The following is a 57,671-nucleotide window of genomic DNA, read 5'->3' as shown; positions in this document are numbered from 1 at the left end:
GAACGAGGGTGCCTCGCGAGGCGGCATCGCGGCCGGGGGTGTCCGATCAACCGGGACGGCTGGCGGCGGCGTCCACGCCTCGGGCTGGCGTTCGTCGGCGTGACGGTCCGGTGCCTGTGCGGTGGACACGGGCTCGGGTGCCGCCCCACGCATATAGGACTGGAAATCGTAGATATTGGCCGCTCTTTCGAGCAGCGAGGGTTCCCGACGGGATTTGGGTGGTTTCACGTTTCCGTTCACGCGGCCAATCCCCGTTGCAGTAGCTCGATTGCCAACACCATCCCATAGGTCGCGCCGAGTGCCGCCGTCCCGCCGAGGAACAGTTTCAGCCGCCGCGCGCGTGCCGTGGACTGGCCGCGCGTGACGACCTCACCGATCGCACCGATCACCGGCAGGCCTATCGTGCGCTGGAGTGACTGGGGCGTGGTGAAGGTCTGGCGCAGCTTGGACAGGGCAAAGGCGGACCCGACACCCAGGCCCAGCCCGGCCAGGAACACGCCGGTCAGCAACAGGATGCGGTTGGGCGCGCTGGGCGCGCGGGGATAGGTCGGCGGATCGATCACGCTGAAACGCATCGCGTCGGTCTGGTTCTGCGCCTGTCCGCGCAGGGCGACCTGTTCGCGCTGGCGCAGCAACTGGTCGTAGCTGTCCTTCAACACCTGATAGTCGCGATCGTTCGCACCCTGCTCGGCGGTCTGCTCCGGATCGCTGGCCAGGCTGGCGTTCAGCCGGTCGAGATCGTTCTGCAACTGCGCCTTGCGGATCTTCAGACTGGCAAGCTGCGACTGTTTCTCGGCCGCCATCGACTGGAGCGACATATAGAGCGGATTGGGCGCGCCGCCCGCCCCGCCCCCGGCGGGCTCGGCCTTGGCCGCCGCCTGCGCCGCCGCCAACTGGCTCTTCAGCGCGACGACGTCGGGGTGATTTTCGGTATAGCCGCGTGCCCGCGCATCGGCGAGCTGGCCCTGGATCGTCGCCAGCCGGACATGCGCTGGGCCCGCGACCCCGCCGCCCTCGCCCACCGTGCGCGGCGTGCCCGCCAGCTGTCCCTGCACCGCCGCGACGCTGGACTGCGCCGCCGCCAGGTCGCTGTCGATCTGCGCCATCTGCGACCGCGCCAGGCCGATGCGGTCGGCGACCGTACCGCTGCCCGGCAGGCCGCCCATGAACTGGTTCTGGTACTGGGCGCGCTTGGTCTCGGCGATCTGGAGCTGCTTCTGGCGCTCGTTCAGCTGCTTGTCGAGAAAGGCCAGGCTCTGGCTGGTATTGTTGCGATCACCCAGCAGGTTGGACTCGACGAAGATGTCGATCAGCTTCTGCGCCACCTGCTGCGCCAGCTTCGGGCTGCCCAGCGTGACGGTCAGCTGGAAGACGGTGTCCTGCTGGTTCTCGATCTTGATCGCCTGCGACAACTGGGCGACGCGCGCCGCGACATCGGCGTCGCTCGACACCGTGGTGGCCAGGTCGGTGCCGCGCACCACCTTCTGCAGGTTGATCGCCGAGACGAGCGTCTGGCGCACGCGGTCGACCGATTCGGCCGCCCCGGTCTGGCTGGGGGCCATGCCGTCGGGCAGGATCTGCGTGTTCTGGACCGCAATGCGCGCGCGCGATTCATATTTGCTGGGAATCTGGGCGACGAACAGCCAGCCCCCGATACACACCGCCCAGGCCACCGCCAGCGCCAGCCAGCGACGTATCCAAATGGCATGGATGGCGATCCGGATCTCGTCCTGGATACTCGACACCTGCGATCCGCCTCAGAACATCGATTCGGGGATAATGATGACGTCGCCCGGTTCCAGCCGGACATTGGCCGACGAGTCGCCCTTGCGCAGCAGGTCGTTGATCTGAAGCGCATATTCGCGCTGCTTGCCCGTCTCGCGGTCGGTGCGGACCAGCTTGGCCTTATTGCCCGCGGCATATTGGTTCAGCCCGCCGACCGCGATCATCGCGTCGAGCAGCGTCATGTTGGCGCGGAACGGGATGTTGGCGGGCCGCTCGGTCGCGCCGACGATGCGCACCTGCTGGCTATAGGTGCCCGAGAAATTCTCGACGATCACCGACACGATCGGGTTGGTGACATACTCGGACAGCGCCTTCTTCATGTCGTCGGCCAGCATCGCGGGCGTCTTGCCGACGGCGGGCATGTCGTTGACCAGCGGCGTGGTGATGCGACCGTCGGGGCGCACCTGCACCTTTTGCGACAGGTCCGGGTTGCGCCACACAAAGATGTTGAGCGTGTCGAGCGGACCGATGACATATTCCTCGCCCGGCTGCTCCTTGCGCGCGACGAAGCCTGCCGAGGGCAATTCGGGCCGGGCCGGTCCCGTCGAGCAGGCGGTCAGCGTCGAGGCCGTGAGGCCTGCGAGCAACAGAAGGCGGGCGAACGATGCCATGCGAACGGATCTCCTGAACCTTTCGCGACCCAGGATACGGAGACGAAAGGCGAATTGCGCGCCGTCACCATGCCCGCCAAGAGGTGAACATAGCGTTATGCACGGCGGACCCCGCCGACATATTCGACCGCAGGGGGATGCCCCAGAAACGCCGCAGGGCTGGCAGAGGCTCCGTAAGCGCCCGCCAGGAAGATGGCGACGATATCGCCGACCTGTGCGACCGGCAGCGCGACACGGTCGCCAAGCCGGTCGAGCGGCGTGCACAGCGGTCCGACCACCGACACCGTCTCCGCCGCCTCCACGCCCATCGCATGGGCCAGCGCCAGGGGATAGTTGCGCCGGACGACCGTACCGAAATTGCCGCTGGCCGCCAGTTGATGGTTCAGCCCACCGTCGAGGATCAGGAAGGTTTCGCCGCCGCTCTCCTTGCGATCGACGATACGCGCCAGATAGACGCCCGCCTCCGCCACCAGCCAGCGGCCCAGTTCGATGGCGAAGCGGGTCTCGGCCAGGATCGCGGGCCGCGTCACCAAGGCCTGGTCGAGCGCGGCCCCCACCATCTCGATATCAAGCGACCGGTCGCCCGCGAAATAGGGGACGCCGAAGCCGCCGCCCAGATTGACGAGCGGCGGCGCGGCCCCGGCCTCATCGGCCAGCCGCGCCGCCAGCGCCAGCGTCGCTGCTTGCGTATCGGCGATCGCCTGGGGGTCGAGTGCCTGGCTGCCCGCATAGATATGAAAGCCGCGCCAGTCCGCCCCGGCCGCCACCAGCTCGCGGACCAGCGCGGGCACACGCGCGGCGTCGATGCCGAAGGGCGAGGGGCGCCCGCCCATCTTCATGCCCGATCCGCGCAGCTCGACATCGGGGTTCACCCGCACCGCCAGCCGCGGCACGACGCCCAGCCGCTCGGCAAGCCCGAGCGCGCGGCGTGCCTCGCCCTCCGATTCCAGGTTCAGCGTCACGCCCGCCTCCAGCGCGGCGACGAGTTCGCCGTCACGCTTGCCCGGCCCGGCAAAGCTGACCGGCCTGCCCAGCCCGGCGACCTTGGCCAGCTCGCCAGCCGAGGCTACGTCGAAGCCGTCGACCAGGCCCGCCATCGCCGCCAGCAGCGGCGCGAACGGATTGGCCTTGATCGCATAGTGCAGGTCGATCGCCGGGAACGCGGCGCGAAACCGCGCGACTCGCGCCGCGACGATCGCCGGATCATAGACGAAGACCGCGCCCTCGCTGCCCTCCAGCCACGCCGCCGCGCTCTGCCCGGCGATCGTCAGCATCCCGCGCTGGCCTGCGAATTCGGGCGGGATCGGGCCCATCGGCTTGGTCATGTCACATCCTTGTCGGCCAGCGCCCGGCGCAGCGCGGCGCGGTCCAGCTTGCCATTGGCGTTGCGCGGCAGCTCGTCGTGCCAGATCATCTGCGCGGGCTGCATGAAATTGGGCAGGTCGCGCTTCAGGCGTGCGCGCAGATCCGCCTCGCCCGCCGGGTCGCCCGCCAGGACCAGGACGATCGCCTGTCCCTGTCCCGCATCGGCGATACCGAAGGCCACCGCCTCCCGCGCCTCGCCCCCCGCCAGCGCGGCCTCCTCGACCTCCTGCGGGCTGATCCGGTTGCCCGAGACCTTGATCATCTCGTCATCACGCCCGACAAACCGCAGCAGCCCGTCGGCACCCTCGACCACCGTGTCCCCCGACCACACCGCGCGCGGCCAGCCGGGCGCGGGGCGGAAACGCTGCGCCGTCCGCTCGGCATCGCGCCAATAGCCCTGCGCGACGAGCGGCCCGGCATGAACCAGCTCGCCCGGCTCGCCCGCCGCCGCACGGCTCCCGTCGGGGCGCAGCACCATGATCTCGGCAAAGGGAATGGCGCGGCCGATCGCATCCGGATGGGCGTCGATCAGCGCGGGGTCGAGATAGGTCGAGCGGAACGCCTCGGTCAGGCCGTACATGGCGTACAGGTCGGCGGCGGGAAACAGGGTCCTCAGCCCGCGCACCATCCGCAGGCTCAATGCGCCCCCCGAATTGGTCAGCCGCCGGATCGAGGACACCGCCTCGGCGGGCCATTCGGTTGCGAGCAACTGGGTCCAGAGCGGCGGCACCCCCGCCAGCGTCGTCGCGCCGTGGCGGACCACCGCCTTCACCACGTCGCGCGGGGTCAGGTAATCGAGCGGCGCAACCGCCCCCCCGGCCGCCCAGGTCGAGAACAGCTGGTTCTGGCCATAGTCGAAGCTGAACGGCAGGACGCCGAGCACCCGGTCCTCCTGGGTCAGCCGCAGATAGTCGGCCACCGCCACCGCGCCGTACCAGAGATTGGCATGGCTCAGCATCACCCCCTTGGGCCGCCCCGTCGAACCCGAGGTATAGAGCAGCGCCGCCAGCGTATCGACATCGGCGGTCGAGCGGGGGAGCGCATCGCCCTGCCCCGCCTCGGTCACGAGCCGCACGCCGGCGGCCACGTCGCCTTCCTCCAGCGTCGAGGCGCGCGGAGGATGGGTCAGCAGCATGGCGGCGCCGCTGTCGGCCAGGATATGCGCGACCTGTGCGCGCTTGAGCAGCGGGTTGATCGGCACATGCACCAGCCCCGCCCGGGCCACGGCCAGCGGCATCAACGCGGCGATGCGCGTCTTGGGCAACCACATCGCCACCCGCGCACCGGGCACGAACGCCTGCGCCGCCAGCCACCCCGCCAGCCGCGCAACCGCTTCCTCCACCTCGACAAAGCTGAGGAATCCGTCGCGTTCGAGCAACGCCGGGGCATCGCCCGCCCCGCGCAGGACATGGTCGATCGGAGACGCGGACGGATCAAGGATCATCGCGCCATCTACAGGCGGGGCCAGGGGAAAGTCGAGCGGGGGGACGCTGGCTGACACGGCGCCCGCCCCAACGAACTCCCCTCCCGCAGGCGGGAGGGGCTGGGGGAGGGTTTGGGTCTCCGACGTTGTCCTCAAACCCGACGCCAATCCCGCCATGCGAAACATCTCATGCGGTGACGGAGAAACCCGCCGAGTCCCCTCCCCCAACCCCCTCCCGCCTGCGGGAGGGGGCTTTTGCGCCGCCCGGTCTCCGCCACCCGCTCACCCCACAGCCAAAGCCCCGTTGCCCAATGTCCCCCGGCGCACTAACGCTGTCGCAAACATTACAAACGACACCATAACAACGGACAGGGCGACAGGGTTTGGAACTCCAGACGAATGGACAGGTCGAGGCTGCGGTGCGCGGCGTGCTGGCCGATGTACTGGGCCTGTCGGCCGAACGCGTGGACGCCTTCGCGGCCGACACGCCGTTGTTCGGTGCCCTGCCCGAGCTTGATTCGATGGCGGTCGCGGGGGTCCTGACCGAGCTGGAGGATCGCCTGGGCATCCTGATCGAGGATGACGAGGTGGATGGCGAGATGCTGGAGACCTTCGGCCAGCTGGTCGCCTTTGCCGATGCCAAGGCGCGCGCTTGATCGACTATTATGACTGGCCTGGCGGGCGTGAGGCGATGTTGCGCTTCGGGCCTGCGCAGGGGCCGGTCGTGCTGGTCGCGCTTCCCTTCTGGGAAGAATCCAACCGGATGCGCGGCGTCGCGGTCGCCATGCTGCGGGATCTAGCCGATCGCGGGATCGGCGGCGCGCTGCCCGACTGGCCGGGCACGGGCGAAAGCCTGATCACGACCGAACAGGCCAGCATCATGCAATGGCGCGACGCGCATCAGGCGGCGGCCGAGGCGCTGGGCGATCGGCGCTGTTACGCCGTGTCGATCCGGGGCGGCACGCTGATCGACGGCTGTGCGCTGCTGGCGGGGCGCTGGCATCTCGCGCCGATGACCGGTGAGGCGGTCCTGCGCGACGTCATCCGGCTGCGCGCGGCGGCGGGCTTGCGCGGCGACGAGCATGGCCTGTTCGGCGCGGAGTCGCCGGTGCGGATCGCGGGCAACCGGGTGTCGCCGCATTTCCTGGCGGGACTGGCGGGGCTTCAGCCCTTCGAGCAGGAGGGCACGCCGCGCCGCGTCGTCCGGCTGGGCCATGACCGCGCGGCCGCCGACCGGCTGATCGACGCCGTTCCTCCCTGGCGCCGCGCCGAGCCGCAGGACGATCCCGCGCTCGCCACGTTGCTGGCCGACGACATCGCGGGATGGATCGCGTCATGCGAAGGCTGATCTCCTTTGCCTGCGAGGGCGCGACGCTGGTCGGTACGCTGGACGAGGGCACGAGGGACACCGGCCTGCTGATCGTGTCCGGCGGCAACGAGCCGCGCATGGGGGCGCATCGCGGACAGGCGCTGATGGCGGCGCATATCGCAGGCCGCGGCTTTCCGGTGTTCCGCTTCGACCGGCGCGGGGTCGGGGATAGCGAGGGTACGAATGGCGGGTGGGAGTCCAGCGCGCCCGACATCGCCGCCGCTGCCGCCGCCTTCGCCCAGACGACGGGCGTCGCGCATATCCTGGGTTTCGGCAACTGCGACGCGGCCTCCGCACTGGCGATGTTCGGCCCGGCGGCGGGGCTGGACGGCGTGCTGCTGTCCAATCCCTGGCTTGCCGACGAGCCCGATGCACTGCCCCCCGCCGCCGCGATCCGCCGTCATTATATGCGCAAGCTGGCCAGTCCGGCCGAGTGGCTGAGGCTGGCGCGCGGAGCGGTCGATCTGGGGCGATTGCGTCAGGGACTGAGCAAGATCGCCGCGCCGCCCGCACCGCTCGATCGGACCGCCGCGCCGCTGCTCAACGCGGTCGGTCGCTGGGGTGACGCGGCGACGATCATCGTGGCGCGCGGCGATGCGACCGGCGTCGCCTTTCGCGCCGCCGCGCGCGGGCACGGCTTTGCGATGCAGACGCTGGCGACGGACTCGCACAGCTATGCCGATGCGATGGACGCGCTGGAACAGGCCATTCTCGCCCGTCTGGCAGCCACGGTTTCCGACCAGTCGGGCGCATTGCACGACGGCAAAGCGGAACCGCAAAATAGCGCTTGATACGTTTTAAGATCGGGATTTTCGCCGGAACGCCTTCCTGCCCCGCCCATTGGTCGGGGCAAGGAGACACGGCTTATGAACGAACGCCCCAACCCGCCCCAGCCCGAACAGCAGCAGGACATGCCCGGCCTGACCGAGGCGATGGACCCGCGCCCCGATCATGGTGAACACAGCTATGTCGGCCATGGCAAGCTGACCGGGAAGATCGCGATCATCACCGGCGCGGACAGCGGCATCGGTCGTGCCGTCGCCATCGCCTTTGCCCGCGAAGGTGCCGATGTGGTGATCTCCTACCTGTCCGAGGACGAGGACGCCGCCGAGACCCAGCGGCTGGTCGAACAGGCCGGTCGCAAGGCGCTGCTGATCCCCGGCGATGTCAGCGATGCGGCGCATTGCCGCACCATCGTCGAGCGGACCGCCCAGACCTTCGGCCGGGTCGACATTCTGGTCAACAATGCCGCGCATCAGGCAAGCTTCCAGGCGATCGAGGACATCAGCGACGAGGAATGGGAAGTCACCTTCGCCACCAACATCCATGCGATGTTCTATCTGGTGAAGGCTGCGCTGCCGCACATGTCCGAGGGCGCATCGATCATCAACACGACCTCAATCAATGCCGACAAGCCGAACGAACAGTTGCTGGCCTATGCCACGACCAAGGGCGCGATCCACAACTTCACCGCCGGCCTGGCGCAGATGCTCGCCGATCGGAAGATCCGGGTCAATGCGGTGGCGCCGGGGCCGGTCTGGACGCCGTTGATCCCCTCGACCATGCCGCCGGAAGCCGTGAAGACCTTCGGCCAGCAGACGCCGCTGGGCCGGGCGGCACAGCCCGCCGAACTTGCCCCGCCCTATGTCCTGCTGGCCAGCGGGGAGGCCAGCTACATCACCGGCGCGACCATTCCGGTCACCGGCGGCACCCCCTTCCTCTGATCCTCCCGAAGGCGCGCGACATGCCATGGCATCCGTCGTCATTGGCCTCGAAGATGCCGTCGCGCGTCAGGCGCTGAGCGAGGACCGCGCCCTGGCCGCCTGGGTCGAAAAGGATCATGCCGAGCTGGCCCGCCGCCATCTCGAACGGCGCGCGAAACGGCTAGCCACCGATCGCGCCTGGGCGAAAAAGCCGGGGCCGAAAGTGGCCGGTCCCGGTGGTGGATATGGAGCGGGGAAGTCCCGTGGATGAACAGCCACTTGCGTCGCCATGCCCACTCGGCCAGTCTGCCGTCATGATCCTGCCGCTTCTGCTTGCCGCCGCCGCGACGCCCGCCGCCGCACCCTCCCCTGCCCGACTGAAGGCCGATGTCGAAGCACTGGTCGGCTTCGGCACGCGCCACACCGCCTCGACCACCACCGATCCCAAGCGTGGCATCGGCGCGGCGCGCGACTGGGCCGCGCGCCAATTCGAGACGATCGGGCAAGGGTGCAACGGCTGCATCACCGTCGAGCGGATCAACCGCCGCTTCACCGGGCCGCGCGCACCGAACGGCGTGATGGTCGAGGACGTGCTGGGTATCCAGCGCGGGCGCGACCCGAGCCGCGTCGTGATCGTCGGCGCGCATATCGACAGCCGCGTGACCGACGTGATGGACGCGACCTCGGATGCGCCGGGGGCCAATGACGATGCCTCGGGCGTGGCGCTGGTGCTGGAAGCGGCACGGAGCCTGTCGAAGCAGCAGTTCGATGCGACCATCGTCTATGCCGTCTTCTCGGGCGAGGAACAGGGGCTGTGGGGCGCGACTCTGCTCGCCGATACCGCCAAGGCACGTAACTGGCGGGTGTCGGCCATGCTGAACAATGACATCGTCGGCAATACGATCGGCCAGGGCGGCGTGCGCGAGGCCCGCTGGGTCCGGGTCTTCTCCGAGGGCATTCGTGCCTCCGAAGATCTGCCGCAGCAGATCCAGCGGCGCGGCAATGGCGGCGAGGATGACGGCCCCAGCCGCGCGCTGGCCAAGGCGATCGACGGCGTCGCCGACAAGCTGGGCGGGTTGGACGTGTTCCTGGACCGGCGGCCGGACCGGTTCGGGCGCGGCGGCGACCATGAGCCGTTCCTGAAGCTGGGCTATCCCGCCGTCCGCTTCTCCGTCGCCAACGAGGATTGGGACGCGCAGCATCAGGATCTGCGCAAGGAAGGGGCCGTCGCTTACGGCGACACCATCGACAAGATGGACTTTCCCTATCTGGCGAAGGTGACGGCGATCAACATCGCGACGCTCGCCCGCTTGGCCGCCGCGCCGCCCGCCCCCGACAAGGTGACGATCAGCGGTGCGCTGTCGCGCGATACCAAGGTCGAATGGGCCCCGGTGCCGGGCGCGGTCCGCTACCGCCTGCAATGGCGGCGCAACGACGTGGCCAACTGGACCCAGTCACGCGAGGTGAGCGAGCCCAACGCAGTGTTGACCCAGGTGCCGGTGGACGACCATTTCGTCGGCGTGTCGGCGATCGCGGCGAACGGCGCGGAAAGCCTGGTTACGTTCGGCGGGCGCTAGGGTCTGATCCACCTAACCCGCTCTATCGCCTACCCCCCCCCCCCGGCGCAGGCCGGGGTCCAGTTGGGATGGCTTCGATTGTGAAGCGCTGGACCATATGAAACGTGAGCCCAACTGGACCCCGGCCTGCGCCGGGGGGGAGCTTCAGCTTATGTGGATCAAACTCTGAAACCCCCTCGATCGCCCTGTGTACCGGGAATAGGGGATGCCGCCCCGAGGGAGTAATCGGAGCGGCATCCCAATTCCCAACCCGGCGTCTCTCGGGTGGAAATCTCCCCCCTGGGGGAAGGCTTCAGCGACGGACCATTCAGCTCCGTACCCGCGAACGGCGTCGCATCGGACGCACGATCTGGGTCGTGGTGGTCGTCGTTGTCGTGGTAACCGGCGGTCCTTGTATCACAACTGTCGTTACGGTGGGAGCCGGATAATAATAGCCGCTATCATAATAGCCTGACCGTCCATCGGCCAGGGTCCCGACCGTGGTGGTGGTCGTGACCGTCGTGCCGTCGCTCGTCACGACGCGTCGCCCCATCGCAGGCGGCGGCGGTGGCGGCGGCGGATAATCGCCCTGATAGCCATAATCGGGCTGGCCATAATCATCATAATATGGCGCCATGGTGCGCCGCCGATCCTCGGCACGGTCGATGGCATAGCCTGCGGCGGCCCCGACACCGGCCCCGATCAGCGTACCTCCCAGCCGATTGCCGCGCCCGGCGACCAGATTGCCCGCGACACCGCCCGCAACCGCGCCGATCGCCGCGCCACCCAGGCCGTCGTCACGCCGGGCATAACGTGGCGGCGGCGGCATGGTGTCGGCCCCGCCCCCGGCCCAGTTCACGCCGGACACGCTGTCATAAACCGAGCCACGCGCATCGATCAGCACCGCATCGTCGTAATAGCGCGACCAGCGATAGCCGACCGGCGGCTGCGGCAGGGTGTAGACCGCCCAATCCTGCACGCCGAAGCGCGGATCGTTCCAGTAGGAGGGCATGACCATGCCGCGAACCGGACGGCGATAGGCCCGCCAGCCGCCCGGAGCATTGGCCCCACCCCACCAGCGACCGCCGACCTGGCTGCCCCAGCGGGCATCGCGCACCGGGCCGCTGCGATAGGTCGTCACGACCGGCTGCGACGACATGATCCGGGAAGATGGTGGCGACGCGGTCGGGGAAGCCGCCGCGTCGAAATCGGGGCGGGGATAGCGGGCCCCCGCCTGGGCGAACGCCGGTGCACTCGCCATCAGGGTCAAGGTCAAGGCGGTCAGGTGCGAAGAGGTTCGCATGGGTTCGATGGACTCCTGTGCCGGTGCACCGACGCCCCTCCCCCGACGTCGTCACCCATGACAAAGGCTTATACCACCATGCCGTTCCCTCCGTAATCGGAGTTATTTGTCCCGAATCAAACCATATCCGGGACTTAGAGGGAAAGACGAACCGGTCAGATCGCCGGCGCGCCGGAAGCGCCGAGGCGCGGCGCGAGCAGGGCCATCAGCGCCTCACACCCCGCCTGATCCTCTTCGTCGAAACGGCCGGGCTCGGGACTGTCGAGGTCGAGGACACCGATCACCGCATCGCCGCGCAGGATCGGCACCACCAGTTCGGACCGGCTGGCCGCGTCGCAGGCGATATGGCCCGGAAAGGCGTGCACGTCGGCAACCCGCTGCGTCCGTGCCTCGGCGACCGCCGTGCCGCACACGCCCTTGCCGACCGGAATGCGGATGCAAGCCGCCTTGCCCTGGAACGGGCCCAGCACCAGCTCGCCCGCGACCATCCGGTAGAAACCGGACCAGTTGAGGTCGGGCAGATATTGCCAGATCAGCGCGGCGGCATTGGCCATGTTGGCGACCGCATCCTCCTCACCCGCCGTCAGCGCGTCGAGCGCGGCATGGAGGTCCCGGTAGAGCTCGGCCTTCGAGCCGGCGGCGATGTCGAACTGATACATAGCGCGGATGTAGGCGGCTGCACGTCGCGCGTCATCCCCGAACGGTCACTTTCGACACCGCCACGCCGCGACGGCTGGCCTGACGAGGATTGAAAACAAACCTGTCAGGCCATCCCGTGTCTTCATAAGGCCCCCTCCTTCAGGAGCAGGACCCAACATCCATCAAAGCGCCAGGTCGGGATGCCGGTTGGGGCTGACCCGGGTCGCTTCGGGGCGCGGAGCCTCCGTGACGGTGGGCGCGCTGACCGGCGGCGGGGCCATGGCGAGTTGCAGCGTCTCGGCGGTCGCGGCCCATTCATGCGCCAACAGGTCGCGATCCTCGTTCAGCGCGGTGCCATAGCTGGGCACGATCTCGCGGATCTTGGCCTGCCAGGCCGGGGTGGCCAAGCGGTCGGGGAAGACCTTCTTGATCAGGTTCAGCATGATCGACGGCGCGGTCGAGGCGCCCGGCGACGCGCCCAGCAGCGCGGCGATCGAGCCGTCCTTGGACGCGACGATCTCGGTGCCCAGCTTCAGCACGCCGCCCTTCTTGGGATCGCGCTTGATGATCTGCACCCGCTGACCGGCCTGCCACAACCGCCAGTCGCCGTCCTTAGCGTTGGGGAAATATTGCCGCAGCGCGTTCATGCGGTCTTCCTGGCTCATCATCAGCTGCCCGGCCAGATATTCGACCAGCGAGAATTCGTCCCAGCCGACCGACAGCATCGGCCGGAAATTGTCGAGCGTCACCGACTTGGGCAGGTCGAAATACGAGCCTTCCTTCAAGAACTTGGTCGAGAAGGTGGCGAACGGGCCGAACAGCAGCACCTGCTTGCCGTTCAGATAGCGGGTGTCGAGATGCGGCACCGACATGGGCGGCGAACCGACGTCCGCCTTGCCATAGACCTTGGCCATATGGCGCTTGGCGATGGCGGGGTTCTCGGCCACCAGGAACGATCCGCCGACCGGGAAACCGGCATAATCGTCGCCCTCGGGAATGCCCGACTTCTGCAGGATGGGCAGAGCGCCGCCGCCCGCGCCCGCGAACACGAAGCGCGCGGTGATGATCCGCTTCTCATCGGTCTTGCGGTCGCGCGCGGTCACCCGCCAGCTGCCATCGGCGTTGCGCTCCAGCGAGCGGACCTCATGGCCGGTGGTCAGCGTCACGCCGGGCTGGCCCTGAAGCGCGCGGATATACTGGCGCGTCACCTCGCCCCATTCGCAATCGGTGCCCAGCACCGAGCGGGTGGCGGCAAGCTTCTGCCCGGCCTTGCGCCCCTCGGTCATCAGCGGCACCCACTGCGCGATCTGGCGCGGGTCGGTGGTGAATTCCATGCCGGAGAAGAGCGGGCTGGCGAGCAGCGCGGCGTGGCGCTTCTGGAGGAAGGCGACATTCTCGTCGCCCCACACCAGGTTCATGTGCGGGGTGGAGTTGATGAAGCTGCGCGGGTTCTTCAGGACGCCGGTGCGGATCTGGTGGCTCAGGAACTGGCGGGTGACCTGGAACTGCTCGTTGATCTCGATCGCCTTCTTGATCTCGACCCTGCCGTCCGCCTCGTTCACCGGCGTGTAGTTCAGCTCGCACAGGGCCGAGTGGCCGGTGCCCGCATTGTTCCAGCCGTTGGAGCTTTCCTCGGCCACCTTGTCCAGCCGTTCGACCATCTCGATCGTCCAGCTGGGTTCCAGCTCGCGCAGCAGCACGCCGAGCGTCGCGCTCATGATGCCGCCGCCGATCAGCAGGACGTCGACCTTGTGTTCGGAGCCCGCGGCTTCCGCCGCGAAGGGCGCGACCGCCGCGCCGCCCGCCACCAGGGTCGAGCCCATCATCGCGCGGCGGGTGATCCCCTCACGCGCCGTGCCTTTCGCAGCGCCCATCCGGCCGCGCTGGTTTCGATCCTCACTCTGCATGTTCGACGCCTTTGCGATACTGGGTCATGCGCGCTGTCCGCGATCCCTTGTCGCGACGAACGGCATGGCCGTGATGTTCGAAATCGGGCGCAGTCCTTCCGCCGAACGCGACCGCGCGAGCGGAAGAGCGGCCGCTACCCGGCCTTGCGATCCTCACCTACGATTTTAATCTCGTATACCTGTTATGCGCATAGCCGACTCTCACCGACTGTCCATGTCGGCGCGATCCGCCGGTCGGCGGCTTTGTCGGGGCAATGGTCCGTCCAGACATTACCCTTCCCAATCGATTTGTCGATAATGCATCTCAATATATTTAGGCAAATCGAAATTGTGCGATTTCTCGCCCACCGCCTAGACCCTTGTCCGTTATCTCGCACGAAAAGTCATAATCGCGCCGCTTGCGCGGTGCAATCTATTGTCCTACAAATTCGCATAGAAAAAAATTCATGAGAGGCTGTGCCTGCCGTGCCATCAGACGTGACGCCCGCCTATATCGCGATCGATTGGGGTACGACAAACCGGCGAATCTATGTCCTGGCGGCCGATGGCACGATGCTGGACACCGTGCGCGACGATCGCGGCGTGCTGGCGATGGACCAGAGTGGCTATGCACGCGAGATCACGGCGATCCGCATCCGGTTCGGCGACCTGCCGATCATCGCCGCCGGGATGGTGGGGTCGACGCGGGGCTGGCGCGAAGCGGCCTATGTCCCTGCCCCCGCCGATATCCCGACCCTGGCCCGCGCCGCGACGCGGATCGCGGAGTCCGATGTCACGATCGTCCCCGGCGTCTCGCTGCTGACCGATACCCGCGCCGATGTGATGCGCGGCGAGGAGGTGCAGGTGCTGGGCGCGGTGGCCGCTGGCATCGCGCCGGCGGACGCGCTGTTCGCGCAGCCCGGCACCCACAACAAATGGGTGCATGTCGAGGGCGGCCGGATCACCAACTTCGCCACCACCATGACCGGTGAGCTGTTCGCGCTGGTCAAGGGGCATGGCATCCTTGCCGGGATGCTCGACGGCCCGGTGGCGGACGGCGCGGCCTTTCGCGACGGCCTGGCGCGCGGCAGCGGCGCGTGCGACCTGACGGCGGCCCTGTTCGGGGTGCGCGCCTCGGTCCTGCTCGGCCGGATCGCGGCGGAGGACGCGGCCGCCTATGCCAGCGGCCTGCTGATCGGCAGCGACGTCGGTGCGGTGCCGGACCTCGAGGGCAGGACTGTTCACCTGCTGTCCAGCGGCCTGTTGGCCGACCTCTACACCATCGGGATCGAGGCGCGGGGCGGCACCGTCGTCGCCCTCGACAGCCATACCGGTTTCCTCGCCGGTCTTCACGCCATTCGGGAGCATCTGTCATGACCGACCCAGCCCAAGCCTTTGCCACGGCCTTTGCCGCCTGCCCTATGGTCGCGATCCTGCGCGGCCTGACTCCCGACGAGGCGATCCCGGTCGCCGACGCGCTGGTCGAGGCGGGATTCACCCTGATCGAAGTCCCGCTCAACTCGCCGCAGCCCTATGACAGCATCGCCGCCATCGCGGCGCATGTCGGGGACAAGGCGATCGTCGGCGCCGGCACCGTGCTGACCACCGAGCAGGTCGACCGGGTGAAGGCGGCGGGCGGCACGCTGATCGTCTCGCCCAACACCGATACGCAGGTGATCGCGCACAGCGTGGCGCAAGGGATGATCTCGCTGCCCGGCTATTTCACGCCGTCCGAGGCGTTCGCCGCGCTGAAGGCGGGCGCGCATGGCCTGAAGCTGTTCCCGGCCGAAGGCGCCTCGCCCACCTTCCTCAAGGCACAGCGCGCCGTCCTGCCGCGCGACGTCCCGGTGCTGGCGGTCGGCGGCATCACGCCCGACAACATGGCCGAATGGCGCGCACACGGCGCGGACGGCTTCGGCCTGGGCTCCAACCTCTATAGCGCGGGCAAGCCGGCGGCGGATGTCGCCGTGTCGGCGCGCGCTTATATCGAAAAGGCACGCTGATACCGATGACCGACACGATCCGTCTCGCACTGGTCGGCATGGGCAAGATCGCCCATGACCAGCATGTCCCCGCCATCGCAGGCAATCCGGCCTTCGAACTGGTCGCCACCGTCAGCCGCTCGCCCAACGGGGTCGAGGGCGTGCCGCATTTCCACGACATCGCCGAACTCGCGCAGAGCGACTTGGAAGTAGATGCGGTCGCACTGTGCACCCCGCCGCAGGTCCGCCACGCTATCGCCGCCGCCGCGCTGGCCAATAACTGGCACGTCTTTCTGGAGAAGCCGCCGGGCGCGACGCTGGCCGAAGTGGCGGTGCTGGAGGAGCTGGCGACCAAGGCGAACGTCACCCTCTTCGCCAGCTGGCACTCGCGTTACGCACTGGGCGTCGAGCCCGCGCGCGAATGGCTGTCGAGCCGCAAGGTGACGTCCGCCGCGATCACCTGGCGCGAGGATGTGCGCCAATGGCATCCGGGTCAGGCCTGGATCTGGGAAGCGGGCGGGTTCGGCGTGTTCGATCCGGGTATCAACGCCCTGTCGATCGCGACGCATATCATGCCCGAGCCGTTCTTCATCGAGCGCGCGACGCTGGACTTCCCCGCCAATCGCGACGCGCCGATCGCCGCCGACGTGGCCTTCCGCACCACCGACGGCACGCCCGTCACGCTCGACCTCGACTGGCGGCAGGAAGGCCATCAGAGCTGGGACATCGTCGTCGAGACGACCGACGGCACGCTGAAGCTGGCCGAGGGCGGCGCGGTGCTGACCCTGCCCGACGGCTCGACGCCGCATGAGCAGGAAGGGCTGCACGGGGAATATCCGGGGCTCTATGCACGCTTTGCCGAGCTGGTGCAGGGCGGACGCTCGGACGTGGACATCGCGCCGCTGCGGCATGTCGCCGACGCCTTCATGCGCGGCAAGCGGCGGGAGGTCGAAGACTTCGTGGAGTAATCCCCGGGCGGGGTCGGAAGTGCTTCCCCTTGGCCTTCGACTTCGCTCAGGCTGAACGGAGGGTGGGATTTATCCCTTCATCCCGTTCGCACTGAGCGAAGTCGAAGTGCACGCTCCGCACACGCCAAAAAAAAGAAGGCCGGTTGTCCCACGGGACGACCGGCCTTTTCAGTTCAGGGATTGGCGGGGGGTGGAAAGCCCCCCGCCGGGGGGAAGGGATCAGAAGTTGACCGTCGCACCGATCGCGATCTGGCGACCCAGCGCGTCGTAACGCTGCGGCGCGGTGTTCGAGCGCGACAGGGCGACCTGGTACGAGTTCGGGATGATCGGCGGCGTCTTGTCGAAGACGTTGTTCGCGATGATCCGGAAGGCGAACTGGCGGGCGATGTTCCAGGTCAGCGCGAGGTCGAAGAAGCTCTGCGGCGAAATGCGCGCAAAGGTGTTCTGGAACCGCTCCGGCGTGCCGCCGATATCCGCATTGCCCGAATTGTTCGCGGTGGTCAGCGAGCCAGTATAGCGCCAGTTGAACGAGGCGTTGAACGTCCGGTCCGGCGTCGTCCAGGTGGTGCGCAGCGTGTGCGCCCATTTCGGAACCAGCTGCCCGCACGAGATGCCGTTCGAGAAGTAACCCGCGCAGTTATACTGGCTGCGCAGCGGCGAATCCTGCCCACCGGCCAGGCTCGACAGCGAGCCGTTGAAGCCCCAGTCCAGACGACCCGCACCCTTCAGGTCCAGCGAATACTGGCCCTGGAAGTCCCAGCCATTGGCCAGTGTGCGATAATAGTTGGTCGTGCCCTGGCGCACGAAGCCCGACGAAGGATTGCCCGCGGGCGCATTGCCGATCGACCCCGTCACCGGATCGCGGACGATGCCGTTGCAGAAGAACGGGTCGCCATTCGACGCCAGACAGCCCTGCAGATAATAATCCGCGCCGTTATAGCCCAGCGAGTTGACGATCCGTACCTGATAGCGATCGGCCGAGAAGACCAGGCCCGGAATGAAGCTGGGCTTCACAACGAGGCCATAGGTCAGGGTGTAGGCGGTTTCGGGATCGGCGGTGAAGCCGCCCGAACGCGTCGTGCACCCCTCGGTCGGGCAGAGCAGCGAAGCGTTGCCATACAGATTGTCAGCCAGCCCGGTCTTGCTGCACAGCTCGCGCGAGCCGAGCGGCGTCGTGGTCACGGTGCCGTCGGGCAGCGTGCGTGAGACGGGCGCGCAGAAATCGGTCAGCGTGGAGTTACGGCCGAAATTGACCTGCGTCGCCTGGCGGATCTCGATCACCGTCGGCGCGCGCTGCGCCTTGTTGTACGAGGCGCGGAAGGTGATGTCGGCGACGGGCGCATACAGCCCCTCGATCTTCCACGTCGAGAAGCTCTTCGGGTTCGAGCTGTACTTCGACACGCGGAAGCCGCCATTGGTCTGCAGCAGATGCGCGAACGGCTTGTTCTGGATCAGCGGCGCCTGAAGCTCGATGTTCGATTCCCAGACGTCCTGCGACAGCCGGGCGTCCTGGTCGCCGAACTGGTCGACAAAGCCCGCATCGGCGGTCGAGATCAGCCGGTCCTTGCGATATTCGGTGCCCAGCGACACGGCCAAGCCGTCATCCGCCCAAGGGGTCTTGATGCCATAGGTCGTCAGGTCGCCGTTCACGACCGCGATCGCGTCGAACAGCTGGGTGACGGTGCGGCGCTGGCCGGTCGCCCCGCTGGAGAACAGATAGTTGGTCAGCGCGTTGCTGCCCGAACCGGCGCGGAACGCATCGAAGGGCACGCAGGACGGATCGGTGCCGTTGACCACCGAGCGGCAGGTGGCCACGCCGTTCACCGAGACCACGTCGAGCGCGCGGTTCACCCGGTCATTCTGCGACGTCGAGCCGAGATACCAGTCCTGCTGGTTGCGGGCATAGACGCCGCCCACGTCATAGGACCAGGCCTCGCCGATCTTGCCCCGGACGCCGCCGGTCGCACGGAAGCCCATGTTGACGAAACGGTCGGCCTGGGCAGGCTGTCCGTCGAAGCGATAGCGCACGTCGAGCGGCACGAAGCCGGTGCTGCCCGGCGTACAGCCCAGCGCGCCCGCCTGCCCGCCCGACAGGAAGGGGTTGTCGCAATTCACCTGATAGGGCGTGGTGCCCGCCACCGTGTAGGAATAGACACGGCGCGGGGTCGGGTTCTCGGAGGTGTCGCGGAACCAGATGCCGTCGCCGTAGATCTCGAGTTCGGGCGCGATCTTCAGGTTGACGAAGCCGCCCGCCGTGTAACGCTCATTGGCGCGCTGGAAGGACACGTCGTCATAGGGGTTGGCGGCGTTTCCGGCACCGGGGCCGAAGGGCACGAAGGTGCGCGAGCCGTCCGGATTGTTGACGTACTGCGCATTGGCGTTGGGGCCCGAGGCGGGCGAGACGAAGCCGCTGCGCGAATAGGTCGACAAGGGCGAGCAGGAGAGCGTCGAATCCTTGGTCAACTGCGCGATCGGGCACGCCGCATAGGAGCGCGCGCCGTTCTGGACCAGGTCGGCCTGGCGGTAATTGACGAAGCCCGAGATGTTCAGGCGATCGCCGAACAGCTTCTTGCCCGCCGTCAGCGTCAGGTCGGAACGGCCGCCGTCATTGGTCAGGCCCAGCGGGCTGCTGAACCCCGCCGCCGTCGCGATCGGCGTGACGATGTTGGTCGTGTTGTTGTGGTTGTAGAAATTGTAGTTGCCGTCGAGGCGAAGCCCCTCGAAATCCTTGCGCAGGACGAAGTTGACGACGCCCGAGATCGCGTCCGAACCATAGACCGACGAAGCGCCGCCCGACAGGACGTCGACACGCTCCAGCAGGCTGGCCGGGATGATGCCTGTGTCCTGGCCGTTTTGGGTACCCAGACGCTTGCCGTCGACCAGTACCAGCGTCCGCTCGAAGCCCAGGCTGCGCAGCTTGATCCGCTGACGACCGTCCGAGTCCGCATAGTTGGACTGGGCGTCGGGGGCGACCTGCGGCAGGCGGTTCAGCACTTCCTCGACGTTCAGCGGGGCCTGGGCCTGGATATCCTGACGCGTGACCGAGGTGATCGGCGCGGCTGAGGCCAGATTGGGCCGGGTGATGCGGGTGCCGGTGACGATGACCTCGCCGCCGCTCGACGCCTGGGGCGTGCCGGTGATCGCGGCGGAGCGGGTCTGCGCGGCCTGTGCACTGATCGAGGCGTCGGCGTTACGCTGTTCGGCGGCGTCGTCCGGGGTGGCGGTGGATGCGGCCTGCTGGGCGGCGGCGGGCGCGGCGAACATCAGCGCGGTGGCGGGCACCGTCGCGGTGGCCAGGGCCAACCAGGATGCGGACTGCTGAATTCTCATGAGGTCTCCCCTTCATCCCGGCCATGGGACGCCGGGTTCGGGGAAGGACAATATTTTTGCCGCATGTCGGTCAATACCTAATGCATACCTATGCAACACCCATCACGCCATTGTGACCAAGCTGTAACCCAAAAGCCACAAATGAAAACGATTTCAGCTGCTTGACGTGTGATCTGGCAATATTTCGACATGGTTTGTGGTCGGATCGCCAGACCAGCACCAGGTGTTCCATCACGAATCGCCACGAGTGGTTCCATATCGGTTCGTCATCCCTCTTGCGGCTTTGCGCGCACGCCCGCATCATCCACGTCATGGTCGGACAAAATCGTCCGGGGGATGGGAGCATAAGAATGCAGGACGAACGGCGCGTATTTCTGGGCGGCATCGCATCGCTGGCGGGCATCGGAGCCGGTCTGGCAACCCCGGCACGCAGTTTCGCGCAGGCCGCCTCACCCCGCGCCACCATCCTGTCGACATGGGACTTCGGCGCGCCTGCCAATGACGCCGCCTTTGCCAAGGGGCGCGCGGGTGGCTCGTTGATCGACATGGTCGAGGCGGGGGTGATGGTGCCCGAGGCCGATCCGAACAACCACTCGGTCGGCTATGGCGGCTATCCCGACCGCGACGGGCATGTGACGCTGGACGCGGTGATCATGGACGATGCGGGCGGCGTCGGCGCTGTCGCCGCGCTGGAGGATACGGTCCACGCCATCTCGGTCGCGCGCGCGGTCATGGAGCATACCCCACACACCTTCCTGGTCGGCGAAGGCGCGACCCGCTTTGCCCGCGACCGGGGCTTCCCGCGCGTGAAGCTGCTGACCCCGGAGGCGGAAAAGGCCTGGCGGGAATGGCTGAAGACGCAAAACTACAAGCCGGTCGCCAATAGCGAGACGGGCACCTATGGCGAAGGGCGGCCGGGCACGCCGGGCGGCGCGCTCGACCACGACACCATCGGGATGCTGGCGCGCGATGCCAGCGGTCGAATGGCGGGGGCCTGCACGACCTCGGGCATGGCGTTCAAGATGCGCGGGCGGGTCGGGGATTCGCCGCAGGTCGGCTCGGGCCTCTATGTCGAACGCGGCGTGGGGGGTGCGACGTCCACCGGCCTGGGCGAGGAAGTCACCCGCACCGTCGGCACCGCGCGCGTCGTCGCCTCGATGCGGCATGGCCTCAGCCCCCAGGCGGCATGCGAGGAAGCGGCCAAGCACATCGCATCCCTGCGCGGCGATGCGATCAAGGGGGTGCAGGTCGGCTTCCTGGCGATGGACACCGCCGGGCGGATCGGTGCCTTTTGCCTGTTGCCGGGCTTTACCTATGCGGTGACGGATTCAGCGGGGCGGACACGAGTGGAAAAGGCACCGTCGCTGTTCCAGGCGTAACTATTCCTCCCCTTGCCGGGGAGGAATTCAAGAAGCCTCGCCCCCATCGGCGATCAGCGCGTTCAGGTCGCGCAGCGCCTTGACCAGCCCCAGCCCACGCGGCCCCGCGATATAGCGCGGGGCCCATTCCGGCTGGAACTTCTCCTTATACGCCCGCAAGCCCCGAAAGCCGTAGAACCGCTCGCCATGCCGGAACACCAGCGCGGCGACCTTGGCCCAGGTCGGCGCCATCCGCCGCCCGCCGACCCCCGAGAGCGGCGCGAGGCCCAGCGCGAAACGGCCATAGCCCTCCGCCTGTCCCCACAGCATCAGCTCGACGAACAGATAGTCCATCACGCCGCCCGGTGCGTCCTCGACATGGCGCATCAGGTCGACCGACAGCTCGCGCTTGTCGCCCGCCTTCCAGAGGTTGGCGAAGGCGACGATCCGCCCCTCGACCCGGACGACGGCGCAGTCGGTCATCGCCAGATAGTCGGGGTCGAACCGCCCCAGGCTGAACCCCTTTTCGCCATGCCCCTTTTCCAGCAGCCAGTTGTCGGACACGGCCTTCAGTTCTGGCAGGATCGCGGGCACCTGCGCGGCGGGCAGGATCGCGAAGCTGGCATTTTCGCGCGTGCGGAAACGGTTGAGCGTCTGGCGAAGGCCGCGCATCCGCCCGCCCTCCAGCGCGAAGGCGGAGAGGTCGATCAGCGCCTCTTCGCCATATTTGATGATTTGAAGCCCCATTTCGATCGCGATCTCGAGGCCGTCGGGCGTGATCTGATAGAGGAGCAGCCGCCCTTGCGCGGCATCGGCCATGGTGCGCAACTGCCACAGCAGGTCGGCCCAGGCGGCGCGCGGGCCCACCGGGTCGCCCATCGCGATCCAGCTCGTGCCGCGCACCTGATACATCACGAAGGCATCACCCTCCGGCGAGAACAGGAACCGCTTGTCGCCCAGCAGCGCGAGCGCGGCATCGGTACGCTCGGCCTGTTCAACGATGCCGAGGACCTGCGTCATCGCCGGGTGGTCCGCCTCGCCCTGGGGTGCGGCCAGGAACAACCGCCACAGCCCCGCCGCCGCCAGCATCACCGCAACGCCCAATCCGGCACGCAGGAAACGCGAAGCGTCGTCGGACAGCGCGAACCGCCACCACAGCGATTCCCGGTAATCGACATGCTTGTACGCGAAGAAGCCGATCCAGGCCGTGCCGACGATCACCACCGCCACGCTGAACAGCCAGGTCGGCGACAGCGGCCGGGCGACGAGCGACGTGCGCCGGTAAAAGGCCCGGCGGCTCATCTGCAACAGCAAGGCGATGGTCAGGCAGACCGCCGCCTCTTCATAATCGATGCCCTTGGCCAGCGAGAAGATCGCCCCCGCAACCAGCAACGCGCGCGCCGCCAGGCTTGCGCCGTCGAGCCGCCGATACAGTCCCGGCGCCAGCAGCAGCAGGCCCGTGCCGACCAGACTGGCGGCGAAATGCGACGCCTCGATGAAGGGAAGCGGCACGATATGGACGAGCTGGTGCACGCGCTGGGGAATGGCGGGCAGCGATCCCGACAGCAGCAGGATCGTCCCCCCGCCGAAACAGGCCGCGCTCAGCAGCGTCGGCGCGACGCCCAGCAGCACGCGGCGGATATCACGCAACGCCTTGATCGGCCGCCGACGTGCCTCGTCCCAAGCCAGCAGCGCGATGCCCAGCGCCAGCGGGGCGAGGTAATAGAGGACCCGGTACGCAATCAGCGCGGCGAACAGGTCGGTCCGGTCGACCGGCACCGTCGCCAGCACCACCGCCTCGAACACGCCGATGCCGCCGGGCACATGGCTGACCAGCGCGACGATGATCGCCAGCGCATAGGCGAGCAGAAAGGCGGGCAGCAGGTCGATCGAGGCCCCCGGCAGCAAGACGAACAGCGCGGCACTGGCGCAGGTCAGGTCGAGCGAGGCGATGCCGACCTGCGCGACGGCCTGCGCGGGCGTGGGCAGCGGCACGCTCCAGGCGCGCCAGCCGACCCGCTGGCCGGGACGCAAGTGGCACAGCAAGATCAGCGCCAGCGCACCCGCGACGACCGCGCCGCCGACCCAGCGGACCACCCCTTGCGCCAGTATCCAGCCCTCGACCGTGATCGGGCCTTCATGGAACAACAGGCCGAAGCCGGTGACGGTGAATACGCCGAACCAGAAGGTCGCACTGGCGATCGCGATGACCCGTGCAATGTCCGGCCCGTCCAGCCCGGCGGCGGCATAGACCCTGTACCGCGCCGACCCGCCGGTCAGCAGTCCCAGCCCCAGATTGTGGCTGAGCGTATAGCTGGTGAAGGACGCGGTCGCCGCCGTGCGCCAACGCAGCGGCCGTCCGATGACCCGAAGCGCGATGACGTCGTAGAAGGTCAGCGCGACATAGCTGGCGATGGTGAAGCCGACCGCCAGCATGATCTGGCGCGGGTCGATCGCATAAAAGGCCGCGCGGACGTCCGAAAACCGGACCGACCGCGTCAGGTGGTGGAGCGCCGACAGGCCCAGGGCGACGAGCAGCAGGATCGCGGCGACCGCCAGATACCCGCGTCGCGCCCGGCCATAGGCGACCAGCCGGTCGAACATGGACGCCGTGCTGTCGTGCGTCGTCATGATCGGCTCCCCCGTCCCATCCCCTCGTTTCACGCGCCGATCACTCAGATTTTCAATCCCATTCTCTGTCGCGTGCGGCGGAATAGAACGCCGTCTGCCCCGCCCGCCTTACGGGCGCATGACAAGTTCGTCACGCCCCGGACGCGCCCCTCATGACAGAAGCGTCATGCTTCGCCCACGCTTCGCTTATGTCGCAAGCCTTATAAAGAACGGGTGAAAGGAACGTCCCTTCGTGCCGTCCGGGCCCCGATGAACGCCGCTTCCCGCGCGGGGCGTGGGGACGTGTCGTGAAGGGCTTGCGTATCGTCGGCTGGGGTGCGGGTGCCGCCGCGCTGGTCGGGGGCGGCGCGATCGCCTTGCTGGTCTGCCACATGCCGCTTCATGCCGGACCGCACACCCCCTCGACCCTGTATGGCGCGACCTTCGCGCCGCTTGGCGAGGACCGGCCCGGCCTGGTCGTCACCAGCCTGCGCAGCGATGTCGACGACGCCCCTGCGCCCCCGATCCACCCGCCGCTGCATGTCGGCGACCTGGTCATGAAGGTCGACGGCCGCCCCGCCACGTCGTTCGCGATGCTGCGTGACGAGGCGACGCGCCATGTCGATTCGCCGGTGCGGCTTCAGGTCGCGCGCGACGATGGCCTCCTCACGATCACGCTGCTAAGGAGCGCGTCGGGAGGACAGCGTGGCCAACAGGATTTTGCTGATCGAAGATGATCGCTCGACGGCGGATTATATCGCCAACGGGCTGCGGGAAGAAGGTTTCCTGATCGACCATGCCGCCAATGGCCGCGACGGCCTGTTCCATGCGACCGACGGCACCTATGACTGCATCGTGCTGGACCGGATGCTGCCCGGCATGGACGGCATGTCGGTGCTGGCCGCGATCCGGGCGGCGGGGATCGCATCGCCGGTCCTGATCCTGTCCGCCCTGTCCTCGCCCGAGGACCGGGTGGCCGGGCTGACTTCGGGCTCGGACGATTATCTGACCAAGCCGTTCGTGTTCGCCGAGTTGCTGGCGCGGCTGCGTCTGCTGATCCGGCGCGGCGGCACCACCACGAACGCGCCACAGACCAAGCTGGTGTGCGACGATTTGGAGATGGACCTGCTGGCCCACCGGGTCCGCCGCGCCGGGAAACCCATCGACCTGCAGCCGCGCGAGTATCGCTTGCTGGAATATCTGCTCCAGCATGTCGACCAGGTGGTGACCCGCACGATGCTGCTGGAGGGGGTGTGGGATTTTCATTTCGACCCCAACACCAACGTCACCGACGTGCATATCAGCCGCTTGCGCAAGAAGATCGACGAGGGCTTTGCCCGCCCGCTGCTGCACACCGTACGCGGATCGGGCTATAAGCTGGGGATCGAGAAATAGCGCCGGGCGTCCTCCGTTCGACCACGCTGCGCTTCGCGCTGCTGGTCTTTGCGCTGCAACTCGTCGGTGCGGGTGCGATGGTGGCCACCGTGCGCCATCTGACCCGCGGCGAGATTGCCGACCAGGCCGAGGATGCCGCGCGCGACCTGCGCGACGAACTGGCCGGGCTATGGCGCGGAGGCGGACAGGCGGCGGTGCGCGCCGGGGTCGAACGGCGACTGAACACCGACCGGGTACCCCTGTCGGTCATCCTGCTGACCGATGCGCGCGGGCGCTTCGTCACCGGCAACATCGCCGAATGGCCGCCCAATGTCCCCGCCCCCGGCGCGGCCACGATCGAGATCTTCCGCATCGGCCATTCGCAGCCCGAGCGGATGCGGGTGCTGGCGATGCTCCTGCCCGACGGTTCGCGGATACTGGCCGGGCATGTCATCGAAAGCGAGTTGCGCGTCGCCCTGGCGATGGAGGAAGCGATGGCAGTCGGGATGGCGGCGGCGATTGTCTTGGCCGCCCTCGCCGCCTGGGCCGCCGCGCGGATGATCGAACGGCGGCTGGAGGACACGGTCGCCACCGCCAATGCGGTTGCCGGCGGCGACCTGTCGCGCAGGGTCGTTCCCAAGGGGGGCGACGACGCCTTCGACGCGCTGGCCGAGGCGGTCAACGGGATGCTCGACCGGATCGCGCTCCTGATGACCGAGCTTAAGGTCGCGACCGACGGGCTGGCGCACGACCTTCGCTCCCCCCTCACCCGGCTTCGCGCGACGCTCGATCGGGCACTGGCGGAGAGCCATGACGAGAATGCGCGGGTCGCGGTCGGCCGGGCGCTGGACGAAGGTGACCGGCTGCTCGCCATGCTCGACACCGCGCTGCGGATCAGCCGGGCCGAGGCGGGGCTGGGCCGCGACGCCTTCGTCGCCGCCGATCTGGCCGCGATGGCACGCGACGTCGCCGACATGTTCGAGCCGCTGGCCGAGGATCGCGGCATGACCATCCGTGCCGAAGCCCCCGACACCCTGGTCGCGCATGTCCACCGCGAACTGCTGGGACAGGCGCTGGCCAACCTGATCGACAATGCGTTGAAGTATGGCGCGGGCGAGGTGGTGGTCCGGGTGGAGCCCGGCCCCGTGCTGATCGTCGCCGATGACGGCCCCGGCATCCCCGAGGAGCGCCGCGAGGAAGCGCTCAAGCGCTTCGGCCGCCTGGACGCGGCCCGAACCGAGAGCGGCGCGGGCCTGGGCCTGTCGCTCGCCACCGCTGTCGCGCATCTGCATGGCGGCGCGGTCACGTTGGAGGACAATGCGCCGGGCCTGCGCGTGCGGCTGGTGCTCGCCCCGGACGTCCGCACGGTTTGAGCTGCGTCGAGGGGACGGTCGCCCCCTCCCGGCGCAGTAGGAATTCACGCCAGCAGAGCGATGGAACGGCACTCAAGACACCGGGCGCCCGGCAGAATGGGAAGAAACCCATTCCTCCCCAAGCTCGCTTGGGGAGGGGGACCATCGCGCCAGCGATGGTGGAGGGGCCAGCAACGCCAGCGACAGGCACCCGCCCCTCCACCACCGGACTTACGCCCGGCGGTCCCCCTCCCCATCTGACGATGGGGAGGATCTAACGCTTACGCCCCGACGTTCCCGGTGCGCTCCAGCTTGCCCCAGCCGACGATCCATCCGCCAATCGCCGAACTGATCGCGCGCAGGACGACCCAGTACATGATCTGGCGATAGACCAGCCGCTGCGCGACCAGCAGATGCGCGGGGTAGCGCACCCGGTTGCCGTCCAGCCGGTACGCCAGCCAACCGCACAGCACGTCGATCGCGGTGAACGCCACCCAATAGGCCGCCATCTGGAACACGTCGGTGCTCGTCTGGGCCCAGCCATGCTGCGCGACGCGCACCGCCGTCCCGATGATCGACAGGACCAGCGCCAGATCGATCAGCGGCGAGATCGCGGCGAAGATGATCTGGAACAGCCAGGCCTGGGGCAGGCCGACGCGGGCCAGACCGGCGGGCTTGCCGGTGCGCAGGACCGCGCGGTGCTTCCAGAGGCACTGCAATGTCCCGAACGCCCAGCGATAACGCTGCTTGGCCAGCGCCTTGAAGCTCTCGGGCGCTTCGGTCCAGGCGACGGCGCGCGGATCGTAGGTCACGCGCCACCCGGCCCGCTGGATCGCGATGGTCAGGTCTTGGTCCTCGGCCAGCGTATCCTCGGGGTAACCACCGACCGCGTCCAGTGCGGCGCGGCGCCACGCGCCGACCGCGCCGGGCACGACCGTCATCGCATCGAACCCGGCCAGCGCGCGGCGTTCGAGATTCTGCGCGGTGATATATTCGACTGCCTGCCAGCGGGTGACGAGGTTCACCCGGTTGCCCACCCGCGCATCGCCCGCCACCGCGCCCAGCGCAGGATCGGCGAACCAGCGGGCGAGCTTGGCGATCGTCTCCGGCTCGAACTGCGTATCGGCGTCGAGCGCGATCAGAACCTCGCCGGTCGCGTCGCGCAGCGCCCGGTTGAGCGCCGCCGCCTTGCCGCCATTGACCAGGGTCAGCAACTGCACTCGTGGTTCGCTCGCAAAGGCGTCGCGCACCACCGCGCTCGTCGCATCCTTCGATCCGTCGTCGACGACGATGACCTGAAGGCCGGGATAGTTGCTCTCCAGCACGCGGGCGACCGACTGGACGATCACCCGCTCCTCGTTGAAGGCCGGGATGATGACCGAGACGCTGGGCGTATATTCAGGCGGCACGGGCCGCGACTTGCGCCCCTGGAACCAGGCGAGCCCGGCCATGACGATCGCCCGCGCCATGCCCAGCGCAATGGCGAGATAGAACAGCCACGCGAGCGCCGCCGACAGAAAGGCCAGGACAACGAAAATCGCCACGTCGGTCCGCACCGCCAGCAGGTCCTTGCCCTCGACAACCGGCATCGCCTGATCGCGTGTGATCCCGACAAGCTGCGAGGCGGGGACGAAGCGATATCCTTGCGCGCGCAGGATATTGATGATGCGCGGCAACGCCTCGACCGTCTGTTCGCGATCACCGCCGCCGTCGTGCAGCAGGACGACATTGGCGGAATTGTCGGGCGTCGCGCCGTTCACCTGGTCGACGGTCTGCCGAATGATCTGGTCGACGCCGGGGCGCTGCCAGTCATTCGGGTCGACGTGCAGGCCGACGACCGTATAGCCCAGATTCTGCGCAATCAGCGCCGGGCCGATCTCGTCCGCCGTGGTCGGCTCGGCATCGCCGAAATAGGGTGCGCGGAACAGCGTGGTCGACCGGCCGGTATAGGCCTGGATCAGGCGCTGGGTCGCGTTCAGCTCCAGCTTGATCGTCCGGTCGCTGGTCGTCGCCATGTTGGGATGGGTATAGCTGTGATTGCCCAGCTCGCTGCCGTCCGCGACGATGCGACGGAGCAGCTGCGGGTGCTGAAGCGCATTCTCACCGATGACGAAGAAGGTCGCGGGCACCTTCTCACGCTCCAGCACGTCCAGGATTTTGGGCGTCCATTTCGGATCGGGACCGTCGTCGAAGGTCAGCGCGATCGTCTTGGGCAGCGCCCCTGCCCGCTGAACGACGTAAGGCGTCGGAAAGACCTGATATTCCTCGTTGCGGATCACCCCGTCCTTGTCATAGCGCAGCCCGCGCCGCCCTTCGGTCGGCTGGGCGGTGATGCGCAGGATCTCGCCCGGCCCCTCGACATCGGTGTTCAGCGGCGAGGTGATCGCCCCCAGCCGGGGAATGACGTTCGGCCTGGTGCTGCGAAACGCGGCGAAGCCCGCCCACAGGCCGGGATCCTCGCTGCCCAACTGCCAGAAGGCGACGTCGTCGATGCCCAGCCGCTTGAGCGCCTGAAGCTGGTTCCAGCTGCTGGCCGCGTCGAGCATCCAGACGACGTGATGCTCGCCATTCTCGTCATAGGCGAAACCGGCATTGCCGCTGGCGGGATCGAAGCTGATCTTTGCCTGGCTGTCATGCGCCACCAGCCAAGCCTCTTCGATCGACCTGGCTTCGGCGGGCTCGACCTTGCCGTTGCCGTCCGCCTTGGTCGCCCAGTCATAGGCATAGCTTCCCAGCGCGACGATCAGCTTGTCACGGCCGACCTCGCGCAGCGCCTTTTCGGTCGCCTGCAGGAACCAGGGCTGCGACGCGATCGGACCGGGCGTGCCGGTCTGCCAATGCTCGTCATAGGCCATCAGCATTACCCGGTCGACGACCCTGGCGATGCCCGCCAGCTGCCATGCCTCGTCCTCGGCGGGGACGGTGACGGCAAGCACGGCACCCTTGGGCAGATGCGCCTTGATCCGTTGCAACAGGCGCGGATAGCCCGCCATCGCGCTGGCCGGCAGGTTCTCGAAGTCGATGACCAGGCCCGACTGGCGATTGACGGTCACCGACTGGCCCAACTGGGTCGCCAGCTTCTCCGACGCCGCCGGGCTGGCTATGATCCGCGCGATCGACTGGCCGTCCCATTCGTCGGCCGACAGATTCTGGACCATCGGCAACAGCCGCGGCGGCCTGGCCGCCCGCGACAACAGGCTGGCGAGCTTGGGATCGTTGTTGATCGTCAGCTCGGCCTTGGGCCCAGCGACGTTCATCAGCGAGGGGACGAGCCAGTCGATCTGCCCCATATGCGCATGGAGCGAGGACAGGGCGGAGTCATTGCCCGGCGTATAGAAGGCGATGGTCAGCGGGGTGTGCCCCTGCGCCACCGACTTGCGCGGCAGCCATTCGCCGCGCCGCCCCTTGAGCTGCGCGGTCGGCTCCAGCGTCATCGGCTGGCGACGCGCGAAGGGCAAGGGCAGCACGCCCGAATTCGGCACGGCGACCAGCGTCGTGGCAAAGGCGATCGCCGCAATGACCACCGACAGGATCATCACCGCGACCCCGCGCCGGGCCCATGTGCCCCGGCGTCCGGTGGGATCGAAAAAGATCGGCTTCGTCACGGCGTTGGTCCTTGGTGTATGGCCCGGACGGCACGCAGGAATATGGCGTGCGTCGGTTACGTATCGCGCTGCCCGATGGCAGATCGCGCGCATAGAGCGCGTGATCGTCACATTACAGATTTTTCATAAGCACTCGTTACCGCCCGATCATGGCCGCGTGACAATGACGGGACGATGGCGGTAGGACGGGGCATGTCCGATCTTCTGGCGCGGCTTCGCCGCAACGGCCGCAAAATCTTTGGCGCGATCCTGCTGTTGGTCGCTGGCGGCATCGCCATCCTTCTCTATTCGGGCAGTTATTTCGACCGCGACCCGTTCGTCCGCTTTCCTGCCCAGGGAAAGGTCCAGCCGATCCTCGTCATGTCGCTGTCGGGCGATATGGGCCTGCGCTACGGCATGGGGGGCGGCATCGCGCGCGGATTGAGCGCGAAGGGAATCGCGGTCAGCGGCATCAACTCGCCCGTGCTGTTCCGCCAGCCGCGCACCCGTGCCGAGGTCGATGCCCTGATCGCCGATCTGGTCCGGCGCGCCGCGCGCGAGGCGGGCGAACGGCGGCTGGTGCTGCTGGGCCAGTCCTATGGCGCGGACATGCTGCAGACGGGGCTGGCCCGACTGCCTGCCGACCTGCGCGCGCGGGTGGCCGCGATCGTGCTGGTCGTGCCGGGCGAAACCGCCTTCTTCCGCTCCGACCCATCAGGCCTTGCCTATCGCGGCCAGCCCGACAGCTGGGGCATCTCCACCGCGCGGACGATCGACTGGGCGCCGTTGACCTGTATCTACGGCGTCAAGGAAACCGACAGCCTGTGCCCGCTGCTGAAGCAGCGCAACGCCCATGTGGTCGCAATGCCCGGCGGGCATTACCTGAACCATGACGACGACGCGCTGACCGCGCATGTCTTCGCCGCCATCAGGAATGCGCGCTAGGAACGGTCGACCGTCCTTCCCCCTCTCTCCAGAACGTGGAGAGGGACCAGCGAAGCCGGAGCACGATGCCATGAGGTGGTTCCAGCGAAAGCCCCTCCCCTGAAGGGGAGGGGTGTCGCCCGTACGATCGCGAGGGCCCCTTCTCAGGAGGAATTCAGGTCAGACCGTCACCGCCTCGATCGGGGCACCGCCGCCCGCCCGCGTCCGCCAGATCGCCGCGCACCCTGGCGCATAGGGTTTGGCCAGCACGGTCGACACGGTCATGTAGCGCGCGGTCGCCGTGTCGCGGGTCAGCGTCAGGTGCAGCCAGCCCTTGTCGTCCTGATCGCAGAAGCGGACGGTGCGCGGATTCGCCGCGGCGATTTCCCGCCCGATGCCCGGCATCATGTCGCCCCAGGACGGGCTGGTGACCGAGGTTCCCGCGAACTCTGCTGCGACCAGTGTACCGTTTTCGTCGTACAGGTCGTTGGCCCAGGCGGCATGGCTGTCGCCTGACAGGACGACCGGATGGCTGCCCGCCCGCCGGAACGCGGCGTAAAGCCGCTCGCGTGCCGCGGGATAACCGTCCCAGCTGTCGAAGTTCAGCGGCAGGCCCGCGCGGTACGACGCCTGCGCTTCGCCCAGCCGCTGGCGCCCGGTTTCGGTCAGGCGCTGGGTCAGCTTGGCATAAGCCGCCGGGCCCATCTGCTTTTCCAGGTCGGGACCGTCGATCCGCGCCATGACGACCTGATTGCCGATCACCTGCCACGGCGTCCCCGCTTTGACCGACCGGGTCAGCGTCCGCTCGATCCAGTCGAGCTGGCCAGCGCCCAGCAATTCCCGCTCGGGCCGGGCCCGCTCCGCCATCATCGCGGCATATTCGTCGGGTGCGGGCGCATCGCCGCGACCATGGACCTGTTTCGACCGGGCGAGCAGCCGCGTCTCGACCATGACCAGGGTGGCGAGATCGCCGAACTCGAAGCTGCGGTTGATCGCCTCCCAGGGCTGGCCGGGACGCGGATCGCGGATCGGCATCCATTCGAAATAGGCCTGCATCGCCGCCGCCTTGCGCTTGCCCCACTCGCCCTCGATGGCGGGCTGGTGATTTTCCGCGCCGCCGATCCAGTCGTCATTGGCGACTTCGTGATCGTCCCAGACGCAGATGAACGCGGTCCGGGCATGGGCCGCCTGCATATCGGGGTCGCGCTTCACCTGGGCATGACGCTGGCGATAATCGGCGAGCGTCACGATCTCGTGCGCAGGCTCGGGCAGGCGGTTCAGCTTGCGGCCGATATCCGCACCATATCCCTCGGCCCCATATTCATAGATATAGTCGCCCAGATGCAGCACCGCGTCCATGCGTTCGGCCTTGGCGATCGCGTCATAGGCGTTGAACAGGCCGCCAGGGAAAAGCTGGCACGACACCACCGCCACCACGACGTCTTCGATCCGCCCGCGCGGCAGGGTGCGGAAGCGCCCCTCGCCCGAACGCGTGCCGCCGACGGCCTCGAACCAGTAGCGATATTCGCGGCCCGGTTGCAGGCCGGTCACCTCGACCTTGGCGGTGAAGTCGCGTGCGGCGCGGGCGCTGACCCGCCCGGTGCGCAGGCCCACCGCATCGCGGCCCTCGACCGGCGCGACGTGCCAGGTCAGCGCGACATCGCCCCCCTGCCCCTCGACCGGGGTCGCGCGGGTCCACAGGATCGCACCATCGGGCGATGGGTCGCCGCTTGCCACACCATGATCGAACCGCACCGCAGGAGCCGCCGCCGCCGCCCCCATCGTCGGCAGGGCCAACGTCGCCCCGCTTCCCATCAGGGCCATCGCCCGGCGTCGGTTCATCATCGTCATCACTTGGGTCCTTTCGACCCCCCGGCTAGGCGCGCCGCACGACAGGGCGATGGCGGCGGCGTGACGTTTTGGAGACACCCGCCCGTTGTCATAAAAGCGTCATATTCGGTACATTAGTTCGTCATTCCTCGTGCCTATTGGCGCGGGATCAGAGTGCCGGGGGGGGCACCAGGGGGACATATGACGATATCGATGATGCGCCGCGCCACGCTGGCGGCGCTGCTAACCAGCCTGTCGCAAGTGGCGCTCACTCAGGCCGCCACGGCACAGGCGCTGATCCAGCCGCAGGACGACGAGTCCAAAGCGGACGACAGGGCCGACGTCATCGTCACCGCGCAGAAGCGCGAGGAGCGGATCGAGGATGTGCCGCTGACCGTCAGCGTCATGTCGGGCACGCGCATGGCGAACCTGGGCGTCAATTCGCTGTCCGAGGTCGCGTCCTATATCCCCGGCTTGCAGGTGCAGGAGCAGAGCGCCAACAATCCCGGCTTCGTGATCCGGGGCATCACCTCGGACTCCGGTTCGGCCCAGCAGGGCGCGCGCGTCACCATCTATTACAACGGCATCGACGTCAGCCGGAAACAAGGCGCGTATCAGGACCTGTACGATATCGAGCGGATCGAGGTGGTGAAGGGCCCGCAGGCGACGCTGTTCGGCACCGCCGCCGCCGTCGGTGCGATCAGCATCGTCTCGGCCCGCCCCCATGCGGGAACCGAGGGGGGCGTCCAGGCCACCTATGGCAATTTCAATCGGACCCAGGTGTCGGGCTACCTGAACGCGGGCACCGACACGCTCGCCGGACGCATCGCCTTCGCGTACAAATATCGCGACGGCTATGTCCGCAATATCGCGGGCGACCCGAACGTCCCCAACCAGAATCAGGGCCGCGTCGACCAGGAAGACCTGAACGGCCAGGACCAGCGCGGCGTGCGCGGCTCGCTGCGCTGGACGCCGAACGGATCGGTCACCGCCGACCTGGTGCTGACCTATGACGGACAGCGCAATCCGGGCACCGCGTTCAAGAGCCGCGTCTTTGCCCCCACCGGCGGCCAGACCGGCGATTATGGCTATGCCGAGCTGTCGGGTTCGCCCTTCTCGGCCGAGGCACTGGGCAGGCGCAAGCTGGGGCTGACCCGCAACGTCTATGACGCGAACCTGACGGTCGCGATCGATGTCGCGCCGGGCGTCACCTTCACCACCGTCAACGGCTATCGCCGCTTCGACGCGCTGGAGATCTTCGACGCGGACGGCGGCCCGGCCTGGTATCTGGAGTTCGGCGAGGATGCGCGCGGCGACCAGTGGAGCCATGAAGGCCGCTTCACCTTTGACGGCGCAAAGCTGCGTGGAGCCTTCGGGTGGAACGCCTTTTTCGAGAATGGGCAACAACATGTGCCCTTCTCGACCGAAGAAGGCACGTATCTGGCCTGTTCGGTCGCGCGCGACTTCGCACCGATCCGGCGGATCCTGAACGGGGCAGGCCTGCCGACCGGCACCGCCTGCGTCGCCGCCGACGGCACCATCCCGGCGACCCGCGCGACCGCGATCCTGTCGCGCGGAACCGCGACCGTCCTGCCCTATAGCGCCAGCTTCACCAATGGCGGGCGCAACAATACCTATTCGATGTTCGCCGACACGACCTGGATCCCGACCCCCGCGCTGGAGCTGAGTGCTGGCGCGCGCATCCTGATCGAGGATCGCCGGTCACGCTACAGCTCGGTGATGCCCGACAGCCGGTTGCTGGCGGGCGCGGGGCTGTTCACCAGCCTGCTTGCCGCCGCGAACACCAAGGGCCAGGTCTTCACCGCGCAGCGCAGCTATGCCGCGATCCTGCCGCGCTTCAACGCGCTCTATCGGGTAGGTACAGACGTCAACCTCTATGCGACGATCAGCAAGGGCCGCCGCTCGCCGGTCGTCCAGTTGGATGCGCAGCGTATCGTGCCGCTGACCGTCGCCAATTCGGGTGCCATTCCCCGTCTCCAGGTCGTGCCCCAGGAAGATGTCTGGAATTACGAGGGCGGCATCAAGGGGCGGGTCGGCCCCGTCAGCGCCGCGGCCTCCGTCTTCTATCAGCGCTATCGCGGGTTCCAGGTCTCGACCTTCGAGAACGGCCTGACCGTCACGCGCAGCGCAGGGTCGGCGAACAATATCGGGGTCGAATTGGAGGGTGATGTCGCGGTCCATCGCTGGCTCAGCCTGTTCGGGACCTTCGCCTATATCGATGGCGGGATCGCGAACGACGCAGCGAATGGCGTGTTCGCGGGCAACCGTTTCCGCCTGCAACCCGATGTCACCGCCTCGGGCGGCGCGACCCTGCGCATACCGGTCGGCGATGCGGCGACCTTCTATGCCACGCCCAGCGCCAATTACCGGTCGAAGGTGTTTTTCGAACTGCCCAACAGCGCGGCGATCTCCCAGGGCGGCTATACGCTGGTCAACCTGCGCGCCGGGGTCGAGTTCGGCGAGCAGGGCCGCTTCCATGTCGGCGGCTTTGCCCGCAACCTGACCGGCAAGCGCTATCTGATCGACGCGGGCAATACCGGGGGCACGTTCGACACGCCGACCTATATCGCGGGCGAACCGCGCTTCTACGGCGTGGAGCTGGGCGCGCGCTTCTGAACCTATCGATCGTGATTAGTATTACTTAACCGCTTCCTAACCCCCCTGCCCTAGGACGTCCGCATGGGGACACGGGTTGGGAAGCGGATATCGTGCTGCGCGGGATGATCGGGGTGTTGGCGCTGGCGGTCGCGACCTCGTGCACGCCTGTCCGCCACAAGCCCGCGCACCTGACGCTCGACGTACCGCCGCCGACCGCGCGCACATTGCTGCGGCAGTTGGCGCTCGACGTGCCCGACGAGGATCTGCCCGATCCGTCAAGCGGCATGCCCCCGATCGAGATGGCCGCCGCCCCCGCGTTCAACGGCATCGCGCGCACCGCCACCGACGCGGCGCGCGCCGCCGAATGCCTGACCGCCGCCATCTATTACGAGGCACGCTCCGAACCGGTCGACGGCCAGCGCGCGGTGGCGCAGGTCGTGCTCAACCGCGTCCGCGACCGTGCCTTTCCCAAGAGCATCTGCGGCGTCGTCTATCAGGGTTCGGGCCGCCAGACGGGTTGCCAGTTCAGCTTCACCTGCGACGGCTCGATGCTCCACCCGCGCGAGCCCGCCGCCTGGGCCCGCGCCGCCGCCATCGCGCAGTCGGCGCTTGCCGGGCTGGTCTATGCGCCGGTCGGGGCCGCGACCTTCTATCACGCCAATTACGTCCTGCCCTGGTGGGCCAGCAGCCTGAACCGGATCGGCGCGGTGGGCAGCCATATCTTCTATCGCTGGCGCGGGGCGCTGGAACGCGACCTGTCCTTCCGCCAGTCCTATGCCGGGGTCGAACCCAGCATCGCTACGTCCACCCCCATGCTGACGGCGGCCGCCATGCCGCTGGCCGAGACGATGAACGGCGTCGTCATCCACCGGGGCGATCGGACACCCGGCGGCAATGCGGTGGCGGCGATTGCGGCACCCACACCCATTACCACCGCCGGGGTGCGGGTCCACCGCAACGGCTTTTCCCATGCCGACACCGTTGACGCACACGGCGCGATCATCGGCGAGGAAAGCGATCCAGGCTGACCGGCAATCCCTTTTTCTTCCCTCTCCCCTGGATAGGGGAGAGGAATAGGTAAGCAATGCCAAGCCGCTTTACGTGGAAGACCGGGTCACCGGCCGATCGCGTCGATCCAGCCCGGCAGGTCGCCCAACCGCTCGAGCTGGCGAAAGCGCGGATGATCGACGGGGTGATCCCCGGCCTCATGGCTCCAGGCGAGCGGCTGCGGGATATACGCCGCCCAGGCACCCGCCTGCAGCGCGGGCAGGACGTCCGAGCGCATCGAGTCCCCCGCCATCACCGCCCTCTCGGGGGCCACGCCGTGCCGGGCGAAGATCCGGCGGAAGGTGTCGGGCGTCTTGTCGCTGACGATCGCGACATCGTCAAAACGCGAGCCCAGACCGGAAGCGGCGAGCTTGGCCTCCTGGTGCAACAGGTCGCCCTTCGTCACCAGGACCAGCCGCCCGCGCGTCTCCAGAGCGTCGATCGTCTCGGCGATGCCATCGAGCAGCGCGACCGGATGCGCCAGCAGCTGTCGCCCGGCCTCCAGCAGTCGGGCGACCAGTTCGGTCGACAGGGTCGGCCCGGCCAGTTCCACCGCCGTCTCGATCATCGACAGGGTAAAGCCCTTGGCCCCGTATCCGTACAGCCGCAGGTTGCGCGCCTCGCACGCCTCCAGCGTGGCCCGCGCCACCCGCGCCTCGGCAAAGGGGGCGAGCAGCCCGACCAGCGCCTCCTCCGTCTCGGCGAAGTGGCGCATATTGTGCCAGAGCGTGTCGTCCGCATCCAGGCAGATCAGCTCGATCGTCATCCGCGTTCTCCCGTCGCTTTGCGCGATTGCTGAAATCACAACTCGCGGATGACGCGCAACCCCAGACGCGGCCGGAACCGCTCGCCGCGCGCCCGCTCGGCCCCGAGCCCGCCCTGCACGCCCAGCTTGCCGAAGGCGCGGTGGACCTGCGGCATCAGCAGCCAATAGGCACCGTCGCCATTCTGCCGGTTCAGCTCCAGGCCCAGCACCGTGTCGGGGGTCAGGTGGTAGAAGGTCGAATGGTTGACGATGAACCCCGTCTCGTTGCCCTCGCGCAGGGTCACGTCGCCGACGCCGACCATCGTCATCGTGCTCCACCGCTCGCCGAAGCGATTGCCGAGCAGCCACAACAGGGTCGAGGTCCAGCCGCCATCCTCGCGGTCGTGCAGGCCCAGATACTGGACGCCGTGTACGCTTCGCCCGCCCCGGAACGTGCCCAGCCGTTTCTGAAGCCCCATCTTGTACTGGACGACGCGGTTGTCGATCAGCGGCAGTTCCAGCTCGACCGCCAGGCCGTCGGCCACCGCCAGCTCGACCTCGGGCGCCCATTCCAGCTCGTGGCGCGGGCCGGTCAGGTCGCGCTGGGCCAGCGCATTGACCTCGATCTCGCCCGCCTTGGCGGTCAGCGGGCGGATCATGTCGAACACCATCGGCTCCGGGATATCGGGACCGCTCTGCGCGATCGCCGGGCGGCCCACAAGGGTAAGCGCCAGACAGCATAGGGCCAGGGCCCCCGAGCGGCGGATGACGGACATGATGAAACTCCCGGACGTTGACGCACAACCGCGGTGCCGGGACGCGCCGCCCCCGCCCGGTTCAGGCGTGGGGATCGTACCGCCGCGCGCCAGCCCCCATCGCCGCCTGGATGCCCGTGACCAGCGCATCCACGGTGAACGGCTTGGTCAGCAACTGCATGCCCGGCGACAGATGCCCGCTGTTCAGCACCGCGTTTTCCGCATAGCCCGTGATGAACATGACATTCAATTCATGACGTAATTCCCGGCCAGCCTCGGCAAGCTGACGCCCGTTCATGCCGCCGGGCAGGCCGACATCGGTGACCAGCAGGTCGATCCGCCGCTTCGACCGCAGGATCGCCAGCCCGGCGGCACTGTCCGCCGCCTCGATCACCCGGTATCCCATGTCGCGCAGCACATCGGCGATCATCAGGCGCACGGTGGATTCGTCGTCGACGACCAGCACCGTCTCACCCGACCCGGCCGCCGCGTCGAGCGGTGCGACCGGCCCCGCCTGATCCTGTTCGACCGGGCCGTGATGGCGCGGCAGATAGAGATGGACCGTGGTCCCCTTCCCCGGCGTCGACTCGATACGCACCTGCCCGCCCGATTGCTGGGCAAAGCCATAGATCATGCTGAGCCCCAGGCCGGTGCCCTGCCCCAGCGGCTTGGTGGTGAAGAAGGGATCGAACGCCTTTTCGATCACGTCCGGGGTCATGCCGGTGCCGGTGTCGGTGACGCACAGCACCAGATACTCGCCACGCGGAATGTCGGCGAAACGCGCATTGGCGTCGTCCAGGCGGCGATTGACCATCTCGATCGTGATCCGCCCGCCATCAGGCATCGCATCGCGCGCGTTGATGCACAGGTTGAGCAGCGCGTTCTCAAGTTGCGGCGCGTCCACCAGGATGGTCCACAGATCCTCGCCAGCCTCCGTCTCCAGCGTGATCGCGGGGCCGACCGTACGGCGGATCAGATCGGCCATGCCCGCGACGAGCGCGCTCGCGTCGGTCGGACGCGGGGCCAGCGTCTGCCGCCGGGAAAAGGCGAGCAGCCGGTGGGTCAGCGCCGCCGCGCGCCGGGTCGCACCCTGTGCGGCGTCCATATAGCGATCGACATCGCTCACCCGCCCCTGCGCCAGCCGCAATGCCATCAGCTCCAGCGAGCCGGAAATCCCCGCGAGCAAATTGTTGAAGTCATGCGCCAGCCCACCGGTCAGCTGGCCGACCGCCTCCATCTTCTGGCTTTGCCGCAACGCCTCCTCGGCGCGCATCAACTCGGCGGTGCGATCGGCCACGCGCTGTTCGAGCTGGTCGGTCAGCGCGCGCAGTTCGGCGATGGCGGTATCGCGTTCGGCCTCCAGCGCGCGACGAACGCCGACATCGATCAGGACGCCGGGAAACTGCAACGGTGTGCCATCGGGGGCGTGGTCGACCCGGCCGATGGCATCGACCCAGTGATAGCGCCCGTCATACCGCCGGACGCGATACTGGTGCGTATAGGCACCACCGCGTGCGATCGCTTCCTGCACCGCCTCGGCCAGTCCCGGACGGTCGTCGGGATGCACCCGCTCGGCCACCTCAACGACATCCAGCCCCTCATGACCCAGTGCGGGATCGATCCCCAGATGGCGGGCGAACGGCTCGTCCAACGTGAAGCGATTGGTCGGCAAATCCCAGAACCAGGTGCCGATGATCGCCCCGGCTTCCAGCGCCAACTGCACCCGCTCGCCGTTCAGCCGGGCGCGCGCCTCGCTCTCTCGCCATTGCTGTTCGACACGGACCCGGTCGGTAATGTCGAAGCTGACGCCGGGGAAACGGACGCAGCGCCCACTGTCGTCGAAGATGCAGCGCCCATGGGCCGATACCCAATGCACGCAGCCGTCCGGCTGGACCAGCCGATATTCGGCGGTGAAATGCCCCTTCGTCGCACCGTCGCCAGCACCGGACATCGCCACCGCGATATTCTGCTGGACGCGGGCGAGGTCGTCGGGATGGATGCCCCAAAAGAACTGCGCGATGGGCATACCCGCCTCCGCCGCCGCCGGGTCGACCCCGTACATCACGGCGAACCGCCTGTCCGAGCGGACCGAGTCAGACAGCACGTCCCAATCCCAGAGGCCGATACGCGCGCCCGAATTGAGCGCCAGGTCCAACCGCTCGTCCGCCTCGCGCCGCTGCCGCTCGGCCAGGACACGCGCCGTCGTCTCGCCGGTGACGCAGATCATGCCGGTGATCGTCCCGGCATCGTCGAAGACCGGGGAATAGGAAAAGGTCCAGTAGCTTTCCTCGGGCCGCCCCTCACGCGCCAGGTCCAGCCGCATGTCGGTGACCTGAAGCACCTCACCCGCCAGCGCCTTGTCGACCAGCGGCGCGATCTCGTCCCAGATGCTGCCCCACAGGATACGGAACGGCGTGCCCATCGCCGTGGCCGCGCGATAGCCCAGGATCGGGCGATAGGCATCATTGTAGAACGACACGAGTTCCGGCCCCCAGACCAGATACATCGGCACCGGGCACGCCAGCATCGTCACCAGCTGGCACCGCAACGCCGCGGGCCAGGTCTGCGGCGCGCCCAGGCTGGTCCGGGTCCAGTCCAGGGCCCGGATCTCGTCGACCACCTTGCCAGAGACGCCGTGGAGGAAGTCGAATGCGGAGGAGTGCGTCATCACACCGTTCTGCAATACGGCGGGCCTATGCGCCAGCGCTGGTTACATAATCGCGGCGGGCGTGAAACCGGCCCTTTTGCATCGCGATGCCGCCCCGATCGCAAAAAGCCGCAAAAGGCGTGGCTGGGCTGATCTGTCCGAGTGACAGGCCCGGCCCGGCGCACTACCCCGGCCGGCGTGACGGCGATCCGCAGCCTGTTCGCGCAACGCCATCTTGCCGTGCTGCTCTGCGCGGCGGCGCTGCTGCTCAAGCTGATCGTGCCGACGGGCTATATGGTCGGGCCGGTCGATGGCGGCATGGGCGTCGTGCTGTGCCCCGGCAGCGCTCCCCTGCCCTCGCCCAGTGGCCATCACGTGATGCCCGGACACGACGCGACCGCGCATGTCGCGACCGGCCATCCGCCGGGACATAGCGACAAAGGCCATGGTCGCGACCTGCCCTGCGCCTTTTCGGGGCTTGCCGCGCCAGTGCTGGCGACGACCGATCCGATCCAGCTCGTCCTGCTGATCGCCTTCGTCATGGCGGCGGGCATTGCCTGGGGCACGCCCCTGCGCCGCCCCGCCGTCCCACGCTCCCGCCCGCCGTCACGCGGCCCCCCAGCGCTTTCCTGACCGCCAGCCCCGACGCCGCTTCTTGAAGCGCGTCCCGGATTCTTGTGCCCGCAATACACCGGGCACCGGCCGAAAGCCCTGTTCCATGTCCGTTACACACCCACCGCGACCGACCGGCTCCCGCCGCGCGGCGTTTCACCGCACCATCTGGCGCTGGCATTTCTGGGCCGGCCTGCTGGTCGCGCCGATCCTGCTGATGCTCAGCCTGACCGGTGCGATCTATCTGTTCAATGACGAGTTGAACGACGCCATCTACCCCGAGCTGCGCTTCGTCCCGCCGCACCGCGACACCGTGCCGATGTCGCGCATGATCCAGTCCGCACTGGCCGCCTATCCGGGCAGCGCGTCGCGGATCGACATGCCCGGCAGCGCCCATCGCGCGGTGGTGGTCTTCGTCCAGCCGGACACCGGGCCGCCACGCCGCGTCGCGGTCGATCCCGGCACCGGCCGCGTGCTGGGCAGCGTCGTCTATGACCGGACCCTGATCGGCTGGGCCGATGCGATGCATCGTTCGATCCTGATGGGCGTGTTCGGCGAACGCCTGGTCGAGCTGGCCGTGTGCTGGGCGCTGGTGTTGCTGGCGTCGGGCCTGCTCCTGTGGTGGCCGCGCGGGCGGTTCCGGGCAGCGGGCACCCTCTGGCCCCGTCTGTCGGGGCGCGGGCGGCGGTTCTGGCGCGATCTGCATGGACCTGTCGGCCTGTGGAGCGTGGTGCTGATCGCCTTTCTGATCGTCACCGGCCTCCCCTGGGCCGGGGTCAGCGGGCCGCTGCTGCAAGGGGCCAGCGACGCGCTGGGAATCGGCTATCCGCCGTCCTTTCGCCAGTACAACATCCCCGACAGCCAGCCGATGAAGACCGCCTTGGGCGAGGTCCCCTGGACGCTCGGGAACGCGCCGCTTCCCCGCTCGACCATGCCGCAGGGGCACGCCGACCACCGGCCCGCCGCGCCCGGCATCACCCGCGATCCGGCGGTGTTGCGCGGCACCGATCGCGTCACCCATGTGCTGGCGGAACATGGCTGGCAGGGCAGCTACCGCCTGTTCCTCCCCGACGGGCCGCGCGGGGTCTATACCGCCTTCACCTATCCCGACCGCCCCTCGGGCCAGAAGACGCTTTATATCGACCGGTACAGCTTTCGCCCGATCGGGCCAGAGGTCCGCTACGCCGATTACGGGATCGTCGGTCGGGCGGTGGAGTCGGGCGTGCAGTTGCACATGGGCAATTTTTTCGGGCGCGCGAACCAGCTGCTGATGCTGCTCCCCTGCGTCGCGATCTGGGTCCTGACGATCAGCGGTATCGCCATGTGGTGGAAGCGACGCCCGGCGGGACGCATCGGTGCGCCGCCGCCGGTGTCCGGCGCACGGGTCGGCGGCCTGCTCGCCACGCTGGTGGTGGCGGGGATCGTCCTGCCGCTGTTCGGCGGCTCGCTGCTGGTGATCGCGGCGCTCGACCGGCTGGTCGTCTGGGGTCGACGTCGCATGGCGGTTGAACGCGGATGACGCGCAACCGTTATCCCGGAAACAGCGAAGGATGACGGTCATGACGGACAGCAGCAAGAATGGCGGGCTCTCGCCCCTGGTCGCCGGAGGTATCGCCGCAGGGGTGCTGGGGCTCAGTGCGCTGATCGGACGGCGCAACGCGCCCGACCCGTCGCATCCGCGTATCCGCCGCTGGTACGCAAAGCTGGACAAGCCCGGCTTCACCCCGCCCGACAAGGTGTTCGGCGCGGTATGGCCGGTGCTGGAGACGCTGGCGGCGGTCGGGGGCTATCGCCTGCTTCGTGCGGAACCCTCGCCCCGGCGCAATGCGGCGGTCGCCCTGTGGCTGGGCAACAGCGCGATGATCGGCGGCTGGACCGAATTGTTCTTCCGCGAGCGTCGCACCGGCGCCAGCACGGCGGCGGCGGGAGCGATGGCGGTCGGCGCCGGGGCGCTCGTCGCCACCGCGTGGAAGGTCGATCGCCCGGCGGCGGCCAGCGTGGTGCCGCTGGCCGCCTGGCTAGGCTTTGCGACGCTGCTCGCCGAGGAGGTGTGGCGGCGCAACAACAATCGATGACAGAAACGCCCCCGAACGTGAAATTTGCATGAACTCTTCATGAACTATTCCACCTGGGAAACGTTCGGGGGCGATGCGGGGGACAAGCATTACCACCTTAGCCGTCACGGCCTTTTTGCTGGCAGGATGCAACACGCATCAGTCCACATTGGCCCCATTCGGCGCGGACGCGGCCGATATTCGGCATCTTTTCATCATCATGCTGGTCGGGGCGGTGATCATCGCGGGCGGTGTCGCGCTGCTGATGCGCCACGCGGTCCGCGCACCCGAAGGCGCGATCGACCATCGTCGGGGCATGCGCGTCGTGCTGTGGCTGGGCGGTGTCATTCCGACGATCGTGCTGCTCGGGCTGCTCGCCTATTCGCTGCCCTATATGAAGCCGCGCCCGGTTTCGCCCGCCGACCTGACCATCGCGGTCGATGGCGAGCAATTCTGGTGGCGAGTCGCCTATCGCCCCGCCGGGGGTACGCCCGTCGCCAGCGCGAACGAGATCCGCATCCCCACCGGCCGCAACGTCGCCTTCAAACTCAGCGCGGGCGACGTCGTCCACAGCTTCTGGATTCCCGGCCTCGCGGGCAAGATGGACATGATCCCCGGCCGCATCAACACGCTGGTCGTCCGCGCCGAAAAGCCCGGCCGCTATCGCGGGCAATGTGCCGAGTTTTGCGGGCTTAGCCATGCGTTGATGGCGTTCGACGTCATCGCCATGCCGCCCGCCGCCTTCGATGCCTGGTTGGCCAACGAAGCGCGGCCCGCCCGCACCGGCGGCGATGCGGCGGGTGCCAAGCTGTTTGCCGACAATGGGTGCGGCGGTTGCCACACCGTGGCAGGCGTCACGGCGCCCAGCCGGATCGGCCCCGACCTGACCCATTTCGGTGCGCGTCGCACGCTGGCGGCGGGTATCCTGCCGATGACCCCGGCCAATGTCGCAGGCTTCATTCGCCACCCCGAAAAGACCAAGCCCGGCGTCCGGATGCCGTCCTTCCCCCAATTGTCGGATGACGAGGCCATGGCCCTCTCCCGCTATCTTCAGGGCCTGAAATGAGCCTCCACGCGCAGGACGATCCCCAGCTTCGCGCCGCCCAGGAAGACCGGCTGCGCGAGGTGTGGAAACCACCCTCCGGCTTGTTCCTTCGCTGGACCGACACCAACAACAACCGCGTCGGCATCTGGTACACGCTGACCGCGTTCGGCTTCATGCTGTTCGCGGGCGTGCTGGCGCTGATCATGCGCACCCAGCTGGCGGTGCCCGACAACGATCTCGTCTCGGCGAACACCTTCAACCAGCTGTTCACGCTGCACGGCTCGATGATGATGTTCCTGTTCGCCGTGCCGATGTTCGAGGCGGTGTCGATCATCCTGCTGCCCCAGTTGCTGGGCGCGCGCGACTTGCCGTTCCCCCGCCTCTCGGCCTTTGGTTACTGGAGCTTCCTGCTCGGCGGCGTGTTCGTCGGCGGCTCGATCTTTTTCAACGCCGCGCCCGATGGCGGCTGGTTCATGTATCCGCCGCTGACGACCCGGACCGACCTGTCGGGCCTGGGCGCCGATATCTGGATGCTGGGCCTGTCCTTCATCGAGGTGTCGTCGGTCGCGGCGGCGGTCGAGCTGATCGTCGGTGTGCTGAAATGCCGTCCGCCGGGGATGCGGCTGAACCTGATGCCGCTCTATGCCTGGTACATTCTGGTCGTGGCGGTGATGATCCTGTTCGCCTTCCCGCCGCTGATCGCCGGCGACCTGTTGTTCGAGATGGAGCGACTGCTCAACTGGCCCTTCTTCGATGCGGCGCGTGGCGGCGATCCCCTGCTGTGGCAGCACCTGTTCTGGATCTTCGGCCATCCGGAAGTCTATATCGTCTTCCTGCCCTCGATCGCGCTGTTCGCGATGATGATCCCGACCTTCGCGCAGCGCCATCTGCTCGGTTATCCGTGGATCGTGCTGGCCGCCGTCGGCACCGCCTTCCTGTCGTTCGGCCTGTGGGTCCATCACATGTTCGCGACCGGCCTGCCCAAGATCAGCCTGGCCTTCTTCTCGGCCGCCTCCGAGGCCGTCGCCATCCCGACCGGCGTGCAGATCTTCGCCTTCATCGCCACGCTGTGGGCGGGCAAGGTTAAGTGGTCGACGCCTTTGCTCTACGCATCGGGCAGCCTGGCGGTGTTCGTCATCGGCGGCCTGACCGGCGTGATGGTCGCGATCGCGCCGTTCGACTGGCAGGCGCACGATACCTATTTCATCGTCGCGCACCTTCATTACGTGCTGATCGGCGGAACGCTGCTGCCGCTGTTCGGCGGGCTCTATTATTACTGGCCGCTGATCACCGGCAAGAAGCTGTCGGACCGGCTGGGCCGAATCGCCTTCTGGATCATGTTCGTCGGCATCAACCTGACCTTCTTCCCGATGCATCTGTCGGGGCTGGAGGGGATGCCGCGCCGCGTCTTCACCTACCCGGAGGAACTGGGCATCGGCTGGCTGAACCTGGCCTCGACCGCCGGGTCCTATCTGTTCGCGGCCGGCGTGCTGGTGCTGGTTATCGACCTCGCCTTGTCGCCGACGCGGGCCAAGTCGCCGCGCAACCCGTGGAATGCGGGCACGCTGGAATGGCTGGCGCATCCGGATGACGAGGATTGGGGCATCCGTTCGGTGCCGCTGGTCGAAAGCCGCTATCCGATCTGGGACCAGAAGAATTTCGTCGCCAAGGTCGATGAAGGCCGCTTCTTCCTGCCCGATGCCGAGGAAGGTCGTCGTGAGACGATCATCACCTCGGTCCTGGATGCCAAGCCCGTGTCGGTGATCCGCCTGGGCACCCCCAGCGTCAAGCCGATGGCGACCGCCGTCGCGCTGGGCAGCGTGTTCATCCTGACCACCTATCACCTGTATCTGATCGCGGCGCTGGGCGGCGTGGTTACGCTGGGCTGCATCCTATGGTGGCTGTGGGATACCGCGGAAATCCCGGAGAAGCCCGAAAAGCCGATCGGCCATGGCATGCGCCTGCCGCTGTATATTTCCGGGCCCGCCGCGCCCGGCTGGTGGGCGATGTTCATCACGATGATGGCGGACGCGACGGCGTTCTCGGGCCTGGTCTTTGGCTATTATTTCTACTGGACGGTGCATCCGGATTTCGGGTCCGGCTTTGCGGGCCCCGGCGTCGGCGGGCCGATGACCGCGCTGGCCCTGTCGCTGGCCAGCTGGGCGGCGACGCTGGCCGCACGCGAGGTCCATGCGCGCGGCGGGGTGACCGCCGCACGCGGCCTGCTGATCGCCGGGGCCGCGACCGCCATTGCCAGCCTGTTCGCCGGGATCGCCTGCCTCAACGGGCTCGACCCGACCGCCAATGTCTATCCCGCCATCGTCTGGGTGCTGGTCGTCTGGACCGTCGTCCATGGCGCCGTCGCGGCGATCATGCAGCTTTACACGCTGGCGCGCAGCATCGCGGGCAGGATGACGCCGACCTATGATGCGGATATCCGCAACATCACGGTCTATGCGCATTTCTTCGCGCTGACCGCGATCGTCACCTATCTGACCATCGGCCTGTTTCCGGAGACCGGGCTATGAAGCGCTGGCTGAAGGGGGCGCACCGGCTGCGCGTCACCCTGTGGACCCTGATCGTCCCGCCGACCGCCTGGGCGGTGCATTTCCTGTTTTCGTACATATGGGCGGCGATCAGTTGCGAGAAGATCGGCGAGTGGGCGCTGTTCCCCACCGCCTTCGCGATCGGGACGGTCGTCGCCCTCGCCATCATCGCCGCATCGGGCGTGATCGCGTGGCAGCAGTCGCGCACGCCGGGAGATCCGCCGCCCCATAACGAAGGCACCGATATCGACCGCCTCCGCTTCCTGGCCTATTCGACCATGTTGCTGGCCGCTCTCAGTTTCATTGCGGTGATCTTTACCGCTTTGCCCGTCCTCATGCTCAACGATTGCCGATGAAGCGCGCCTTCCTGATCGCGGGCTTGGCGCTGCTGCCCTTTGGCTGGGCGTTCAGCGGCTGGGGCATGACCGGCCATATGATCGCGCATATGATCGCGGTCGCGGTCGCAGCACCGTTCCTGGCGCTGGGCCTGCAAGGCTCGCGGTTCGACCCCGCCGAACGCTGGCCGCTTTTGACCACTCCGCTGGTGGCCGCCCTGATCGAGGCGGTGATCGTCTGGGGCTGGCACGTGCCGTCGCTGCGTCGTCTGGCCGACCATGCACCCCTGTGGCTGGCCGCCGAGCAGATCAGCTTCCTGGCCGCCGGGCTGTTGCTCTGGGCGGCGGTCCTCACCCCCCGCCACCGCGCGGCGGGGATCGCGGCGCTGCTCGTCACCTCGATGCACATGACCCTGCTCGGCGCGCTCATCGGCCTGGCGCCGCGGCCGCTCTACAGCCATCACGGCGCGGGCGCGCTGGATGACCAGCAGATGGCGGGTGTCGTCATGCTGCTGGTCGGTGGCGTCGCCTATCTGTGCGGGGGGCTCGCAATGCTCGGCCGCCTGCTTCAGATGCCCAAGGAGGCGCACGCATGACGATCCGCATCACCTGGAAGCGGGTGCTCGCGACCCTGATCGGCCTGGCCGCGCTGGGCATGGCCGTCGCCTGGTCGGGCGTCATCAGTCTCGCCGCCTCCAGTGGGCACTGGGCGATCACCGACTGGTTCCTGCACTGGGCAATGCGCAACTCGGTGCGCACCCATGCCGCCCTGACCGCGCCGAACGACCCGGCTGACGCCACCGGTCTGGTCAGCGCGGCGGGGCATTTCAGCAATTCCTGCGCGGTCTGCCACGGCGCGCCCGGCCACAAACCCGCCCCCGTCATGCAGGCCGCTACCCCGCCCGCACCCGACTTGGCGATCAACGCGCGTGAGTGGACCGACAAGCAGCTGTTCTGGATCCTCCAGCACGGCGTCAAATATACCGGCATGCCCGCCTGGGCCGTACAGGACCGCAAGGACGAGGTGCGGCGCATGGTCGCCTTTGTCCGCCGCCTGCCCGGCATGACGCCCGCCCAATATGAGGCACTGGTCGCCAAGGCCTCGCCCACCGTCGACCCGGATAATTGCACCGGTTGCCACGGCACCGACGGTCGGGGACGCGGCAGCCCCGACATTCCGATCCTGGGCGGCCAGAGCCCCGAATATCTGCTCGCCGCGCTGAAGGGCTATGCCAACGGCACCCGGTCGAGCGCGGTGATGCAGCAGGTCGCGATGCGGATGGAGCCCGCCGCCATGGAGGCTGCGGCACGTCGCTTTGCCGCCATGGCTGGGCTCGGTGCGACGCCAGCCGGCGATCCCGCCGCCGCCCGCATCGTCGAACGCGGCCTGCCCGAACGCCAGCTGCCCGCCTGCGCCAGCTGTCACGCCCCCGGCAAGCCCTATCCGGTCCTTGCGGGCCAGCGCGCCAGCTACATCGCGGAGCGCCTGCGCCACTGGCAGGGCGACAAGAACATTGTCGACGCGCGCAAGAGCCACGCGACGATGCCCGTCATCGCGCGCCGTATCCCCAAGGACATGATCGACCCGATCGCCCATTATCTTGCCGGGGAAACGGCCGCTCGGCCTTGAGCGTCGCACACCACCCCGGCCTTCGTCGGGGTGGTGGGACAATAGCTCAGGTCAGTCGGATCGGAGACGGAAAGGCGACCGGCATTTCCTGCATTTGCTGGATGTGTCGCGGCTGTTTTGCAAGATTTATAGCAGGATGACATGAGGTGGACTCCCCGTCCCCTTCAGGAGAGGGGCCGGGGGTGGGGCGCTTCCGCGAGTGCCGCACCTTTGGCGAGGCCCCACCCCAACCCCTCCCCTGATGGGTAGGGCTCGCCTTGGTTCAATACGATGTCATTACGGTCCAGGCGGCCGAATGATCGCCGCCCGTATTGCCTGCCCGTGGCCGATGACGACGTTCGATTCTTCGCTGACGGATCGGGCCAAACGGTCGATTGCGTCAGTCAGCCTGTGCTTCGGGATGCCGCTGCGCTTCTCTGAAGATTGCGACTGAAGACAGGTTCCGTGACGGATCCTGAACGTCGAGGTCACGCCCATTTACACCAGCCAAGCGCATGGAACATGGCCGATGCGAGGACTAGGGTAAGATCCAAATGTCGGGAGCCGGTCATTCTCGGACCATTCCCGCCTGGCCTGTAGCCTCTGGGGAATGGTGGGCGCGACAGGGATTGAACCTGTGACCCCACCCGTGTGAAGGGTGTGCTCTACCGCTGAGCTACGCGCCCGGTGAACCGGAGGACGGGCCTTTAGGCGGCGGTCCGCCGCCTGTCCAGCCCCAAAATCACCAATTTAGTTGACCGAGTCCTTCAGCAGCTTGCCCGGCTTGAACTTGGGCTGCGACGAGGCCTTGATCGTCATCGGCTCGCCGGTGCGGGGGTTGCGGCCGGTCGACGCCTTGCGCTTGGAAACCGAAAAGGTGCCGAAGCCGACGAGGCGGACTTCATCGCCCTTCTTGAGCGCGGCGGAGATCGATTCGAACACCGCATCCACCGCCTTGACCGCATCGCCGCGCGCAAGGCCCGAGGAATCGGCGACGGTAGCGATCAACTCCTGCTTGTTCATTCCATAACCCCCTATGATTTCGACGATAAACGACACAGGACTCGGTGCCGTCCAAATATTAAGGCAACGATAATGACGCGACGGATGGGGCTGTCAAACCTCGCCGTCATGTCCATGGCGAACGATGACGCAAACAGAAGAGCATGTCATCCCCATGACATCGTTTGAAAAGGGCCGCCGATCATAAGACCAGCGGCCCCCTTCTCACGACGGTCAGTGGTGACGCTCGCCCCCGACCGCCGGGATCGGCGCGGGCGGCAGCGCCGCCAGCTCGTCCGCATCGGTCCAGTCGATCGCCTCCAGCGGCTCGACCAGCGTCAGGCGCAGCACCTCGTCGACATGCGCGACGGGCACGATCTTCAGGCCGTTCAGGATGTTGGCGGGGATGTCCGCCAGATCCTTCTCATTCTCCTGCGGAATGAGCACGGTGGTGATGCCACCGCGCAGCGCCGCCAGCAGTTTCTCCTTCAATCCGCCGATCGGCAGCACGCGCCCGCGCAACGTGACCTCGCCGGTCATCGCCACGTCCTTGCGCACCGCAATGCCGGTCAGCGTCGAGACGATCGAGGTGACGAGACCGATACCCGCCGACGGACCATCCTTGGGCACCGCGCCCTCGGGCAGGTGGATATGGATGTCCTTGCGGTGGAACAGCGACGGCTTGATCCCGAAGCTGGGGCTGCGCGCCTGGACGAAGCTGAAGGCGGCCTGCACCGATTCCTTCATCACATCGCCCAGCGTGCCGGTCGTCTTCACCTGGCCCTTGCCGGGCACCGTCACCGATTCGATGGTCAGCAGCTCGCCGCCCACCTCAGTCCAGGCGAGGCCCGTGACCGCACCGATCTGGTCCTCCTGCTCGGACAGGCCGTGGCGATATTTCTGGACGCCCGCGAACTCGTGGAGATTCTCCGGCGTGATCGTCACCGACGTCACCTTGCCCTCCAGGATCTGACGCAGCGCCTTGCGCGCCAGACGCGCAATCTCACGCTCCAGCGTCCGCACGCCCGCCTCGCGGGTATAGCGCTGGATCAGCGCGCGCAGACCTTCCTGGGTAAGGGTGAACTCGCTGTCCTTCAGGCCGTGCGTCTCGACCTGCTTCGCAACCAGGTGCCGCTCGGCGATCTCGACCTTCTCGTCCTCGGTATAGCCTTCCAGACGGATGATCTCCATGCGGTCGAGCAGCGGCTGCGGCAGGTTCAGCGTGTTCGCGGTGCACACGAACATCACGTCCGACAGATCGATGTCGATCTCCAGATAGTGATCGTTGAACTTGGCGTTCTGCTCCGGATCGAGCACCTCGAGCAGCGCCGAGGCGGGATCGCCCCGGAAATCCTGGCCCAGCTTGTCGATCTCGTCGAGCAGGAACAGCGGGTTGGAGGTGCCGGCCTTTTTCAGGTTCGTCACGATCTTGCCCGGCAGCGAGCCGATATAGGTGCGGCGGTGGCCCCGAATCTCGGCCTCGTCACGCACGCCGCCCAGCGACTGGCGAATGAACTCGCGCCCGCACGCCTTGGCGATCGACTGGCCGAGCGACGTCTTGCCGACGCCCGGCGGCCCGACGAGGCACAGGATCGGCCCCTTCAGCTTGTTGGTGCGCGCCTGGACGCCCAGATACTCGACGATCCGGTCCTTCACCTTTTCCAGCGCATAATGATCCTGGTCCAGGATCGCCTGCGCCGCGGCGATGTCCTTCTTCACCTTGGACTTCTTGCCCCAGGGCAGGCCCAGCAGCACGTCCAGGTAATTGCGCACGACCGTCGCCTCGGCGCTCATCGGCGCCATGGTCTTCAACTTCTTCAGCTCAGCAGTCGCCTTGGTCCGCGCTTCCTTCGACAGCTTGAGCGTCGCGATCTTCTGGGTCAGCTCGGCGATCTCGTCGCCATCGCCGTCCTCGCTCTCATTGCCCAACTCGCGCTGGATCGCCTTCAGCTGTTCGTTGAGATAATATTCGCGCTGCGTCTTCTCCATCTGGCGCTTGACGCGGCTCTTGATCTTCTTCTCGACCTGCAGGACGCCCAGTTCGCCCTCCATCAGGGCATAGGCCATTTCCAGCCGCTTGGCCGGATCGGTCTCGACCAGAAGCGCCTGCTTGTCGGCGACCTTGACCGAGATGTTCGCGGCGACCGCATCGGCGAGTTGCGAGGCATCCTCGATCTCGCCCAGCTGAACCGCGGTTTCGGCGGGCAGCTTGCGGTTAAGCTTCGCGTAATTCTCGAACTGGTCGACGACCGAGCGCATCAGCGCCGCGATCTGCGCCTTGACGCTGGCATCGACCTCGACCTCCTGCTCTTCCAGCACGGCGGCATCGGCTTCGACCTCGGTCAGGTCGATCGTCGCGGTCAGGAACGCGCCCGACTCGTCGAGCTCGGACAGGCGGCCGCGCGTCTTGCCCTCGACCAGCACGCGCACCGTGCCATCGGGCAGCTTCAGCAACTGCAGGACGGTGGCGGTCACGCCGATCTCGTACAGATCCTCGCGCGAGGGATCGTCCTCGGCCGGATCGAGCTGTGCCACGAGGAAGATTTCCTTGTCCGCCGCCATCGCCGCTTCCAGCGCCGCGACCGATTTGTCACGGCCGACGAACAGGGGCACGATCATGTGCGGGAAGACGACGATGTCACGCAGCGGAAGGACGGGATAGGACTGGTTCATGCAAACTCCGGTCGGCCCTCACCGGGGCCTCTTCACCTTACTATATGGGGAGGGTTGCCGATCCATCAATTCCCGTTGCGACAAGGTGACGCGGTGACACGCGGTCGGGTGCTTGCCAAGGCGGCTGTCTTGCGCGACACCATGCCCCATGAATCGTATACGGAATGGCGCCCGCGCGCTTCTAGCCTCCTCGTTGCTGTCGGCTTTTCCCGTGGCGGCGCAGACGTCCCACCTGCTTCCCGGCAAGGGTGAGCCGCCGCTGACCGCCCAGACGCAGATATCGGGCGGGGTCCGCCCGGCCGAACAGCTCGCCATGCGCTTCGACAGTGCCGACCTGTCGTTCGAGGTGCTGCCCGACACGCGGGAGTTGAACGGCGTCGCCGTGCTGGTCTTCACCGCCAAGGCCCCGCTTGCCCGATTGGTCATCGACCTGGACAAGAACCTGCCGGTCCGCGCCATCGCGATCGACGGCAAGCCGCTAAGGCCTGGCCAATGGTCGAATCCGGAGGGACAGCTTGTCGTCACCCTGCCCCGCCCGCTCCGCACCGGCCAAAAGGTCAGCGCGAAGATCACCTATGGCGGAACACCGCACGTCGCGGTCCGCGCGCCGTGGGATACCGGTGTCGTCTGGGCGAAGACGCCGGACGGACGGCCCTGGTTCGCGACCACGGCGCAGGGTTATGGCTGCGACCTGTTCTGGCCATGCCTCGACTATCCGATGGGCGAACCGGGCGTGGTCACACTGCACATCACCGTGCCCAAGGGGTTGAAGGCACCGTCCAACGGCGTGCTGCTGGGCGTCGATACGCTGGCCGATGGTCGTACGCGGTGGAATTGGCGGACGAAGCACCCCAATACCTATGCCATCGCGCTGAACGTCGGGCCCTATGAAGTCGTCGAGGGACGCTACAAGAGCCGCTTCGGCAACACGATCCCGATGTTCTACTGGTATCTGCCGGGCGAGAAGGCCAAGGCCGAAGGCCTGTTCGCCGAATTCGCGCCGACGCTGGATTTCTTCGAATCGACCATCGGCCCCTTCCCCTTCGGCGACGAGAAGCTGGGCGTGGTCGAAACCCCGCACAAGGGCATGGAGCACCAGACGATCAACGCTTACGGCAATGAATATGCCAAGGCGCCGGAGGGCTTCGACTGGCTGTTCCAGCACGAGTTCAGCCATGAATGGTTCGGCAACCAGCTGACCAATGTCGACTGGGACGATTTCTGGCTGCACGAAGGCTATGGCAGCTACATGCAGCCATCCTATGGCCGCTGGCGCGAGGGCGAGGCGCGCTATGCGGTGATGATGGATGCCCAGCGCGGGCAGATCGCCAACAAGGCGCCCATCGTCCACGACCACAGCATGACCGAGCAGGATGTCTATGAAGACGCCAAGGGCGGGCCCGGCCTGGACATCTATATGAAGGGATCGTGGATGCTGCACACGCTCCACAACCTGATCGGCGACAAGGCGTTCTGGGACGTGACGCGGCTCGCCGTCTATGGCCGGACCGATCCGAAGCCGGGGAATTTCAGCCCGCGCTATGGCTCGACGAAGGAATATGAGGGGTTCGTCCGGCAGGTGACGGGCAAGGATTATGGCTGGTTCTTCGACGTCTATCTCCGCCAGGCCGCCCTACCCGAGATCGTCGAGACGCGGGTGGGCGACCGCCTGACGCTGACATGGAAGGTGCCGGGCAACGGCCCCTTCCCGCTGCCGGTCGAGGTGCAGGTCGGGGACAAGACCCAGACGCTGCCGATGACCGCCGGGACCGGCACGCTGACCGTGCCCGAGGGCGCGCATGTGGTGGTCGATCCCTGGGCCAAGATCCTGAAGCGCTCGGTCGCGATCGAGCAGTTCCGGGCATGGAGGGACGAGCATGCCGCGAAGAGGAAGAAGGCGAACTGAGCGCCCTTCCACTCCCCACCCCCCGTTCGCATTGAGCGACGTCGAAATGCACGCACCGAGCCCCCGTTCCTGGTGGCATTCGACCCGTGGCCTTCGACTTCGCTCAGCTGAACGGCGGCGTCGATTGGTTTACGGCACCACGGTCACGAACAGATACGCCGCGAAGATCACCAGATGCACCGCCCCACCGAGTATGGTGGTGCGCCCATTGCCCAGCGTCAGCGTGATGGTGAACAGCGACAGCACCAGCAGGATCATCTCCTTCGCGCCGATCCCCAACGCCAGCGGCAAGCCGAGCATCAGCGACACGATCGCCACCGCCGGGATGGTCAGCCCGATCGTCGCCAGTGCCGACCCCAGCGCCAGGTTGAGGCTGGTCTGGAGCCGGTTACGCTTGGCCGCGCGGTACGCCGCCAGGCTTTCGGGCGCGAGGACCAGCGCGGCGATCACCACACCGACGATGGCGAGCGGCAGGCCCGCGCCCAGGATCGCCGCCTCGACAATTCCCGACAGCCCCTTGGCCAGCAACACCACGCCGACCAGCGCGACCAGCAGCATCCCCAGCGCCGCCCAGGCCGCGGCGTTGGTTGGCGGCTCGGCATGGGCGTCGGCTGGCATATCCTCGTCGGCGGGCAGGAAATAGTCGCGGTGGCGAACCGTCTGCACCATCACGAAGGTGCCGTAGAGGATCACGCTGACCAGCGCGACGAAGATCAGTTGCGACGGCGCATAGGTCGGCCCCGGTGCCGACGATACATAGTTGGGCAGGACGAGCGACAGCACGACCATCGCGGTCAGCACGTTGAGCGACGCACTCGCCCCGCGCAGCGAGAAACGCTGCTCGCCATGCTGCACGCCCCCGGCCAGCAGGCATAGGCCGACAATGCCGTTCAGGATGATCATGATCGCCGCGAACACCGTATCGCGCGCCAGGCTGGAGGCGTCACCCGCGTCCGACAGCATCAGGCTGACGATCAGCGACACCTCGATCACCGTCACCGCGACCGCGAGCACCAGCGTGCCAAAGGGTTCGCCGACCCGGTGCGCGACGACCTCCGCCTGATGGACCGCCGACAGCACGCATCCGATCAGGATGACGGCCGCGACGATCACCCCCGCCGTGCCCATCTTGTAGAGCGACACCGCGATGGCGATCAGGCCGAGAGCCGGAAACACCACGGTCCACCACGGCATCAGCAGACGCTGAAGCAGCGCGCGCTTCTGACCGGCGGTGACGATGGCGTCGGGTTCGCTCATTCTGGAGAGGCCTTTCGTAACAGGACGGAAATGATGACGTGTCTGTCATGCCAATGCGCAAAGCGCCCTATTGGCTCCCTTCTCGAACGAGATTCGTTGCGAATCTGCAACCAACTTCCTCACCCTTCCGGCGCTTCGCGCCTTCCTCCCGCGACAGCGGGTGGGAAGGGTGAGGATGGCTTGGTCCTCAGTATGCCTCGTTTACCACCCGATAGCGCAACCAAATCTCACCACCCGGCAAGACCTCGTGATGCGTCAATGTCAGGCCCGTCAGCGGCGCGGGGGTGTCGGCATCCGTCTTGCCCGAATGAAACAGGCTGGGCGCGCCCGCCGCGCCGTCGATCGCGGGGCAGAGCGCCATGCTGATCTCGTCGATCAGTCCGGCGCGCAGGAATTCGCCATTGGCGGTGCCCCCGCCCTCGACCAGCAAAGTCTTCACGCCCAGTTCGCGATTCAGGATTTCGGGCACCGCGTGCAGGTCGATCGTCTCCGCCCCGGCAAAGATGTAGGAGACACCATCCGCACGCAGCCCGGCCAGATGCGCGTCGGACACCGCTTCGGTCAGCACGACGACGATCGGATCACCGCCAATATCGCCGCGTCCCCAGACGATCTTGCCCCGTTCGTCCAGCACGACGCCGAATGCATCGGCCTCGCGGCGAGCGAACCAGTGTTCGCGGGGGAAGCTTTCGTCCGTGTCGGGATAGCGGTTGCCCTTGGCGAACTCCTGCCCCGTCACGCGACCGACGATCCACGCGTCGCCGCCGATCCGGTCGTGCAGATCCTCGAACAGGTCGCCGGGCTTGTAGCTTTCGGGCCGCCAGCGACTTTGCAGGATGCGCCCGTCCAGGCTGCAAATCATGTGGCAGATCATATGGGGCTTCATCGACACATCTCCTGTTCGGAGCGGCAACGCGCAATGAAGCAGAGGGGTTCGGAGGCCTGTCTCATTCCTCCCGTGCAGGGGAGAAAGGTCTAGCGCCCCCCGACGGGCCGCATCATCGACCAGAAACGCGGGCCGCCTTTCGGCGCCGACCATTGCTCGACCAGTTCGAACCCCAGCCGCGCATAGAGCCCCACATTGCTCTCGGTCGCCGTCTCGAGATAGGCGGGCACGCCCGATGCGTCACACCGCGCCAGCCCCGCCCGGATCGACGCGCCGCCCAGCCCGCGCCCCTGCCGTGCCGGATCGACACCCGCAATGTGGAGATACCAGAACGGCTCGGCCGGGAAATGCGCCTCGATCGCATCGCCCAGCCGCATCGCGCGGGGCAGAGACGGCCCCAGCGCATGGAGCACCGGGACCAGTCGCCGGACATAGGCCATCATCGGCACATGCGCCTGCCCCGGCGGTCGCCAGAAGGTCCCGGCGTCCGCCGCCTCGCTGATCAGCCGCATCCCCACCGCGTCGCTGTCGAACAGCAGTGCGAACAGGCGCGGCAGGCGCCTGGCCCGGTCGGCCGCATCGGGGAAGATATAGGACATGGCCGGATCGTCCGCGAAGGCGCGCGCCAGCATCGTCGCCACCGCCGCCCGGTCGTCAGCCCCGGCTTCTCGGATCGTCACCATGGCATTCCCTCAAAGGAAAACGGGCGCCTCCCACAGGGAAGCGCCCGCCATCACATTCCGAACGTCACAACGCCATCAGGCCGCCGCGTCGTCCTTCTTCTTGGCCTTTTCGGCATAGACGCGGATCGGTTCCTTGCGACCCTCGACCACGTCCTTGTCGACCATAACCTCGTCGACGCCGTCCATGCCGGGCAGGTCGAACATGGTGTCGAGCAGGATGCCCTCCAGGATCGAGCGAAGCCCGCGCGCGCCGGTCTTGCGGTCGATCGCCTTCTTGGCGACCGTGGTCAGCGCATCG

Annotated in this window: 47 protein-coding genes and 1 tRNA gene (2 of these 48 running past the window's edge); 26 read left to right on the top strand and 22 right to left on the bottom strand. The window is 67.5% G+C overall.

All coding sequences use genetic code 11. The features are described from left to right. The 5 genes from U1703_RS09940 to U1703_RS09920 all read right to left on the bottom strand — a co-directional run. Nucleotides 1–228 carry the 5' end (the start) of an AAA family ATPase gene (locus U1703_RS09940; RefSeq protein WP_332785561.1) on the bottom strand. 864 nt of this gene lie to the left of the window's left edge, so 228 of the gene's 1,092 nt are visible here — the first part of the coding sequence; the start codon lies at nucleotides 226–228; its stop codon lies beyond the left edge, outside the window. Between the two features lie 8 nt (nucleotides 229–236). Next, the gene (locus U1703_RS09935) at nucleotides 237–1,745 is read right to left on the bottom strand and encodes an XrtA system polysaccharide chain length determinant (protein WP_332785560.1); all 1,509 of its coding nucleotides are present in this window, start codon (nucleotides 1,743–1,745) and stop codon (nucleotides 237–239) included. 12 nt (nucleotides 1,746–1,757) lie between these two features. Beyond that, complete coding sequence (locus U1703_RS09930) at nucleotides 1,758–2,396, bottom strand: XrtA/PEP-CTERM system exopolysaccharide export protein (RefSeq protein WP_320452023.1); 639 nt, start codon at nucleotides 2,394–2,396, stop codon at nucleotides 1,758–1,760. A 95-nt stretch (nucleotides 2,397–2,491) separates the two neighbouring features. Beyond that, a complete protein-coding gene (locus U1703_RS09925) occupies nucleotides 2,492–3,721 on the bottom strand; it encodes a pyridoxal-dependent decarboxylase, exosortase A system-associated (protein WP_332785559.1) in 1,230 nt (409 codons plus the stop codon). After that, on the bottom strand, nucleotides 3,718–5,205 hold the full coding sequence (locus tag U1703_RS09920; protein ID WP_332785558.1) for an AMP-binding protein: 1,488 nt from the start codon (nucleotides 5,203–5,205) through the stop codon (nucleotides 3,718–3,720). The genes U1703_RS09925 and U1703_RS09920 overlap by 4 nt, the downstream gene beginning before the upstream one ends. Nucleotides 5,206–5,567: 362 nt before the next feature. Here U1703_RS09920 and U1703_RS09915 point away from each other — a divergent pair, with 362 nt between their 5' ends. The 6 genes from U1703_RS09915 to U1703_RS09890 all read left to right on the top strand — a co-directional run bounded on the left by U1703_RS09915 (nucleotide 5,568) and on the right by U1703_RS09890 (nucleotide 9,833). Continuing rightward, on the top strand, nucleotides 5,568–5,840 hold the full coding sequence (locus U1703_RS09915) for an acyl carrier protein (RefSeq protein ID WP_332785557.1): 273 nt from the start codon (nucleotides 5,568–5,570) through the stop codon (nucleotides 5,838–5,840). After that, the gene (locus tag U1703_RS09910) at nucleotides 5,837–6,532 is read left to right on the top strand and encodes an alpha/beta hydrolase family protein (RefSeq protein ID WP_332785556.1); all 696 of its coding nucleotides are present in this window, start codon (nucleotides 5,837–5,839) and stop codon (nucleotides 6,530–6,532) included. Before U1703_RS09915 ends, U1703_RS09910 begins: the two co-directional genes overlap by 4 nt. Continuing rightward, nucleotides 6,520–7,344: a hydrolase 1, exosortase A system-associated gene (locus tag U1703_RS09905; RefSeq protein ID WP_332785555.1), complete on the top strand. Its 825-nt coding sequence runs from the start codon at nucleotides 6,520–6,522 to the stop codon at nucleotides 7,342–7,344. The genes U1703_RS09910 and U1703_RS09905 overlap by 13 nt, the downstream gene beginning before the upstream one ends. Nucleotides 7,345–7,419: 75 nt before the next feature. Further along, nucleotides 7,420–8,277, top strand: a complete 858-nt coding sequence (locus tag U1703_RS09900) for an SDR family oxidoreductase (RefSeq protein WP_332785554.1) — start codon at nucleotides 7,420–7,422, stop codon at nucleotides 8,275–8,277. Nucleotides 8,278–8,302: 25 nt separating this feature from the next. Beyond that, nucleotides 8,303–8,527 carry a hypothetical protein gene (locus U1703_RS09895; protein WP_332785553.1) on the top strand — a complete coding sequence of 75 codons (225 nt, stop codon included), beginning with the start codon at nucleotides 8,303–8,305 and terminating at the stop codon, nucleotides 8,525–8,527. A gap of 43 nt (nucleotides 8,528–8,570) precedes the next feature. Next, the gene (locus U1703_RS09890) at nucleotides 8,571–9,833 is read left to right on the top strand and encodes a M20/M25/M40 family metallo-hydrolase (RefSeq protein WP_332785552.1); all 1,263 of its coding nucleotides are present in this window, start codon (nucleotides 8,571–8,573) and stop codon (nucleotides 9,831–9,833) included. 307 nt (nucleotides 9,834–10,140) lie between these two features. Here the strand turns inward: U1703_RS09890 and U1703_RS09885 are convergent, their stop codons facing one another. The 3 genes from U1703_RS09885 to mqo all read right to left on the bottom strand — a co-directional run bounded on the left by U1703_RS09885 (nucleotide 10,141) and on the right by mqo (nucleotide 13,661). Continuing rightward, nucleotides 10,141–11,088: an RcnB family protein gene (locus U1703_RS09885; RefSeq protein WP_332785551.1), complete on the bottom strand. Its 948-nt coding sequence runs from the start codon at nucleotides 11,086–11,088 to the stop codon at nucleotides 10,141–10,143. Nucleotides 11,089–11,270: 182 nt separating this feature from the next. Further along, nucleotides 11,271–11,774 carry a free L-methionine (R)-S-oxide reductase MsrC gene (gene msrC, locus U1703_RS09880; RefSeq protein ID WP_332785550.1) on the bottom strand — a complete coding sequence of 168 codons (504 nt, stop codon included), beginning with the start codon at nucleotides 11,772–11,774 and terminating at the stop codon, nucleotides 11,271–11,273. A 162-nt stretch (nucleotides 11,775–11,936) separates the two neighbouring features. Continuing rightward, nucleotides 11,937–13,661: a malate dehydrogenase (quinone) gene (mqo, locus tag U1703_RS09875; protein ID WP_320452013.1), complete on the bottom strand. Its 1,725-nt coding sequence runs from the start codon at nucleotides 13,659–13,661 to the stop codon at nucleotides 11,937–11,939. Nucleotides 13,662–14,126: 465 nt separating this feature from the next. Here mqo and U1703_RS09870 point away from each other — a divergent pair, with 465 nt between their 5' ends. Genes U1703_RS09870 through U1703_RS09860 form a run of 3 tightly spaced genes read left to right on the top strand, consistent with a single transcriptional unit; the run spans nucleotide 14,127 to nucleotide 16,590 of the window. Continuing rightward, the gene (locus tag U1703_RS09870) at nucleotides 14,127–15,017 is read left to right on the top strand and encodes a 2-dehydro-3-deoxygalactonokinase (protein WP_332785549.1); all 891 of its coding nucleotides are present in this window, start codon (nucleotides 14,127–14,129) and stop codon (nucleotides 15,015–15,017) included. Further along, nucleotides 15,014–15,643 (top strand): 2-dehydro-3-deoxy-6-phosphogalactonate aldolase, encoded by a 630-nt coding sequence (locus U1703_RS09865; protein WP_332785548.1) that lies wholly within the window; start codon nucleotides 15,014–15,016, stop codon nucleotides 15,641–15,643. Before U1703_RS09870 ends, U1703_RS09865 begins: the two co-directional genes overlap by 4 nt. 5 nt (nucleotides 15,644–15,648) lie before the next feature. Then, nucleotides 15,649–16,590: a Gfo/Idh/MocA family protein gene (locus U1703_RS09860; protein ID WP_332785547.1), complete on the top strand. Its 942-nt coding sequence runs from the start codon at nucleotides 15,649–15,651 to the stop codon at nucleotides 16,588–16,590. A 219-nt stretch (nucleotides 16,591–16,809) separates the two neighbouring features. On the opposite strand, the gene U1703_RS09855 is transcribed toward U1703_RS09860, so the two are convergent. After that, the gene (locus U1703_RS09855; RefSeq protein ID WP_332785546.1) at nucleotides 16,810–19,920 is read right to left on the bottom strand and encodes a TonB-dependent receptor plug domain-containing protein; all 3,111 of its coding nucleotides are present in this window, start codon (nucleotides 19,918–19,920) and stop codon (nucleotides 16,810–16,812) included. A gap of 350 nt (nucleotides 19,921–20,270) precedes the next feature. Here U1703_RS09855 and U1703_RS09850 point away from each other — a divergent pair, with 350 nt between their 5' ends. Then, the gene (locus U1703_RS09850; RefSeq protein WP_332785545.1) at nucleotides 20,271–21,299 is read left to right on the top strand and encodes a glycosylasparaginase; all 1,029 of its coding nucleotides are present in this window, start codon (nucleotides 20,271–20,273) and stop codon (nucleotides 21,297–21,299) included. A gap of 27 nt (nucleotides 21,300–21,326) precedes the next feature. Here U1703_RS09850 and mprF read toward each other — a convergent pair whose 3' ends face one another. Next, nucleotides 21,327–23,909 carry a bifunctional lysylphosphatidylglycerol flippase/synthetase MprF gene (mprF, locus tag U1703_RS09845; protein WP_332785544.1) on the bottom strand — a complete coding sequence of 861 codons (2,583 nt, stop codon included), beginning with the start codon at nucleotides 23,907–23,909 and terminating at the stop codon, nucleotides 21,327–21,329. A 287-nt stretch (nucleotides 23,910–24,196) separates the two neighbouring features. Between mprF and U1703_RS09840 the strand changes: the two genes are divergently transcribed. From U1703_RS09840 to U1703_RS09830, 3 genes are all read left to right on the top strand, one after another. After that, on the top strand, nucleotides 24,197–24,625 hold the full coding sequence (locus U1703_RS09840) for a PDZ domain-containing protein (protein ID WP_320452006.1): 429 nt from the start codon (nucleotides 24,197–24,199) through the stop codon (nucleotides 24,623–24,625). Beyond that, the gene (locus U1703_RS09835; RefSeq protein ID WP_320452005.1) at nucleotides 24,594–25,283 is read left to right on the top strand and encodes a winged helix-turn-helix domain-containing protein; all 690 of its coding nucleotides are present in this window, start codon (nucleotides 24,594–24,596) and stop codon (nucleotides 25,281–25,283) included. The genes U1703_RS09840 and U1703_RS09835 overlap by 32 nt, the downstream gene beginning before the upstream one ends. A 77-nt stretch (nucleotides 25,284–25,360) precedes the next feature. Beyond that, on the top strand, nucleotides 25,361–26,635 hold the full coding sequence (locus tag U1703_RS09830) for a sensor histidine kinase (protein ID WP_332785543.1): 1,275 nt from the start codon (nucleotides 25,361–25,363) through the stop codon (nucleotides 26,633–26,635). A gap of 260 nt (nucleotides 26,636–26,895) precedes the next feature. Here U1703_RS09830 and U1703_RS09825 read toward each other — a convergent pair whose 3' ends face one another. After that, nucleotides 26,896–30,219: a trifunctional glycoside hydrolase family 18/polysaccharide deacetylase/glycosyltransferase family 2 protein gene (locus U1703_RS09825; protein WP_332785542.1), complete on the bottom strand. Its 3,324-nt coding sequence runs from the start codon at nucleotides 30,217–30,219 to the stop codon at nucleotides 26,896–26,898. 192 nt (nucleotides 30,220–30,411) lie between these two features. On the opposite strand from U1703_RS09825, the gene U1703_RS09820 reads away from it, so the two are divergent. Beyond that, a complete protein-coding gene (locus U1703_RS09820; protein ID WP_332785541.1) occupies nucleotides 30,412–31,143 on the top strand; it encodes an AcvB/VirJ family lysyl-phosphatidylglycerol hydrolase in 732 nt (243 codons plus the stop codon). 159 nt (nucleotides 31,144–31,302) lie between these two features. Here the strand turns inward: U1703_RS09820 and U1703_RS09815 are convergent, their stop codons facing one another. Continuing rightward, on the bottom strand, nucleotides 31,303–32,973 hold the full coding sequence (locus tag U1703_RS09815) for an alkaline phosphatase D family protein (protein ID WP_332785540.1): 1,671 nt from the start codon (nucleotides 32,971–32,973) through the stop codon (nucleotides 31,303–31,305). 180 nt (nucleotides 32,974–33,153) lie between these two features. Between U1703_RS09815 and U1703_RS09810 the strand changes: the two genes are divergently transcribed. Next, nucleotides 33,154–35,589 carry a TonB-dependent receptor gene (locus U1703_RS09810; protein WP_332785539.1) on the top strand — a complete coding sequence of 812 codons (2,436 nt, stop codon included), beginning with the start codon at nucleotides 33,154–33,156 and terminating at the stop codon, nucleotides 35,587–35,589. Nucleotides 35,590–35,681: 92 nt separating this feature from the next. After that, nucleotides 35,682–36,599, top strand: a complete 918-nt coding sequence (locus tag U1703_RS09805) for a cell wall hydrolase (protein ID WP_332785538.1) — start codon at nucleotides 35,682–35,684, stop codon at nucleotides 36,597–36,599. An 86-nt stretch (nucleotides 36,600–36,685) separates the two neighbouring features. Here U1703_RS09805 and U1703_RS09800 read toward each other — a convergent pair whose 3' ends face one another. From U1703_RS09800 to U1703_RS09790, 3 genes are all read right to left on the bottom strand, one after another. Further along, complete coding sequence (locus U1703_RS09800) at nucleotides 36,686–37,384, bottom strand: HAD family hydrolase (RefSeq protein WP_332785537.1); 699 nt, start codon at nucleotides 37,382–37,384, stop codon at nucleotides 36,686–36,688. 35 nt (nucleotides 37,385–37,419) lie between these two features. Further along, complete coding sequence (locus U1703_RS09795; RefSeq protein ID WP_332785536.1) at nucleotides 37,420–38,139, bottom strand: hypothetical protein; 720 nt, start codon at nucleotides 38,137–38,139, stop codon at nucleotides 37,420–37,422. Between the two features lie 61 nt (nucleotides 38,140–38,200). Continuing rightward, nucleotides 38,201–40,786, bottom strand: a complete 2,586-nt coding sequence (locus U1703_RS09790; protein WP_332785535.1) for a PAS domain-containing hybrid sensor histidine kinase/response regulator — start codon at nucleotides 40,784–40,786, stop codon at nucleotides 38,201–38,203. A gap of 177 nt (nucleotides 40,787–40,963) precedes the next feature. Between U1703_RS09790 and U1703_RS09785 the strand changes: the two genes are divergently transcribed. The 9 genes from U1703_RS09785 to U1703_RS09745 all read left to right on the top strand — a co-directional run bounded on the left by U1703_RS09785 (nucleotide 40,964) and on the right by U1703_RS09745 (nucleotide 49,420). Next, nucleotides 40,964–41,398 carry a hypothetical protein gene (locus tag U1703_RS09785; protein WP_332785534.1) on the top strand — a complete coding sequence of 145 codons (435 nt, stop codon included), beginning with the start codon at nucleotides 40,964–40,966 and terminating at the stop codon, nucleotides 41,396–41,398. Between the two features lie 85 nt (nucleotides 41,399–41,483). Beyond that, a complete protein-coding gene (locus U1703_RS09780; RefSeq protein ID WP_332785533.1) occupies nucleotides 41,484–42,896 on the top strand; it encodes a PepSY-associated TM helix domain-containing protein in 1,413 nt (470 codons plus the stop codon). A gap of 31 nt (nucleotides 42,897–42,927) precedes the next feature. Next, the gene (locus U1703_RS09775) at nucleotides 42,928–43,452 is read left to right on the top strand and encodes a TspO/MBR family protein (protein WP_332785532.1); all 525 of its coding nucleotides are present in this window, start codon (nucleotides 42,928–42,930) and stop codon (nucleotides 43,450–43,452) included. A gap of 73 nt (nucleotides 43,453–43,525) precedes the next feature. Continuing rightward, a complete protein-coding gene (coxB, locus tag U1703_RS09770) occupies nucleotides 43,526–44,497 on the top strand; it encodes a cytochrome c oxidase subunit II (RefSeq protein WP_332785531.1) in 972 nt (323 codons plus the stop codon). After that, nucleotides 44,494–47,004 carry a cytochrome c oxidase subunit I gene (ctaD, locus tag U1703_RS09765; RefSeq protein WP_332785530.1) on the top strand — a complete coding sequence of 837 codons (2,511 nt, stop codon included), beginning with the start codon at nucleotides 44,494–44,496 and terminating at the stop codon, nucleotides 47,002–47,004. The genes coxB and ctaD overlap by 4 nt, the downstream gene beginning before the upstream one ends. Continuing rightward, nucleotides 47,001–47,378, top strand: a complete 378-nt coding sequence (locus U1703_RS09760; RefSeq protein ID WP_320451991.1) for a hypothetical protein — start codon at nucleotides 47,001–47,003, stop codon at nucleotides 47,376–47,378. Before ctaD ends, U1703_RS09760 begins: the two co-directional genes overlap by 4 nt. Further along, nucleotides 47,375–47,953 (top strand): cytochrome c oxidase assembly protein, encoded by a 579-nt coding sequence (locus U1703_RS09755; RefSeq protein WP_332785529.1) that lies wholly within the window; start codon nucleotides 47,375–47,377, stop codon nucleotides 47,951–47,953. Before U1703_RS09760 ends, U1703_RS09755 begins: the two co-directional genes overlap by 4 nt. Then, nucleotides 47,950–48,987, top strand: a complete 1,038-nt coding sequence (locus U1703_RS09750) for a c-type cytochrome (RefSeq protein WP_332785528.1) — start codon at nucleotides 47,950–47,952, stop codon at nucleotides 48,985–48,987. Before U1703_RS09755 ends, U1703_RS09750 begins: the two co-directional genes overlap by 4 nt. Nucleotides 48,988–49,282: 295 nt before the next feature. Further along, nucleotides 49,283–49,420 (top strand): hypothetical protein, encoded by a 138-nt coding sequence (locus U1703_RS09745; protein WP_332785527.1) that lies wholly within the window; start codon nucleotides 49,283–49,285, stop codon nucleotides 49,418–49,420. A 157-nt stretch (nucleotides 49,421–49,577) separates the two neighbouring features. Here U1703_RS09745 and U1703_RS09740 read toward each other — a convergent pair. From U1703_RS09740 to lon, 3 genes are all read right to left on the bottom strand, one after another. Then, nucleotides 49,578–49,652, bottom strand: a tRNA-Val gene (locus U1703_RS09740). Nucleotides 49,653–49,716: 64 nt separating this feature from the next. Beyond that, on the bottom strand, nucleotides 49,717–50,016 hold the full coding sequence (locus tag U1703_RS09735; RefSeq protein ID WP_320452353.1) for an HU family DNA-binding protein: 300 nt from the start codon (nucleotides 50,014–50,016) through the stop codon (nucleotides 49,717–49,719). Nucleotides 50,017–50,202: 186 nt separating this feature from the next. Further along, the gene (lon, locus tag U1703_RS09730) at nucleotides 50,203–52,641 is read right to left on the bottom strand and encodes an endopeptidase La (protein ID WP_332785526.1); all 2,439 of its coding nucleotides are present in this window, start codon (nucleotides 52,639–52,641) and stop codon (nucleotides 50,203–50,205) included. A 148-nt stretch (nucleotides 52,642–52,789) separates the two neighbouring features. Between lon and U1703_RS09725 the strand changes: the two genes are divergently transcribed. Beyond that, nucleotides 52,790–54,547, top strand: a complete 1,758-nt coding sequence (locus tag U1703_RS09725; protein ID WP_332785525.1) for a M1 family metallopeptidase — start codon at nucleotides 52,790–52,792, stop codon at nucleotides 54,545–54,547. 129 nt (nucleotides 54,548–54,676) lie between these two features. Here U1703_RS09725 and U1703_RS09720 read toward each other — a convergent pair whose 3' ends face one another. The 4 genes from U1703_RS09720 to clpX all read right to left on the bottom strand — a co-directional run. Beyond that, on the bottom strand, nucleotides 54,677–55,804 hold the full coding sequence (locus U1703_RS09720) for a calcium:cation antiporter (protein ID WP_332785524.1): 1,128 nt from the start codon (nucleotides 55,802–55,804) through the stop codon (nucleotides 54,677–54,679). Nucleotides 55,805–55,991: 187 nt separating this feature from the next. Continuing rightward, on the bottom strand, nucleotides 55,992–56,690 hold the full coding sequence (locus U1703_RS09715) for a RibD family protein (RefSeq protein ID WP_332785523.1): 699 nt from the start codon (nucleotides 56,688–56,690) through the stop codon (nucleotides 55,992–55,994). A gap of 89 nt (nucleotides 56,691–56,779) precedes the next feature. Then, the gene (locus U1703_RS09710; RefSeq protein ID WP_332785522.1) at nucleotides 56,780–57,373 is read right to left on the bottom strand and encodes a GNAT family N-acetyltransferase; all 594 of its coding nucleotides are present in this window, start codon (nucleotides 57,371–57,373) and stop codon (nucleotides 56,780–56,782) included. Nucleotides 57,374–57,448: 75 nt separating this feature from the next. After that, nucleotides 57,449–57,671, bottom strand: partial view of an ATP-dependent Clp protease ATP-binding subunit ClpX gene (clpX, locus tag U1703_RS09705; protein WP_320451982.1) — the 3' end only. Its footprint extends 1,049 nt past the window's final position; the window shows 223 of its 1,272 coding nt (coding positions 1,050–1,272); its start codon lies beyond the right edge, outside the window — the gene reads right to left on this strand; the stop codon is at nucleotides 57,449–57,451.

Source organism: Sphingomonas flavida (assembly GCF_036663655.1).
Lineage (GTDB): Bacteria > Pseudomonadota > Alphaproteobacteria > Sphingomonadales > Sphingomonadaceae > Sphingomonas.
This window is presented reverse-complemented; position numbering and strand designations above follow the sequence as displayed.

Coding starts and splice junctions, on each gene's coding strand:
- U1703_RS09900 (WP_332785554.1), top strand. CDS start 7,420: ATGAACGAACGCCCCAACCCGCCCCAGCCCGAACAGCAGCAGGACATG.
- U1703_RS09750 (WP_332785528.1), top strand. CDS start 47,950: ATGACGATCCGCATCACCTGGAAGCGGGTGCTCGCGACCCTGATCGGC.
- U1703_RS09920 (WP_332785558.1), bottom strand. CDS start 5,205: ATGATCCTTGATCCGTCCGCGTCTCCGATCGACCATGTCCTGCGCGGG.
- U1703_RS09760 (WP_320451991.1), top strand. CDS start 47,001: ATGAAGCGCTGGCTGAAGGGGGCGCACCGGCTGCGCGTCACCCTGTGG.
- U1703_RS09775 (WP_332785532.1), top strand. CDS start 42,928: ATGACGGTCATGACGGACAGCAGCAAGAATGGCGGGCTCTCGCCCCTG.
- U1703_RS09830 (WP_332785543.1), top strand. CDS start 25,361: ATGGTGGCCACCGTGCGCCATCTGACCCGCGGCGAGATTGCCGACCAG.
- U1703_RS09855 (WP_332785546.1), bottom strand. CDS start 19,920: ATGAGAATTCAGCAGTCCGCATCCTGGTTGGCCCTGGCCACCGCGACG.
- U1703_RS09755 (WP_332785529.1), top strand. CDS start 47,375: ATGAAGCGCGCCTTCCTGATCGCGGGCTTGGCGCTGCTGCCCTTTGGC.
- msrC (WP_332785550.1), bottom strand. CDS start 11,774: ATGTATCAGTTCGACATCGCCGCCGGCTCGAAGGCCGAGCTCTACCGG.
- lon (WP_332785526.1), bottom strand. CDS start 52,641: ATGAACCAGTCCTATCCCGTCCTTCCGCTGCGTGACATCGTCGTCTTC.
- U1703_RS09725 (WP_332785525.1), top strand. CDS start 52,790: ATGAATCGTATACGGAATGGCGCCCGCGCGCTTCTAGCCTCCTCGTTG.
- U1703_RS09745 (WP_332785527.1), top strand. CDS start 49,283: ATGATCGCCGCCCGTATTGCCTGCCCGTGGCCGATGACGACGTTCGAT.
- U1703_RS09795 (WP_332785536.1), bottom strand. CDS start 38,139: ATGTCCGTCATCCGCCGCTCGGGGGCCCTGGCCCTATGCTGTCTGGCG.
- U1703_RS09800 (WP_332785537.1), bottom strand. CDS start 37,384: ATGACGATCGAGCTGATCTGCCTGGATGCGGACGACACGCTCTGGCAC.
- U1703_RS09860 (WP_332785547.1), top strand. CDS start 15,649: ATGACCGACACGATCCGTCTCGCACTGGTCGGCATGGGCAAGATCGCC.
- U1703_RS09810 (WP_332785539.1), top strand. CDS start 33,154: ATGACGATATCGATGATGCGCCGCGCCACGCTGGCGGCGCTGCTAACC.
- mprF (WP_332785544.1), bottom strand. CDS start 23,909: ATGACGACGCACGACAGCACGGCGTCCATGTTCGACCGGCTGGTCGCC.
- U1703_RS09780 (WP_332785533.1), top strand. CDS start 41,484: ATGTCCGTTACACACCCACCGCGACCGACCGGCTCCCGCCGCGCGGCG.
- U1703_RS09720 (WP_332785524.1), bottom strand. CDS start 55,804: ATGAGCGAACCCGACGCCATCGTCACCGCCGGTCAGAAGCGCGCGCTG.
- U1703_RS09865 (WP_332785548.1), top strand. CDS start 15,014: ATGACCGACCCAGCCCAAGCCTTTGCCACGGCCTTTGCCGCCTGCCCT.
- mqo (WP_320452013.1), bottom strand. CDS start 13,661: ATGCAGAGTGAGGATCGAAACCAGCGCGGCCGGATGGGCGCTGCGAAA.
- ctaD (WP_332785530.1), top strand. CDS start 44,494: ATGAGCCTCCACGCGCAGGACGATCCCCAGCTTCGCGCCGCCCAGGAA.
- U1703_RS09815 (WP_332785540.1), bottom strand. CDS start 32,973: ATGACGATGATGAACCGACGCCGGGCGATGGCCCTGATGGGAAGCGGG.
- U1703_RS09850 (WP_332785545.1), top strand. CDS start 20,271: ATGCAGGACGAACGGCGCGTATTTCTGGGCGGCATCGCATCGCTGGCG.
- U1703_RS09895 (WP_332785553.1), top strand. CDS start 8,303: ATGGCATCCGTCGTCATTGGCCTCGAAGATGCCGTCGCGCGTCAGGCG.
- U1703_RS09930 (WP_320452023.1), bottom strand. CDS start 2,396: ATGGCATCGTTCGCCCGCCTTCTGTTGCTCGCAGGCCTCACGGCCTCG.
- coxB (WP_332785531.1), top strand. CDS start 43,526: ATGCGGGGGACAAGCATTACCACCTTAGCCGTCACGGCCTTTTTGCTG.
- U1703_RS09710 (WP_332785522.1), bottom strand. CDS start 57,373: ATGGTGACGATCCGAGAAGCCGGGGCTGACGACCGGGCGGCGGTGGCG.
- U1703_RS09820 (WP_332785541.1), top strand. CDS start 30,412: ATGTCCGATCTTCTGGCGCGGCTTCGCCGCAACGGCCGCAAAATCTTT.
- U1703_RS09905 (WP_332785555.1), top strand. CDS start 6,520: ATGCGAAGGCTGATCTCCTTTGCCTGCGAGGGCGCGACGCTGGTCGGT.
- U1703_RS09715 (WP_332785523.1), bottom strand. CDS start 56,690: ATGAAGCCCCATATGATCTGCCACATGATTTGCAGCCTGGACGGGCGC.
- U1703_RS09890 (WP_332785552.1), top strand. CDS start 8,571: ATGATCCTGCCGCTTCTGCTTGCCGCCGCCGCGACGCCCGCCGCCGCA.
- U1703_RS09790 (WP_332785535.1), bottom strand. CDS start 40,786: ATGACGCACTCCTCCGCATTCGACTTCCTCCACGGCGTCTCTGGCAAG.
- U1703_RS09925 (WP_332785559.1), bottom strand. CDS start 3,721: ATGACCAAGCCGATGGGCCCGATCCCGCCCGAATTCGCAGGCCAGCGC.